This is a genomic window from Polymorphobacter sp. (assembly GCF_051860865.1).
Lineage (GTDB): Bacteria > Pseudomonadota > Alphaproteobacteria > Sphingomonadales > Sphingomonadaceae > Sandarakinorhabdus.
Genome location: NZ_JBIMKZ010000003.1, coordinates 18,381 through 73,740, shown reverse-complemented (window position 1 = coordinate 73,740; position 55,360 = coordinate 18,381). Strand labels below are relative to the sequence as shown.

The window sequence follows — 55,360 nt, the reverse complement described above, 5'->3', positions numbered from 1 at the left end:
CCGTAAAAGACGAACGTCGACGTGATGCCCGCTTCGGCGAGCAGCAGTTCGGGCTTCAGGAGCTCCAGCTGGAAGCGTACCGGGCGCAGTTCCTCGCGCAGCAGGAAGTCATCATCCTGGAAAGCGAGGCGATAGGCCGGGTGCTCGGTCTGCGGCACCGCAGTGGGCTGGTTGGCGCGCGGCGCCTCCTCCCGAGCACTCGGAAACAGGCTGTCGGCAAGGTCGGGCGCGGCCGGTGTGATCATGGGTTTCACTCTGAAACAGGGGTGGTTGGCCGGTGTTAAGCATCGCCATGGGACAAGTCACCCCTCGCCGCCGCTGGAACCAGCATGACATCCCCGGGTTGAATGATGGTGGTTCCCGCTCAAACGAAAGGAAATTTCCATGGCCGACAAGACGCCAAACCCCGAACAGGACCCGACGCAGGCTGATCTCGCCCGCAAGGCGCAGGTGCTCAAGGACGCTGCCGAGCCCGCTCAGCGCCCCGAGCCCGAACAGACGGCCAATGAGGGCATGCAGCCGCAGGGCCGCCCCGGGCAGCCCCCATCAGGTGCCTTCGATGCCGAAGGCCAGCGACCAGCGCTCGAGCGATCGCGCAAGGTTCGCTGATACCATCAAAAGGGAGATTTTCGTGCAGATACAGATCAACTCAGACAACAATATCAAGGCTGGCGAAGCGCTCGCTGCCGATCTCGAAGCGCTTCTCCGTGCCAAGCTCGATCGGTTTGCGCCCCGACTCACGCGCATCGAGGTTCATCTGAAGGATATTAACGGCCCCGCCAGCACGGTTCCGGACAAGCATTGCACGCTGGAAGCGCGACCCAACGGGCTCGATCCGCTTAGCGTCGACAGCACCGCATCGAGTGTCGACCAGGCGGTAAACAGCGCCGCCGGCAAGCTGATTACCGCACTCGACCGCACCTTTGGCAAACTGACCAACCGCAAGGGCCATTAGCGATCGGTCTTGACCCGCAGCCGCTTGTCTATATGAGCGGCGGCGGGCCACGCCGCCCCAACGCGGCGCGAGCTCTCTGAGAGGAGAGAATATGACTGATAAACCTACCGCGCTGCCGGCGCGTCCGCACTTTTCTTCCGGTCCCTGCGCCAAGAGGCCAGGCTGGGCTCCTGAAAATCTCGCCATCGAATCGCTTGGGCGCTCGCATCGCTCGAAGCTGGGCAAGGCGCGCCTTCAGCTGGCCATCGACCTGACCCGCGAGGTCCTCAACGTCCCCTCGACCCATCGGATCGGCATTGTGCCGGCGTCCGACACCGGCGCTTATGAGATGGCGATGTGGACGATGCTCGGCCAGCGGCCAGTGACGATGATCGCCTGGGAGAGTTTTGGCGAAGGCTGGGTGACCGACGCGGTCAAGCAACTCAAGCTCGATCCGACCGTGATCACCGCGCCCTATGGCGAGCTGCCGGACCTGACACGCGTCGATCAGTCGAACGATCTCTGCTTCACATGGAACGGCACCACCTCGGGCGTTCGCGTGCCGAACGGCAACTGGATCCGCGATGACCGCGAGGGCCTGACCTTCATCGACGCGACCAGCGCCGTGTTCGCCCAGGAAATTCCCTGGGAAAAGACCGACGTCCTCACCTACAGCTGGCAGAAGGTGCTGGGCGGCGAAGGTGGCCATGGCATTCTGATCCTCGGACCGCGCGCCGTCGAGCGACTTGAAAGCTATACCCCCGACCGACCGCTGCCGAAGATCTTCCGGCTGACCTCCAAGGGCAAGCTGATCGAGGGCATCTTCTCCGGGGAGACGATCAACACGCCGTCGATGCTGGCGGTCGAGGACTATATCGACGCGCTCGAATGGTCGAAGCACATCGGTGGCCTGCCCGAGCTGATGGCGCGCGCCGATGCCAACGCCACGGCGCTCAACCGCTGGGTCGATGAGCGGCCGTGGATCGAGAATCTGGCCAAGGAGCCGGCGACACGGTCCAACACCAGCGTCTGCCTGAGCCTGCCGGGCACCACACCCGACCAGGTAAAGGCGATGGTCTCGCTGCTCGAGAAGGAGCGTGCGGCCTATGACATCGGCGCTTACCGCGATGCGCCGCCGGGGCTGCGGATCTGGTGCGGCGCCACCGTCGACACCGCTGACATCGAAGCGCTGACCCACTGGCTTGACTGGGCCTACGCCACCGTCACCGCCTGACCCGCGCTTTCTTCCCAGTTTCGAAGGACAAGACCATGCCCAAGGTACTCATTTCCGATTCCATGTCGCCCAAGGCGGCCGAAATCTTCCGCGCCCGCGGCGTCGAAGTCGATGAAATCACCGGCCTCTCGAAGGAGGAGCTGGCCAAGATCATCGGTCAATATGATGGCCTCGCGATCCGCTCCTCGACCAAGGCGACGGCCGCGCTGATCGCGGAAGCCACCAACCTCAAGGTCATCGGGCGCGCCGGCATCGGCGTCGACAATGTCGATATCCCGGCGGCCTCGGCCAAGGGCATCGTGGTGATGAACACGCCGTTCGGCAACTCGATCACCACCGCCGAGCATGCCATTGCGCTGATGTTCGCGCTGGCCCGCCAGCTGCCCGAGGCCGACGCCAGCACCCAGGCCGGCAAGTGGGAGAAGAACCGCTTTATGGGGGTCGAGTTGACCTCCAAGGTGCTCGGCCTGATCGGCGCCGGCAATATCGGCTCGATCGTTGCCGACCGGGCGCTGGGGCTGAAGATGAAGGTCGTCGCCTTCGATCCCTTCCTGACTCCGGAGCGTGCCGAGCATCTCGGCGTCGAGAAAGTCGAGCTCGACGAGCTGCTGGCCCGCGCAGACTTCATCACGCTGCACACGCCGCTGACCGACAGCACGCGCAACATCCTGTCGGCGGCCAATCTGATGAAGACCAAGAAGGGCGTGCGGATCATCAACTGCGCGCGTGGCGGGCTGATCGACGAAGTGGCGCTGAAGGCCGGGCTCGATTCCGGCCATATCGGCGGCGCGGCGCTCGACGTTTTTGCCGAGGAGCCGGCCAAGGCTTCGCCGCTGTTCGGCACGCCGAACTTCATCTCGACGCCGCACCTTGGCGCCAGTACCGACGAGGCGCAGGTCAATGTCGCCATCCAGGTCGCCGAACAGATGTCCGACTTCCTGCTGACCGGCGGCGTCACCAATGCGCTCAACGTGCCGTCGCTGTCGGCCGAGGAAGCCCCGCGCATCCGGCCGTACATGGCGCTGGCCGAGCGGCTGGGCGCGCTGATCGGGCAGCTGGCATCGCAGACCATCACCGCCGTCAAGGTGGAAGTGGAAGGGGCTGCCGCCGAGTTGAACATCAAGCCGATCACGGCGGCCGTGCTGACCGGGCTGATGCGGCCGCACTCGGACACGGTCAACATGGTCAACGCGCCGTTCCTGGCGCGCGAGCGCAACGTCGACATCGCCGAGGTCCGCCATGAGCGGGAGACCGACTATCACACGCTGCTGCGGGTGACGGTCACCACCGAGGAAGGCGACCGTTCGGTGGCCGGCACGCTGTTCGGCAATTCAAAGCCGCGCCTGACCGAGCTGTTCGGCATCAAGGTCGAGGCCGATCTGCAGGGGCGGATGCTCTACATCGTCAACGAGGACAAGCCGGGCTTCATCGGCCGGCTCGGTAGCACGCTCGGCGAAGCGCAGGTCAACATCGGCACCTTCCATCTCGGCCGGCGTGATTCGGGCAGCGAGGCCGTGCTGCTGCTCTCGGTGGACGAGGTGATCCCCGATCCGCTGCTGGCGGCGATCTGCCGACTGCCCGGCGTCAAGGTCGCCAAGGCGCTGACCTTCGCCTGATCGATCGGGACGCGCCGCGGGTCAGCCGAGATAGTCCGGCTGGTTCTGCGGCGCGGCTGCCATAAAGGCCGGATGGATGGCGGCATGCTCCCGCGCCGCGCGCAGGCGTGGATAAGGCGCGAGGTCGCAGTTCATCCGGTCCGCATTGGCCATCTGCGGCACCAAGCAGACATCGGCAAGCGTCGGCGCGGCGCCGAAGCACCATCCCCCTTCCGCGCCATACCAATCCAGAAGCTGCTCGGCACCAGCCAGGCCCTCGGCGATCCAGTGGGCATACCATTCGTCCCGCGCCGCTTCCGGAACGCCGAGGCGGGAGAGATATTTGAGCACCCGCAGATTGTTGACCGGGTGGATATCGCAGGCGATCAGCGTCGCGAACTCCAGCACGCGGGCGCGCAGTGGCTGCGCGTCCGAAATGAGGCGGGGCGAGGGAAAGCGGCTGTCCAACCAGTCGATGATCGCCAGTGACTGGCCGAGCCGCATCACCGTGCCCTCCTCCGCCACTTCGAGCATCGGCAGCGCCGGCGTGGCGTTGAGCGCGAGAAACTCGGCTTCTCGGTGCTCGGCGGCGCGCAGATTCACCGCCACATACTCGTAAGTCACGTCCTTCAGCGCCAGCGCAATGCGGGCCCGATAGGAGGTCGAGCTCTGGAAAAAGCCGTGCAGGCGGATCGTCATGCTATTCCTTCCGTCATATCACCGTGCCCGCCAGCCGCCCGATCAGCGCCGTCGCTGCCATCGCCAGGGCGCCCCAGAACACGACGCGGACCACGGCGCGGCCAAGCGGTGCGCCGCCGGTTCGCGCGCCGGCCGCCCCCAGCAACGCCAGCCCGACGAGGGCCGAAGCCACCACGGCAATCAGCCGCTGCGCCGGCGACGCCACCAGCACGACAATGATCGGCAACACAGCGCCGGCCGCGAACATCAGCGCCGAGGCCAGCGCCGCCTCCAGCGGTCTTGCCGCCGTCTGCTCGGTCAGCCCGAGCTCATCGCGGGCATGCGCGGCAAGCGCGTCATGGGCCATCAGTTCCTGCGCCACCTGCGCGGCGGTCTCGGGTGTGAGTCCGCGCGCCCGATAGATGGCCGCCAGTTCGGCCTGCTCCGCATCGGGGAATTCCGCCAGCTCCTTCGCCTCCTTGCGCAACTCGGAGCCTTCGGCATCCGCCTGCGAACTGACCGAGACGAACTCGCCGGCGGCCATCGACATGGCGCCGGCGACCAGCCCGGCCAGCCCGGCCAGCAGGATCGCTTCGCGCGTCGCCCCCGCGGCGCCGATGCCGATCACCAGGCTGGCGGTAGACACCAGCCCGTCGTTCGCACCCAATACGGCAGCGCGCAGCCAGCCGATTCGTGAAACACCATGGCGTTCGGGATGGGCTGCCGGGCGGGGCATCGGGACGTCATTCTCCTGATCAGGTGCAGCCGAGACTGGGCCGACGCCAACGACGACACAAGCCCGGAGTTGCGCACGCCGTCGGCCCCTTTCCAACCGGGGCGAGCGCTGCTAGGGGCCGCTCCAGTGCCTGTCCAGACCGCCCTTCGCCATATCGGCATCAGCCTCGGCCTCGCTGCCGCGCTGCTGGCGCTGTGGATGCGGCTGCTGATGCCGACCGGCTGGATGCCGGTGGCCACCGCCGACGGCGTCACCTACATCATGTGCGGCACCAGCATGGGGGTCATCGACCCGTCGACGCCCGACATGCCGCATCCCGACCCCGATCCGTCCGATCATTGCGGCTTTGCCAGCGTGACGCCCGGCCTGTCGGCACCGCCGCTGCTGCTGCCGATGCCTGTGCTGCTGCCGGCGGTGGCGCTAACCGCCCTGCCCTCGCTCCGGCGCCCCGGCCAGATGCTGGCCTGGCTGCGCCCGCCCCTTCGCGGACCACCGGCGCGCTGATCAATCCAGAACCGGCAGTATGGCTGCGCCGTTGCGCGCCCCTGCCTGATTGATCCCGGCGCGCGTGCCTTGCAGGCCGCCCGCCTGTCCAAGGTATAGTCGATGTTCTCCCCTATGGTTTCGCGCGTGGCCGTCGCCACGCTGCTTCTGAGCACTGCACCCGCCGCGTTCGCCCAAGGTCTGGGCAACCGCACCACCCTCGACGAGATCATCGTCACCGCCAGCGTCGCCACCGAATTGCGCGAGGCGCGTCGCAGCCTCGAGCGCATTCCCGGCAGCATCGGGCTGGTCGAAGCCGAAAGCTTCCTCGATGATTTCGCCCAGAGCATCGGCGATACTCTGGTGTTCACCCCCGGTGTCTTCGCCGACACATCGGCGCAGCGCGAAAACCGCATCTCCATCCGCGGCTCGGGGCTGAACTCCGGCTTCGAGCGCCGCGGCCTGACCCTGCTGCGCGACGGCGTGCCGATCACCCGGGCCAGCGGCAGCACCGAATTCCAGGAGGTCGACCCGGTGTCGATCAGCTTCCTCGAGGTCTACAAGGGCGCCAACGGCCTGGCCTATGGCGCGGCCTCGCTCGGCGGGGCCATCAATATCGTCAGCCCCAGCGGCCGCAGCGCCAGGACGCCGGTGACGCTCCGCCTCGAAGGCGGCAGCTTCGACACGGTGCGCGGCAACGTCCAGATCGCCGGCGCCGATGACAAGCTCGACTATCATGTCAGCGCCACCGGCCTGACCTCGTCCGGCTATCGCGAGCACAGCAACATCCGGAGCCTCTACGGCTTCGCCAATGTCGGGCTGCAGCTGTCCGACACGGTCGAGACCCGGGTGTTCGTCACCGCGCTGACCGACAATTTCGAGCTTGCCGGCTCGCTGTCGCTGGCCGATGCGCTGGCCAATCGCCGCCAGGCCGGCCGGCCGGTCACCGCCGGGCCATTCTTCCCGGGCGGCCCGGTCACCATCCTCGATCCCGGCCCGGTCGCCGATGATTGGGACCGCAACCTTGATGTCGTCCGCCTCGTCAGCCGCACTACGGTCGACCTCGGCGCGCTGAGCCTGCAGGCCGGCGGCTGGTATAGCTGGCGCGGGCTCGACCATGCGATCACCCGCTTCGCCGGGATCATCGACCAGAAGGAAAACGAGTTCGGGCTGTTCGCGCGGCTCGGCAACAATGACGGCCCGGACCGCAAGCCGGTGGAATGGCTGATCGGCGCCCAGGCCAATATCGCCAGCAACGACGCGAAGACCTGGGCCAACAACAGCGGCGAGCGCGGCACGCTGACCGGCCAGTCGGACCAGGACTCGGCCAATCTCACTGCCTATGGCCAGCTCGATGCCGGGCTGGCGACGGACCTGCGGATGGTTGCCGGACTGCAATATGCGACCGTGCGACGCGAGGTGGCGGCGATCCTCAACGCCGTGTCCGGGCGGCGTGTCTACAGCCAGCTCAATCCGCGGCTCGGGCTGCTCTATACGCCGTCGGAGAGCATCCAGCTGTTCGCCAACGTCAACCGCGGCTTCGAGCCACCCAGCCTCGCCGATCTCACCGCCGGCGGTGCCCGGCCGTTCGGTCCCCTCGATGCCCAGCGCGCCTGGACGGTCGAGGCCGGTGGCCGCGGCCAGACCGGAATCATCGCCTTCGACGTCACCGTCTATCGCAGCTGGATCGAGCAGGAGTTCCTCGACTTCGGCGAGCCCGGCGCGCGTGGCTTTGTCTCCTACACGGCCAATGCGGACCGGACAATACACCAGGGGATCGAGGCCGGGCTGGATGTGTTCGTGGACCTGACCGGCGACCTCGGCGCCGTCTGGCGGCAGGTCTATACGCTCAACGACTTCCGCTTCCGGGACGATGCCAGCTATGGCGACAACCGCCTCGCCGGCGTGCCGCGCCACGTCTACACCAGCGAGGTGCGGCTCAACAGCAAGGGTGGCTGGTATCTTGCGGCCAATCTGCGCTGGAGCCCGGAAGGTCCATGGGTGGATTTCGCCAATACCACCAAGGCGCCCGGCTACGCGCTGTGGGGCCTCAACGCCGGGGTGGACCTGTCGCGGAACATTCGCCTGTTCGGCTCGGTCGAGAATCTGTTCAACACCGCGCACATCTCCAATGTCGCCACCAACGCCAACCAGCTGTTGGAACGCGCAGCAGCCTATACACCGGGCCAGGGACGGGCGATCTTCGCCGGTCTTTCGGCCGGCTTCTGAGGCGCGGCACGATGGCCAGTGTCGCCGATACCCGTCCCGCTGCTCCTCCCGCCCGCCCCGTCTGGCGATTGCGGGCGATGAACTGGCATCAGGCGCTGGCCATCGTCGGCGGCGCGGCGCTGCTGCTCTGGGGCATTTCGGGGCTGCTTCATATCACCATGAGCAGCTTCGGCCCGCAATCAGCTGTATTCCTGCCGCCGCAGCGCGGGCTTGACCTGAGCACGGCCCGGCCGCTGCACGACACCCTGGCGGCGGCCGGCATCCGCAACGCCGCCGCCATCAAGATAGTCGTCGGCGAGCAGGAGAACTTGCTCCAGGTTACCGAGACCGCCGATGCGCCGCGCCGCTATTTCCGGCTGGCGGACGGCACCGAGCTGCCGGGCGAGGATGCGCGCCATGCAGCCTTCCTCGCCCGCCACTATGCAGGGCTGCCGGACACGCCGATCCTCGGCGTCGAGCGGATCACCGAATTCTCGGATGCCTATCCGTCGGTGAACCGGCTGCTGCCCGCCTGGCTGGTGCGCTTCGACCGGCCGGACGGGCTGGCCTATTATATCCACACCGAGACCGGCGCCGTGGCCTCGGTCGTCGACAGCCGCAAGGCCTTGATCCAGCAGCTGTTCCAGACGCTGCACAGCTGGAACTGGCTGAAGGGGAAGACCGAATGGCTGCGCGTGCTGATTATCGGCGTGCTGGTCGGGTCACTGTTCTCGCTGGTGGTCAGCGGCATTTCGATGCTGGTTCTGATCCGCCGCCGCGCCTCGGGCCGCCGGCTCTGGCATCGCCGGGCCGGGCTGGTGCTGGCGGTGCCGCTGCTGTTCTTCTCGGCCAGCGGCCTTTATCACCTCGTCCAGAACGGCTGGGCCACGCCGACGCGGACGCTGCGCCTGTCACCGCCGCTGCGGGTGCCGGAAAGCGGTTATCCGCTGACCCGTGCCTGGCGGGCGCTCGCCGAAGGCCGGCAGATCACCGGTGTATCGCTCGTCCAGACACAGGAGGGCCGCACGCTCTATCGCCTGTCGTTGGCGATGAACGCCGCCAGCGCGCCGCGCGATGCTGGCGCCATCCGCAACGCCCGCTTCCAGGGCGCGCCGACCAGCCTGCCGCCGCTCTATCTGGATGCACTGACCGGCCGCGCCTGGGCGCCGGGGGACCGTGAGATGGCGATGCAGCTCGGCGGCCGCTTCACCGGGCTCGATCGCAGCCATGTCCGCGAGGCGCGGCTGATCACCGGTTTCGGTCCCGGCTATGATTTCCGCAACAAGCGGCTGCCGGTCTGGGCGCTCGACTATGGCCCGCCGCTCAACGCCACGCTGTTCGTCGATCCCGCCACCGGCGTTCTCGCCGATCGGACGGCGAATTCCCAGAAGATCGAGAACTGGAGCTTCAGCCTGCTCCACAAGTGGAACATGCTGCGGCCGTTCGGGATGATCGCCCAGAATGCCATTATCGCCACCATGGTGCTGGCCTGCCTGACTTTCATGGCCGGCATAGGGCTGAGTATCCGCTCGCAACGCAAACGGCCGGTGAAGCGCGCGCGGTAACGGCTCAGGGCTGGTCGATGCGCGGCAGCGCGTCCGCCGACCGCTCCTTCAAGCCGCCGCCGAGCGCCACATAGAGGGTGACGCCGTTCTGCAGTGCGACCGAGCGGAGATCGATCAGCTGCTGCTGCGCGGCGAACAGGTTACGCTCGGCATCGAGCACTTCGAGATAGATCGACAGGCCCTGATCGTATCGCTGCCGGGCCGTGCGGGCCAGCCGCTGCTGGGTTGTCACCGTCTCGGTGACGGCGGCAATCTGCTCGGCATAGCGCTGCCGCGCCACCAGCGCGTCGGCGACCTCGCGGAAGCCGGTCTGCACGGCCAGCTGATAGGCGGCGGTCAACTCATCGGCCTGGGCGCGGCTGAGCCGCAGCTGGGCGTTGCGGCGGCCCCAATCGAAGATCGGCAGGCTGATCGCCGGGCCGAACGACCAGGCAGTGGTGTCGGCCTTGAACAGGTCCCCGAGCACGGGCGTGGCATAGCCGAACTGCCCGGTCAGCGAGATCGACGGGAAGAAGGCCGCCCGCGCCGCACCGATATTGGCATTGGCGGCGCGCAAGTTGAACTCGGCCTGGAGGACATCGGGGCGGTTGGCCAGCACCGTCGATGGCAGCCCGGCATCGAGCGTGTCGAACTGACCGGCTTCGTCCAGCGGCCGCCCTGCCGGCAACGGCCCCGCCATCGGCCCGCCGATAAGCACGGTCAGCAGGTTGCGCGCCTGTTCGGTGGCACGCTCCAGATCGGCCAGTTCGGCGCGCGCCTGGGTGGTCAGCAGCACGGTCTGGTCGTAATCGACGGTAGAGGTCACGCCGGCATCGAGCCGCCGCTGGGCGAGGCGCTGCCCCTCTTCACGCCCGGACAGCGTTTCGCGGGCCAATGCGATACGCTCCTCGCCCGAGCGGATGGCGTAATAGGCCGCCGCAACCTGGCTGATCAGCGAAAGGCGGAAGGCGCGGTTTCCCTGCACCGATGCGAGATATTGCGCCCGCGCCTGATCCGACAGATTGCGTACCCGGCCCCATAGGTCGATCTCGAAGCTGGTGACGGCGACATTGGCGGTGAAATTCTGGAACTGGATGGCGGTAGCATCGGACCCCAGCGCATCGCCGAAACCCAGCGAGCCCAAAGGTTGCCGGCTCTTGCTGTAGCCGGTGTTGGCGGTCAGCGCCGGCAGCCGCTGCGCGTCCTGAATGTTGAACTGCGCGCGTGCCTGCGCCACCCGCGCCAGCGACTGGGCAAGATCCCGGTTGTTGGCCAGTGCGGCGGCGATCAACGCCTCCAACCGTTCGTCGCCGAAATAGTCCCGCCAGCCGAGATCGGCGGCAAGCGGCGTGGCTGCCGGTGCCTCAGGCGCCGGGAAACGGGCGGACACCGGCATTACCGGCTGGCGATAGTCAGGCGCCATGTTGCAGCCGGCGAGCAACAGGCCGGTACCGAGCAGCAGGAACTTACGCATGGGCCTGCGCCTTTTCAGCAATTTCGGCTGTCAGCCGCGCGTCCTCGGCCGCATCTTCCGCCTCGGGATCATGGCCCCGGCTCAGCCATTTGCGCGCCGAAACATAGAAGACCGGCGTAAAGAAGATGCCGAGGAGAGTTGCAGTAATCATGCCGCCCATCACGCCGGTACCGACGGCATGCCGGCTCGCCGCGCCGGCGCCGCTGGCGATCACCAATGGCACCATGCCGAGGATGAAGGCCAGACTGGTCATCAGGATCGGTCGCAGCCGCTGGCGCGAGGCCTCGATGGTGGCGTCGCGGGTGCTGACATCGCCCTTCTCGTCGTTGATGGCGAACTCGACGATCAGGATGGCGTTCTTGGCGGCGAGGCCGATGATGGTGATCAGGCCGACATTGAAATAGACATCCGCCGACAGGCCACGAAACATCGTGAACAGCACGGCGCCGAGCACCCCGAACGGCACCACCAGCAGCACTGAAAGCGGGATCGCCCAGCTGTTGTAGAGCGCCGCCAGCAGCAGGAACACGACCACCATCGACAGGCCCAACAACAGCCCGATCTGACCGCCGGCCTGCTTCTCTTCGAAAGCGGTGCCCGTCCATTCATAGGCCAGGCTGCCGCTCAACGTCTCGTCGGCGATCCGCTCCATCGCTTCCAGCGCGGCGCCCGAGGATTCTCCCGCAGCGGCCTGCCCCGAAATGGTCAGCGACGGATAGCCGTTATAGCGTTCCAGCTGGATCGGCGCCGTCCGCCACGAGACCTTGGTGAACGCCGAGAACGGCACCAGCTTGACCGCATCGACCCCTGCGGCCGAGGTCGTCGCAACCGGAACGCGCAGATCCAGCACATCCTGCTGGGTCATCCGCTGCGCCGCCTCGGCCTGCAGATAGACGCGGAGCACGCTGCCTTCCCGGCTGAAGTCGTTGGCATAGGCCGAGCCGAAATTGATCGCCAGCGTGGCGTTGACGTCGGCAATCTGAAGCCCGAGCGCCCGGGCCTGAACCCGGTCGATATCGACATAGAGTTCGGGCGCGTCGCCCTGGCCGTCGGGGCGCACGCCGGCCAGCATGGGGTCCTGCGCCGCTCTGGTGAGAATGGCATCGCGCGCTGCCAGCAGCCCGGCGCGGTTGGTGCCGCTGCGATCCTCGATCTTCATCGAGAAGCCGGTGGCATTGCCAAGCGACTGTATCGGCGGCGGATTGATCGGGAAGATCGTCGCGCCGGCGATATCGCCGACCGCGGCCATGGTGCCGCCGATCAACGCGTCGACGCTATCCCCGGCGCCGGTCCGCTCCTCCCAGGGGTTTAGGTCGATAAAGGACATCGCCGCCCCCTGCCCCTGGCCGAAGAAGTTGAAGCCGATGATGGTCATCACGTTACGGACCTGCGGCTGCACCTTCAGATAGGATTCTGCCCGCGCCACCGCCGTCTCGGTCCGTGCCATGGTTGCCCCCACCGGCGCGTCATAGTTGACAAGGAAATAGCCCTGGTCTTCGGTCGGCAGGAAGCCGCCGGGCAGGCGCAGGAACAGCAGGCCCGTCATCCCGAGCACCACCACGAACACGGCGAGCCAGCGCAGCGGGGCGCTGGTCATCCGCGCGACGCTGCGGCCATATTTGTCGGTGGCGCGGCCGAAGCGGGCATTGAACCCGTCGAAGAAGCGCCGGGGCCAGCCGCGTACGCCGGCTGGCGGCGCCGGCCGCTGGCCGTCGTGGGTGACATGCGGCTTGAGCAGCGTCGCGCACAGCGCCGGTGTCAGCGTCAGCGCCAGCACCGCCGAGAAGAAGATCGACACCGCCAGTGTCACCGAGAACTGGCGGTAGATGCCACCGGTCGATCCCGGGAAGAAGGCCATCGGGATGAACACGGCGATCAGCACCAGCGTGATGCCGATGATGGCGCCGCGGATCTGCCCCATCGCCTTGATCGTGGCGCGGCGCGGGGACAATCCCTCCTCGGCCATCAGCCGCTCGACATTCTCGACGACGACGATCGCGTCATCGACGAGGATTCCGATCGCCACCACCATGCCGAACAGCGACAGCGTGTTGATGGTGAAGCCGAACAGGTAAAGCCCGAGGCAGGCGCCGAGCAGCGCGATCGGCACCACGACCGCCGGGATCAGCGTCGCCCGCCAGTTCTGCAGAAACAGGAACATGACGAGGAACACCAGCACCATCGCCTCGACCAGCGTGCTGATGACGCTGTCGATCGAGGCATTGATGAACGGCGTCGTGTCGAACGGCACCGCCCAGGTCATGCCGGCCGGAAAATTGGGCTCCAGCTCGGCCATCCGCGCCCGCACGGCTTCGGCGGCCTCGACAGCATTCGCGCCATTGGCCAACTGAATGCCCATGCCGGCGATCTCGCGGCCGTTGAGCTGCGCCTTGAAGCCATAGCTGTCGGCGCCCAGCTCCACCCGCGCCACGTCGCGCAGCCGGACCGTGGAGCCGTTGGTATTGGCGCGGATGATGATGTTGCGGAACTGCTCGGGATCGGAAAAGCGGTTCTGGGTGACGATCTTGGCGGTGAACTCGGTTTCCATGGTGATAGGCTGCTCGCCGAGGCCGCCGCCCGCCGTCTGGCTGTTCTGCTCGACGACAGCCGCGAGAACCGCGCTCGGCGACAGGCCGAAGCCTGCCAGCTTGGCGGGATCGAGCCAGATGCGCATCGCATATTGCGAACCGAACAGCTGGATATCGCCCACACCGGTCACCCGCCGGAGTTCGAGGACGACATTATTGGCGGCATAGTTGCCGAGTTGAAGCGGCGTCAGGCTGCCATCCTTCGAGGAGAGCACCACCACCATCAGGAAGCCCGAACTATTGTCGGTGATCTGGATTCCCAGCCGTCGCACATCCTCGGGCAGGCGCGGCTCGGCGCGGTTGAGACGGTCCTGGACCTGGGTTCGGGTAACGTCGAGATCGGTGCCCGATTCGAAGGTCAGCACCACTTCCGCCGTGCCGTTCGAGCGGCTGGTCGACGACATGTAGAGAAAGCCGTCGATACCGTTCATCTCGCGCTCGATGACCGCGGTGACATTCTTGTCGAGCGTCTCGGCATCGGCGCCGGTGTAAGTGTAGGACAGCGTCAGCGAGGGCGGTGCCACCGAGGGATATTGCTCGATCGGCAGCGCCCGCAGCGCGATGATCCCGGCCAGCGCGATGAACGCCGCGATGACCCAGGCGAAGACCGGCTTGTAGACGAAAAAGCGGTCCATGCTCAGCGGCCGCCGGCCGGCACGGGCGCAGCCTTCACCTGCCCGGCAATACGCACCTTCTGGCCCGGGCGTACTTTCTGCCAGCCATCGGTGATGATCCGCTCGCCTGCCTTCAGGCCCGACTGGACGACCCAGCGGCCGCCGACCTGGGCGCCGAGCTGGACCGGCCGCAACGACACCTCATTGTCAGCGTCGACGACCGAGACACTGGCCTGGTTGGCCTGGAACTGGACGGCTCGCTCCGGGATGGCGAAGCCGCCGCGCAATGTGCCGGCCTCGATCCGCCCGCGCACGAACTGCCCCGGGACCAGCACACGGTTGGGATTGGCAAACACGGCGCGAACTGTCTGGCTGCCGGTTTGCGGATCGACCGACTGGTCGGCGAAATCGAGCTGGCCGACCAGGCCATAGTCGGCACCATTCTCGAGGATCAGCCTGACCTTGATGGTGCCGAGCTCGGCAATCTGCAACTGGCCGGCGCGCACCTCAGCCATCATGTCGAGAATGGCGCTGCTTGACTGGGTGAACACGGCGTAGGCCGGGCTGGACTGGTCGACGCGGGTCATCAGCGTCGCCTCGGTGCCGCTCACCAGCGCGCCTTCGGTAACCTCAGCGCGGCTGACACGGCCAGAAATTGGCGCCCGCACGGTGGTAAAGCTCAACTGCAGGTCGGACTGGGCCAGCGCCGCCCGCGCTTCGGTCACCTGCGCTTCGGCCTGACGCAGCGTGGACAGAGCCAGGTCATTCTCCTGGCCACTGACCGCCCGGTCGGCGACCAGCGGCTTGTAGCGCGCCACCACGGAGGCGGCATTTTCGCGGGCGGCAAGCGCGCGCTGTAGCGCGGCCTGCGCCTGCTCGCGCTGGGCGCGATATTCGCGGGGGTCGATGAGGAATAGCGGCGTGCCGGCCTTGACGTCGGTGCCCTCGCGATACAGCCGCTTCTCGACGATGCCATTGGTGCGGGCGCGCACTTCGGCCGTACGGATTGCCTCGATACGGCCCGGCAATTCAATGATGTTGGGCACAGTTTCCGGCTGCAGGACGATCGTCTCGACCATCGTCGGCGGCGGCGCCGCTTGCTGGGGCTGGTCGGACCCACAGGAGGCCAGCGCCAAACCGGCGAAGACGAGCGCCGGATACACGACACGGAAACGATACGACACGAAGACTCTCCTGGGCCGAAAGACTGGCCAGCGAATCCGCCCCTAATCGCGAACTGGATTAAACGCAACTTCAGAGTTGCATTTATTTCCCGAACGATACAAATTGACGTGATGACAACAATCAAGCCCGGTGCCGGAAGGCCCACGGCCGAGCGCGCCGCCGCCATTGACGCGGCGCTCGTCGAGGCGACCCTCGATGCCTTTGCCGCCGACGGCAGCGACTTCAATGTCGACCAGGTCGCCGCGCGTGCCGGAGTCAGCAAGCAGGCGATCTATCGCCGATGGAAAACCAAGGAGGAACTACTCGTCCATGCGATCAGCAGCCTGCTGACCCAACGGATCAACACCGCCACCGAAGACCTGCCCGACAATCCCTTCACCGCTCTGCGCGCCGTAGCCTGGCGGCTGTTCGACCGGGACAATGGCCGCGATCACCGGATCGGCATTTTCATCAAGGCGCAGGCGCTTCGCGACGAAGGACTTCAGCAGCACCTGCACGAATGGGGAGAGCAGTTCGGCGCGCCCTATCGACGCCTTGCGCAGCCGATTGCGGCCAGGGCCGGCGTTCCGGTCGAGATGGTCGAAGTGAATATCGACATCCTGATCGAGATGCTCGACGGCGCAACCTCGCGGCTGGCGATGCTGGGGCTGCAATCCGATGCGGACAAGCGCCGCGTGTTCGATCAGCGCTGGGACGCGTTCGTGCGCATGGCCGAGTCGACTCCCAAACAGGGCTGCGAGACGCGTTAGGCGCCGGGGAAAGGCCTGCGCCATAGAATGATGGGGATGGCGCGCCCGGCAGGACTCGAACCTGCGACCCCGAGCTTAGAAGGCACGTGCTCTATCCGGCTGAGCTACGGGCGCCGAAAATCCGTCTTATCTGAAATTGTCGGCATAGGCTTGGAGCTTGAGCCGGCGCGGCCCAAGCGGCACAATCTCGACTTCGAGCCCCAGCCGCGCCGCATGGGCGAGCGCCGCCTCGCGCGTCGGAAAACGCAGTTGCACCTGGGTATCGGTGGCACCGGAGCCGGCCCAGCCGGTCAGCGGATCGGGCCGCTGCGGCTCACTACGTTCCCATTCCAGAAGCCATTCGCCCATCCGGGCGCGGCCGGACTGCATGGCGCTTTTCGGGCGCTGGTAGAGGCGTGCCAACATGCGCCGTCCTTCGCGCATCCGTGGCGGCGGCGCAAGCCCGTCAATAAGCCCGGGCGATGGCGAATTCGACCGTCTCGCTCAGCGCCTGACGGGCCGGGCCCTTGGGGAAACCGGCCAGCGAGTCGATCGCCCGTGCCCCATAGTGGCGGGCCCGCGCCATGGTGTCGGTTACGGCCTGCCGGCGGTCCAGCAACCGCTCGGCCTCGGCCAGATCGTCATCGGACACTCTCTTGCCGCGCATTGCCTCGCGCCAGAAGGTCCGCTCATCCTCATCGCCGCGCGCATAGGCCAGGATCACCGGCAGGGTCACCTTGCCGTCGCGGAAATCGTCGCCACGGTCCTTGCCCATGGTATCGGCGTCCGACACATAGTCGATCGCGTCGTCCACCAGCTGGAAGGCAATGCCGAGGTTGCGGCCATAGGCTTCCAGCGCCGCTTCGACGGCGGCATCGCGCTCGGCCACCACGGCTGCGATCTGGCAGGCGGCTGAAAACAGCGCCGCGGTCTTGGCGGTGATGATCTCGAGATAGCGGTCCTCGCTGGTCTCGACGTCGCGCTGGGCGGTCAGCTGCGCCACCTCGCCCTCGGCGATGATCGCGGAGGCCGAGCTCAGGATCTTCAGCACCTTCAAAGAGCCATCCTCGACCATCAGCTCGAAGGCCCGGCTGAACAGGAAATCGCCGACCAGCACGCTGGCCGGGTTGCCCCACAGGCGGTTGGCCGTCGCCTTGCCCCGCCGCATGCCGCTGGCATCGACGACATCGTCATGAAGAAGCGTCGCCGTATGGATAAACTCCACGGCCGCTGCCAGCTTGTGGTGACGATTGCCCGAATAATCGAGCAGCGCCGCACAGCCGAGCGTCAACATCGGCCGGAGCCGCTTGCCACCGCCGGCAATCAGATGGCCCGCCAATTCGGGGATCAATGCCACCGGCGACTGCATCCGGTCGATGATGACATGGTTGACCGCCGTCAGCCCCGGCCCGGTCAGGGCCATCAGCCCGGCCATCGTCGGGGATCCACGCGGCCGCAAGGGAAGAACAGAACCGTTCACAACGGCTTCCTTAAGCGATGCTGGCTTGTGTGCAACCCCAAGCCTTGCAACCGCGCGCATCCGCCGCAAAGGTGAATCGACGACGCTGCGGAGACCAACATGTCAGATCAACTGCTGCAATCCTATCGTGACAGCATCGATAACATCGATGCGGCGCTGATCTTCATGCTGGCCGAACGCTTCAAGGTCACCCAGGCCGTCGGCCAGCACAAGGCCCGCAGCGGCATGCCTGCCGCCGATCCTGGCCGGGAAGCCGCTCAGATCGCCCGACTACGCGCGCTTGCAGAGTCAGCGCGGCTCGACCCGGAATTCTCGGAAAAATTCCTGCGCTTCATTATCGACGAGGTCATCCGGCACCACCAGTCGGCCGCCGGGAGCCAGCCTCAGGCCTGATCGGCCGCCGGCAGCACCAGCCGCACCATCAGCCCGCCCAGATCCTCCGATTCTTCCAGCGTCACCTGCCCGCCGTAAATCTCTGCGACATCGCGCACGATCGCCAGCCCCAGCCCGGTGCCCGGCTTGTCGGTATCGAGCCGCTCGCCGCGCGAGAACAGCCGTTCGCGGTCGCCCGGGGCAATGCCGCGCCCGTCATCCTCGATCAACAGCTCGAGCAGCCCGTCCTCGCCGCCCAGTGTCACGAACACCCGCCCGCCGCCATGCAGCGCGGCATTGTCGACGAGGTTGCCGAGCATCTCCTCGAGGTCCTGCTGTTCACCGCGGAACACCTTGCTGCGGTCACCGGTGATGTCGATGGTCACGCCGCGCGCCTTGTGGATCCGCTCGACCGTCCGCGCGATGGCTTGCAAAGACGGCCAAACCAGCGTCCGCGCGCTGCTCGATGAACGCCGGCCCATCGCCCGCGCCCGCGCCAGCTGGTGGTCGACATGGCGGCGCATGATGCTCACCTGCCCTTCCACCGTCCGCGACAACGGGTCATTGCGCCCACGCACCTCGCCGATCAGCACGCTCATCGGTGTCTTCAGTGCATGCGCAAGATTGCCGGCATGGCGCTGCGACGCGGCCGCCTGACGCTCGCCATGATCGAGCAATTCGTTGATCTCGCTGACCAGCGGCGCCACCTCGATCGGGAAATCCTCGTCCACCCGCGTCGATTCCCCCGAGCGGATGGCCACGATTGCCCGGCTCACCCGTCGCAACGGGTAAAGCCCATAGGTCGATTGCAAGGCCGCCAATGCCAGAAGCCCCAGCCCGAGCAGCGCCAGAAACCACACCAGAAACGCCCGCAACTGGCTGACCTGCGCATCCAGGTCGCGCGTCGATTGCGCGACCTGGAAATAGAAGACCGTCGATACCCCCGGCAGCCGCACCTGCCGGCCAACGACCCGCAGCGGCTCACCGGCGAAACGGCGCGAGCCATAGCGGCACGGTTCCCGGCAATCCGCTTCGGGGGCGCCATCGAGCTGGCGATCCCAGAGCGAGCGGGAGCGGAACGGGTCCTGCCCCGGGGCCGTCACCTGCCAGTACAAGCCGGAATAAGGCTCGTAAAAGCGCTGATCGCCGAGGGGTCGCACAAAACGGACCTCGTTCAATTCGTCGAGATCCGCCGCCGCTACCATGGCGTTCAGCGCGAAATCGAGCTGGCCGTCGAAGTTGCGGGTAATCGTCTCGACCAGCACCCGATCAAGCACCACGCCGCCCAGCGCCAGCAGCGGCAGGATCCACGCCGCCGCCAGTGCGATCATCCGCAGCCGCAGCGATCCCGAGAGTGAAAACCGATGCTGCCGTCGACGCGGCGTCACCGCTTCGGGTGCGTCCGGCTCAGCTGTCGTTGAGACTGTAGCCAAGGCCCCGTGTGGTGCTGATCAGCTCCGCCCCCAGTTTCTTGCGAATGCGCGTGATGAAGACCTCGATCGTGTTGGAATCCCGGTCGAAATCCTGGTCGTAAATATGTTCGATCAGCTCGGTGCGGCTCACCACCTTGCCCTTGTGGTGCATCAGATAGGACAGCAGCTTGAATTCCTGCGCCGTCAGCTTCACCGGCTCATCGCCCAGCGTCACTCGGCCCGAGCGGGCGTCAAGCCTGACATTGCCCGCCACCAGCTCCGAACTGGCCTGCCCGGCAGCGCGGCGGATCAGCGCCCGCAGCCGGGCCACCAGCTCTTCGGTCTGGAATGGTTTGGCGAGATAATCATCGGCGCCAGCATCGAGCCCGGCCACCTTGTCGCTCCAGCGGTCCCGCGCCGTCAGCACCAACACCGGCATGGTATGGCCCTCCTGCCGCCAGCGATCGAGGACGGTCAGACCGTCCATTTCCGGCAGGCCCAGATCGAGAACCACAGCATCATAGGCTTCCGTCGAGCCGAGGAAATGTCCGTCCTCGCCGTCGCTGGCCGTGTCCACGGCATAGCCAGCCTGTTCGAGCGCCGATTTCAACTGGCGCTGCAGGTTGGGCTCGTCCTCGATGACCAAAACACGCATGGCAGACTTTCAATAGCTTCGTATAGCACGGCGCCGCTGCCCCGTGCGGGCATCGACATCCACGTTGATAAGCTCACCATCGACCATGAAACGAAAACGATAGGTCAGAGTCGGTTCATCGAACTGGACGCCGATATAATCGCCGCGCACCTGCGAGGTGACACGGGACCTGATCGTCTCGAAATCGATAATCTCACCCGCTTCCACCATGTCACGCACCCTTTTCTCCACGCCTGCATGTGCCGTGCCCGCGAGAAGCAGGAGCGGCGCCAGTGCCAGGAGGAAGGAAGACGACAAGCGTCGCATCGATGAGCCTTTGTTTCAATCCAGTGGGAATGCCCAAGAACCTCTGAATAGTCCATGAATATCAAATATGCAGACGATCCGCTACATTTGACCGCTTGCGCTGCCGCGCGCGCGCGGCCACTTGTCGCCAATGCCCGAACCAATCCTTACCCTTGAGAATGCCGGCCTGCGCCAGGGCGGCAATTGGCTGTTCCGCCACCTCGACCTGACCATCGACGCACGCGACCGGTTGGCCCTGATCGGCCGCAACGGCGTCGGCAAGACCACGCTGCTGAAGCTGATCGAAGGCAGCCTCGAACTCGACGAAGGCCGTCGCGCCGTCTCGCCGGCGTTGCAACTGGTCCGGCTCGAACAGGAGCCGGCAATGACTGGCTACACCACGCTTGGCGATTTCGCCCGCGCCGGTTCAGCCGCCCCCGCCGATCACCAGCTCGATGCGATTGCGTCGCGCCTCGGCGTCAACCTCGAGGCGCTGGCCGCGACCGCCTCGGGCGGTGAGCGACGCCGCGCCGGGCTGGTCCGCGCGCTGGCGTCCGAGCCCGATCTGCTGCTGCTCGACGAGCCGACCAACCATCTCGACATCGGCGCCATCGAATGGCTCGAATCCTGGGTCGAGCGCTATCGCGGCGCGTTTGTCACCATCAGCCACGACCGGGCTTTTCTTACCCGGCTGACCAGGAACTGCCTGTGGCTCGACCGCGGCATGCTCCGACGCGCCGAAGTCGGCTTCGTCGGCTTCGAGGCCTGGTCCGATCGCGTCGCCGCCGAGGAGGCAAAGACCGCCTCGCGTCTCGATGCCCGGCTCAAGCAGGAGGAGCATTGGCTGCTGCGCGGCGTCACCGCGCGCCGCAGTCGCAACGAAGGCCGGCTGGCCAAGCTGATCGAGCTGCGCGCTACCCGCAAGGCCATGACCACCGGCGACGCCGTCGCCCGGCTCGCGACCTCCGCTGACGACACCAAGACCAAGGTGCTGATCGATGCTAGCCATGTCACCAAGCAGTTCGGCGACCGCACCATCCTTGCCGACCTGTCGCTGCGAGTCCGCCACAAGGACCGGATCGGCATCATCGGCCCCAATGGCGCCGGCAAGTCGACGCTGATCAAGCTGCTGCTTGGTCAGATCGAGCCCGATGGCGGCGAGATCAAGCGCGCCAAGGCCCTCAACCCAACGATCATCGACCAGCGCCGGCAGCGCCTCGATGCCGCCGACGGCACGCCCCGCACCGTGCGCGATGTGCTCGCCGATGGTGGCGAATGGCTGGAGGTCAATGGCGTCCGCAAACATGTCGTCGGCTATCTGAAGGACTTCCTGTTCGACCCCGGCGTTCTCGATGCGCCGGTCGACAGCTTCTCCGGCGGCGAGCGCTCGCGGCTGCTGCTGGCGCGCGAGTTCGCCACCCCGTCGAACCTGCTGGTGCTCGACGAGCCGACCAACGACCTCGACATGGAAACCCTCGACCTGCTCGAGGAGGTGCTCGACGATTACGCCGGCACCGTTCTGCTGGTCAGCCACGACCGCGCTTTTCTCGACCGCGTCGTCACCATGGTCGTGGCGCTCGACGGCGAGGGCAATTCGGAGACGATCGTCGGCGGCTGGTCGGACTGGGCGGAAGCGCGCAAGGCCCGCGCCAGCGAGGCTCGCAGCGACCGCAAACCGCAGAACCGGAACCCAAACACCGCTGTCACGCCGAAGCGCGCGCCGGCCAAGCTCAGCTACAATGAGGCGCGTGCGCTGGCCGAACTGCCGGCGACCATGGACACACTGACCGCCGCCATCGCCCGCCATGAGGCAACGCTTGCCGATCCGGCACTGTATACGCGCGATCCCAAGCGGTTTGCCAATGTCATGGCCGAGCTCGAAAAGGTCCGCACCGATCTGGCTAGTGCCGAGGAACGCTGGCTCGAGCTGGCCGAGAAACAGGCCGCACTCGAAAGCTGATCCTCAGGCGACCTCGGGACCGGCCGTTACGTCCGGATCGAGATGCGCCGGCACTTCGACGCGCTCAGGCAGTGCGGTCAGCGTGGCCGGATCATGGGCACGGATGAACGTCTCGAGCACCGGCGCGATCTGGTCGCGCCAGCGACGGCCGTTGAAGATGCCGTAATGACCGGCCCCTTCCGCCATGTGATACATTTTCTTGCTGTCTTTGAGCCGGGTCGCCAGGTCGAGTCCCGCCTTGGTCTGGCCGAGACCCGAAATGTCGTCGCGCTCGCCTTCGATAGCCAACAGTGCCGTCCGCTTGATGAAAGCGGGGTCGACGATCTCGCCGCGATGCCAGAAGCCGCCGGTGGCCAGCAGCTGGCGCTGGAAAACTGCGTCGATGGTTTGCAGATAGAATTCGGCGGTCATGTCACAGACCGAGCGATACTCCTCATAAAAGGCCTTGCTGGCGGCCGCGCCTTCGTCATCGCCCTCGACCAGATGCTTGAACATTTCCCAGTGCGATTTCATGTGGTTGGCAAGGTTCATCGACATGAAGCCGGCCAGCTGCAGGAAGCCCGGATAGACCTTGCGGCCCGCTCCCGGAAACTGCTGCGGCACGGTCATCACCACGTTCTGCTCGAACCAGGCGAACGGCCGCTGGGTCGCCAGATCATCGACGGAGGTCGGCGCCTGGCGCGTATCGATCGGTCCACCCATCATCGACAACGTCAGCGGCGTTGCCGGATGATCATGTTGGTTCATGAGGGCGACGGCGGCAAAGCAGGGCACGGTCGGCTGGCAGACCGCCAGTACATGCGCGCCCGGCCCGACAGCACCGAGAAACTCGATGATGTAATCGACATAATCGTTGAGGTCGAAACGCCCCTCGCTGAGCGGCACCTGACGGGCATCATGCCAATCGGTGATATAGACGTCGTGATCGGGCAGCATCCGCTCGACAGTGCCCCGCAGCAGCGTCGCATAATGGCCGCTCATCGGCGCCACGATCAGCAGCCGCGGGTCCTGGCGCCCCTGCATTGCCGGGTGCGATGGATCACGGACAAAATGCTTGAGCTGGCCGAACGCCTTGCCCAGGACGATCTCCTCGGCGATCGGCACCGGCTGACCGTCGATCAGCGTGACGTCGAGGCCAAACTCCGGCTTGCCACGCGGCGCCGTGGTATGGGCGAACACTTCGAGCGCTCGAGCGATAAGCGGGCTGGTCGCCACATAGGATATCGGGTTGGCCGGACTGAGCAGCCATTCCGAGCCGCTCTGTGCCATCGATCCAACGCCCGCCAACCAGGCACGCTGCCACTCATAGGCCGTATAAAGCATCGACAGTCCTATCAACACCGATCCTCCGATCGGCGACATTCCATCTGCCACAACGGCCGGCTTGTCAAAAGCCAATACAATCGGCGCTGCACCTCCCGCCACATTGAGGCCCGTCCCCCGCCCTGCTATCAGCACCTATGACCAAACCCGATCTCCCCCCGCCCGAACAGCGCAAGCTTTCCCGGCTTCGCCTCGTCTGGGATTTCGTTCGCGCCTATCCCGGCCACCTCACTGGCGCGCTGGTCGCCCTTGTCGTCGCCGCCAGCGCCACGCTAGCCATCCCGCAAGGGCTGAAGATGATCGTCGACAACGGCTTCTCAGCCGGGTCCGACCCTGCTGCCATCACGCCCTATTTCATCGGCATGCTCGGTATCGTCTCGCTGCTCGGCCTGGCCACGGCATTCCGCTTCTATTTTGTCAGCTGGATCGGCGAACGCGTCGTCGCCGACATGCGCCGGGCCGTGCACGGCCATCTGCTCAGCCTCGATCCGGCCTTTTTCGAGGAGAATCGCCCGGCCGAGATTGCCAGCCGTCTGACGTCCGACACTGCGGTGATCGAGCAGGTCGTCGGGACCTCAGCCAGCCTGGCGCTGCGCAACAGCGTCATGGGCCTTGGCGGGTTGGCCTATATGGCCTTCCAGTCGCCAAAGCTGACGCTGCTGATGCTGCTGGTCATTCCAGTGACCATACTGCCAATCGTCTTTGTCGGACGCCGCGTCCGCAGCATGTCGCGCGCCAGCCAGGATCGCATCGCCAGCCTCGGCACGATGATCTCGGAAGTCCTCGGCGCCATCCGCATCGTCCAGGCCTTCACCCAGGAGCGCCGCGAATCTGCCCGCTTCGGCGACGAGGTCGAGGCGACGTTCGATACCGCGCGCCGCCGCATCCGCCTGCGCTCGGGCATGACCGCGCTGGTCATTTTCCTGATCTTTGGCGCCATCACCCTGGTGCTCTGGCAGGGCGCGCTCGACGTCATCTCGGGCCGCCTGTCCGGTGGCACCATCACCGCCTTTGTCTTCGCCGCCATCATTGTTGCCTCGGCGTTCGGCACACTGACCGAAGTCTATGGGGACTTCATGCGCGCCGCCGGCGCCTCGGGCCGAATGGAGGAGCTGCTCGCCGCCCGGCCGCAGATCCGCGCCCCTGCCCGCCCTCGCGCCTTGCCGGAGCCGGCGCGCGGCGCGCTGGCCTTCGATCATGTTGGTTTCCATTATAGCAGTCGCCCGGACAGCCCGGCGCTGGTCGACTTCAGCCTTGATATCGCCGAGGGCGAGACCGTCGCCGTCGTCGGGCCGTCGGGCGCCGGTAAGTCGACGCTGTTCCAGCTTGTGCAGCGTTTCTACGATCCCCAGCAAGGCCAGATCCGGCTCGACGGGGTGCCATTGGTCGAGGCCGATCCGGAGGCGATCCGCCAGCGCATCGCCATTGTGCCTCAGGACACGGTGATCTTCGCCGCCTCGGCGATGGAGAATATCCGCTACGGCCGGCCGAGCGCTTCGGCCGCCGAGGTGTGGGCGGCAGCGGAAGCCGCTCATGCCGACATGTTCCTGAAAGAACTGCCCGAAGGCCTCGATACGTTCCTTGGGGAGGCGGGCGTTCGCCTGTCCGGCGGCCAGCGGCAGCGGATCGCCATCGCCCGCGCCATCCTGCGTGACGCGCCCATCCTGCTTCTCGACGAAGCCACCTCGGCGCTGGACAGCGAGTCCGAGCGGCTGGTCCAACACGCGCTCGAAGAACTGATGAAGGGGCGTACGACGCTGGTCATCGCGCATCGGCTGGCCACCGTACGGACGGCCGACCGGATCATCGTCATGGACCGGGGCGCGATCGTCGCCGAAGGCACGCATGACCGGCTGATGGCCAATGGCGGGCTTTATGCGCGACTGGCGCGGCTGCAGTTCGAAGACCAGAATCAGCCCGGCGAAGCCGCCTGAGGCCCGCTGAAAGAGGAAGAAAAGGACAGAAAAAGGCCGCGAACCGGCTGGTTCGCGGCCTGTTTTGGTCCGGAAACGGACCGGATCAGGTCAGTTAGCGTACGCCTCGTTACCGACGAAGCCCATTTTGGTGACGCCGGCCTGCTGGGCCATGGCCATCACCTGGTCGACGACCTCGTAGCGCGCCAGCGCCTCGGGACGCAGCCGCAGCTCGGGTTCGGTCGGCAGAGCAGACGACTGCTCCATGTAGCTCTTCAGCGTCGCCATATCGACTTCCTGCTTGTTCCAGTAAATGTTGTTGAGGAAGTCGATATCGACCTGGTTGAACACCGGATCGACATTGGTGGGCGCATTGTTCGGCGGCGGCAGATCCAGCTTCACAGCGTGGGTCTGGATCGGGATGGTGATGATGAACATGATAAGCAGAACGAGCATCACGTCGATGAGAGGCGTGGTGTTCATTTCGCCCATCACGTCGTCGCTGTTATCTCCAACCGACATTGACATGATGGTCTCTCCTGATCTGGACCGGCGGGGTCTGGCCCCGCCGGCTGTGCTTTAGCGCGTGACGTTGCCGGGTGTCGGCTCGGAAATGAAGCCGATCTTCAAGAAGCCGGCCCGCTGCATGGTGAAGATAACCCCACCCACGCAGCGATATTCCATGTCCTTGTCGCCACGGATATGGACCTCGGGCAACTCGATCTTTCCGCCAAGCGCTTCCTGGCGGGCAATCTCGTCCTTGAGCGCCCGGACACCACGATCGAGCAGGTCCTGCTTGCTCTCCACCAAAGTCTGATTCCAGTAGGTGTCGCAATTCGCATCAACCGATAGAGCGACGTTTTCCGGTTTCGTGGTAGTCGGCACGTTGGTCACCGTAGGCAGCGACAGGGGAACGACCTGGATCGCCACCGGCACGGTGATCAGGAAGATGATGAGGAGAACCAGCATGACATCGACGAGCGGCGTCGTGTTGATCTCGTTCATCGGGGCGTCTTCGGCATCCTTGTCCGGATCACCAACGCTCATCGACATGGGCTAAACCCCTTTTTTGTTGCGATGCGCTTACTTGACGACCGGCTTCGGCGCGACGGGCGCAACCGTAGCAACGGCCGGGGCAACGCGCGCACCCGAGACCAGGGCACCATGGACGTCCGACATGAAGTTGTTGAGCTTCTCGGTGACATCCTTGTTGCGACGGACCAGCCAGTTGTAGCCAAGCACGGCCGGAACGGCGACGGCGAGACCAAGCGCAGTCATGATCAAGGCTTCACCGACCGGGCCGGCAACCTTGTCGATCGATGCCTGGCCGGCGAGACCGATGCTGATCAGGGCGCGATAAATGCCGACCACGGTACCGAACAGACCGATGAACGGCGAGGTCGAACCGACCGAGGCGAGGAACGACAGGCCGCTCTGCAGCTTGCCGGCGATACCCGCGTTCGAACGGTTGAGGGCCATCGTCACCCACTCATGCTCGTCGATCTTGTCAGTCAGGCGACCTTCATGGTGATCAGCGGCGCGCAGACCGTCTTCGACGATCTGGCGGAACGGGGAGTTCTTCTCGAGCTTGGCGGCGCCGGTCTTCAGGTCGGGCGCGGTCCAGAACTTTTTCTCGAGTTCCTTGGCTTCGGTCAGGACCTTCCGCTGGTCGATGTACTTGGTGATGATGATGAACCATGTCGCCAGCGACATGAACACCAGGATGCCGAAAACGGACTGGGCAATGATGCCACCCTGCTCGAGCGCGGCTGCCAAGCCATAGGGATTTTCTACTGCGACGGTTTCCATTTTGTTATTCCCTCGATGAATTGTTTGAATGTTCAGGCATATAGAAAACGGCGGCCTTTCGACCGCCGTTCAATAACTCAACGATCCCTAAGCTGCCAGCGGACCGGCTGGGTCTTGGTCTCCGCCACTGGCTGACCATTGCTGGTGGCCGGGTTGAAGCGGAAGCGTCGGATGATGATCTTGCAAGTAGCGTCATCCAGACGCGCAGAACCGCTCGACTGGACGACGTTACAGGTGGTCACCCGGCCATCAGGGTCGACGACATAGCTGACACGGACCACGCCCTGCTCTTCAGCGCGGCGGGAGGCATCAGGATAATCGTCTTCGCTGATGACGTTGCCACGACCGCGCGGCGTTGCCGGGGTCGGCTTCACGGCCGGAGGCGCGGGAGGCGCGGGAGGCGCCGGCGGCGTGAACCGCGGCGGCTCGGGTGCCGACACCGTGCTCTGCGTCGTGATCGTTGGCGCAGGCGCATCCTGGACAACAGACACTTCCGGCGGCGGTACGAAGGGCGGAATTTCCACTTCCTTCGGCGGCGGCGGCGGCGGCTCGTCCGGCGGCGGCGCTTCTTCCTTCACATTCACTGTTTCCAGCGGATTGACGATAGCCTTTACGGCCTTCAACGCCAGCCCGGTCACGAAAGCATAACCGAGTCCGACGTGCAGAAGCGCAACAAGCCCAAAGGCTATCATGCGTTTCTGGCTAATTCCCTCATCAGCATAAGCCATAAGCGCTGCCGATCTCCCTGACCCAAAATTGCACAAGATAACGAGGCAACAGCATCCCCATGCCCCCCGCTATCCCTGAGATGTCTTAACCGCATCGCAGCGGGCGCCGCAACCGCTTTGTCGCGCCCTTCGCTCGAATAATCGTACGAGGGGTAGATTTCGCGACAAGCCGTGACCCGGCACAGCAGCCTTGTCGGGGTTGCCGACGGGCGCCGGCACCCCTAGATCGATGGTCATGAAGACCAATATGCTGCTCGCGACGATCCTCGCACTGGAGACGGCCATGATGCCGGCGGCTTCGGCCGCCGCCCAGCAGTCAGCCGCTGCCGCGACGGCCACCGAACCGTCCTATGCAGCCCTCGTCGATCTTGTTCTCGCAAGTCCGGTCATCGTGCGCGCCACGGTCACGCGCTCGCAATCGATCTCCGCGCGCAATGCGCCGGGACTGGCTGCCGGCCAGGCCCGGCTGCTGGTCACCGCCGATGTCGTTGCCGCGCTGGTGGCGCCGGCGGCAATCCCGCCGCAGTTGTCCTGGCTTGTCGATGTTCCGCTTGACGCCCGTGGGCGGGCGCCGTCGCTACGCGGCCGGACGGTGATGGCGTGGCTCGAAGTGCCGGCCGCCGACGGCAAGGCTCAGTTGGCAACCCCGGCCGCCCAACGCGACTGGAACGAGCGGCTTGAGGCGCGGGTTCGTGCCATCGCCACCGAGGTCAAGGCAAATGCGGCGCCGGTGATTACCGGCGTCACCAATGGTTTCCGCGTCGAGGGCACGCTGCCCGGCGAGAGCGAAAGCCAGTTTTTTCTGTCAACGCGAAATGGCAAGCCGTTGACCATGGTGGTTCTGGAACGTCCGGGCCAGAGCATGCAATTGTCGGTCGCAAGCGGCGATATCATCGATGAATCAGCGACTTCGGTGAAGCCCGAGACACTGCTCTGGTATCGCCTGGCCTGTGGACTGCCGGCGCAGCTGCCGGCTGCATCGGGCGGCAACGACGTGGCGCTGGCCAACGCCTGGATCGGGGCGCTGGCCGGACTCGGGCCCTGCACTCGCTGATCGGGCAAACCCTAGAAGCTGCTGATCTCGACGCCCACCGCCGCACAGTCCGGATAGACATCGGGCTTGCGCGTCGACACCCGCAGGCCGATCACCCCGTCCCGCGCCGCGACCATCGCATAAATCTCATGGGCGACGGTCTCCTGCAGGTTGAACCGCCGCTTTCCGACCATGGCGATGACAGCATTGTGGAGCTGGTCATAATCCCAGGCATCGGCAACGGCATCCGTGGTGGGAAAGGCGTCGGCGCGCAGCCAGACCTCGACATTGACACGCAGCCGCTGCGGCGTGCCGATCTCGAAATCATGAAAGCCGATGTCCACCGGAAGATCGAAATCCTCAAGCAGGATCTTGTGGCTGCGGGGCCGGAGTTCTTCCGGAACGGCACCGGCAAGCCATGCCATCTGCGGCCGTTCAAGCCGCTCATCGCTCATCGCTTCGGTCATAAATCCACCATATAGGCCACGTCCCGTGGCAGGCCGAGCAACCGCTGCCCGCCATCGAGAACCAGCGTCTGGGCGTTGTAGCTTGGCGTGGCAATGATGAATCTGAGCGCCGCAATGATCTCGTCGACCGTGACTCCGCGCCGCAGCGGGTTGAGACCATGCACCGCCTCGAAATTGGCGCGCGACTGGGGACCAGACACAAGAGTCACCGCCGGTGCGATTCCCGCAACGCGTAAAGCCGGGGCAAACTGGCGGGCTGCCAGCTCGGTCAGGCCCTCCAATCCGATCTTCGACAAGGTGTAGGTGAAATAGTCCGCATTGAGCGCAGCCAGCTTGGCGTCGAGCAGATTGACCACCAGCGCCGGCGCCTCCCGCATGCCCACCGCCTTGGCAAATCCCTGGATCAACAATGCCGGCGCCCGGAGATTGACCGCCATATGCCGGTCGAACCCCTCGGCAGAGAAATCATCAATACGGTCGTAATCGAAGCGCGAGGCCGAATTGACCAGCAGCCCCAGCGGAGCCAGTTCGGCTGCCGCTGCCAGTACCCGGTCCGCGGCATCGACGTCGGCAAGATCGGCGGCGACCACTGCCGCCTGGCCGCCCGTCGCACGAAGGGCGGCCGCCAGCGCTTCGGCCTCATCCTTCGAGCCATGGCAGTGAATCACCAGATCCCAGCCGTCCGCGGCCAGCGCCTGTACCAGCGCCTTGCCGATGCGCCTTGCCCCGCCAGTAACGATCGCAGTCTCACCCCGCCGCTCGCCTCGCCGTTCGCCGCTGTTGATCTGGTCGTTCATCCTGTTCGCGTTAGCCCCGGCGCCGGCAGGGGGCAAGCGACGCTGCCTGCGGCAAAGGCCCGCCCGGGGGACGGCGCAGGCGATGCTTTGCGTCGACGCCCCGGCGCCTTATGAAGCGCCAGCACCATGGCCATACCGCCCACCGATCGTTTCTCCGAGGAAACCGCGACCTTCACGGTCAAGGGCATCGATGCGCCCGACATCGAGGCCGGGGTCGCTGCGATCCGCAATGTTGTGAGGACGCTGCCGACGCGGCCCGGCGTCTACCGGATGATCGATGCCGCCGGCGCCGTGCTCTATGTCGGCAAGGCGCGGGCACTGCGCAACCGTGTAGTCAACTACACGCAGATCAGCCGCTTGCCGCGCCGGCTCCAGCGGATGGTCAGCCAGACGCGCGACATGGTAATCGTCACCACCAACACCGAGTCCGAGGCGCTGCTGCTCGAAGCGCAACTGATCAAGCGCTGGCGGCCGCCGTATAATGTGCTGCTGCGCGACGACAAGAGCTTCCCCTTCATCTTCCTGCGCGAGGATCATGGCTTCCCGCGCATCTCCAAGCATCGCGGCGCGCGGCAGGGCAAGGGCGTATTCTACGGGCCATTTGCCAGCGCCGGGGCAGTGAATGCCACCCTCAATGCGCTGCAGAAGGTGTTCCTGCTGCGCTCCTGCACCGACAGCTTCTTCAACAACCGGTCGCGCCCCTGCCTGCTGCACCAGATCAGGCGCTGCTCCGCGCCGTGCGTCGGGCGGATATCGGAATCCGCCTATGCCGAGCTGGTCGGCGACGCCAAGGCGTTCCTCAGCGGCAAGACCGTGGAGGCGCAGGCCAAGCTGGCCAGCGCAATGCAGGCGGCGGCAGCGGCGCGGGACTTCGAGATCGCCGCCGTGCTGCGCGACCGGCTGAAGGCGCTGACCTTCATCCAGGGCAGCCAGGCGATCAACGCCGAGGGCAGCCTGACCGATGCCGACATCGTTGCGATCGCGGCGGCGGACGGGGCGATGTGCATCCAGATCTTCTTCATCCGCGGCGGCCAGAACTGGGGGCATCGGGCGTGGTTTCCCGCCCATGTCCAGGATCTGGACGAGGCCGAGGTGCTCCAGTCGTTCCTGCCGCAGTTGTACGAGGACATTCCGCCGGCGCGCGAGATATTGCTCGACCGGGCGCTGCCCGAGGCCGACCTCCTCGCCGAAGCGCTGTCCGGCCGGGCGGGGCACCGGATCACGTTGAAGGTGCCGCAGCGCGGGGCGAACCGGAAGCTCGTCGATCAGGCCAGCCGCAATGCCCGGGAGGCACTGCAGCGGCGCGCCGCCGAGGCGACGACACAGGGACGACTGCTCGCCGAGCTGGCCGAGTTGTTCGAGCTGGACGCGCCGCCGGGGCGGATCGAGATCTATGACAACAGCCATATCCAGGGAACGAACGCCCTTGGCGCAATGGTCGTCGCCGGGCCGGAGGGGTTCCTGAAAAGCCAGTATCGCAAGTTCAACATGAAGGGGCCGGAGATCACGCCCGGCGACGACTTCGCGATGATGCGGGCGATGCTGCGGCGCCGATTCGCGCGACTGCAGGCCGAGACCAGCGAGCGCGAAGGCTGGCCGGACCTGCTGCTGATCGACGGCGGCAAGGGGCAGCTGACGGTGGTGATGGAGGCGCTGGCCGAGCTGGGCGTCGAGGATGTCGCCGTGGTCGGTGTGGCCAAGGGGCCGGACCGCAACGCCGGGCGCGAGACCTTCTACCTGCCGTCCGGGCGCGAGTTGACGCTGCCGCCGGGCAGCCCGGTGCTGTTCTTTCTGCAGCGGCTGCGCGACGAGGCCCACCGATTCGCCATCGGCGCGCACCGTGCCAAGCGATCGAAGGCGCTGGTCGCGAGCCCGCTCGATGACGTGCCCGGTGTCGGGCCGGCGCGAAAGAAGGCGCTGCTGATGCACTTCGGCACGGCGCGAGCGGTGCGCGGCGCGAGCCTGGAGGATCTGGAACGCACGCCGGGAATCAACAAGGCGATGGCCCGGGCGCTGCACGAGCATTTCCACCCGCCGACCGAAGGCTCGGGCTAGACCTTGTCCGAATAGAGCAGGCGGCCGGCGCCGAGGCGCGTGAGGACTTTGGGCAGGTCCTGCGCGGTGACGGTGAAGCAGCCCAGGCTGCGGCCGAGCTTGCCGGCGGCGGCGCGGTCCGCCGTCACATAATCGGCGCTATGCACGACGATGGCGCGAGCCAGCGCGGCGTCATTGCAAGGTTCGAGGCCCTTGAGGCGCATCGAGCGGCCATGCCGGCCGATATAGGCGTTGGCGGTAAGGAACGCGCCGTCCGACGAGGCATTCGAGCCGGAAGTATTCGAAAATCGTTCGAGCCAGCCGCTGTGGGCGGGGTCGGAACCCTTGCCATGGGCGACGAGCAGGGTTTCAGTCTGGCCCGAAACAAGATCGAGCAAATGGAAGCGAGGCTGGCGCGAGGGGCGGGCATAGTCGACGATGCCGATGACATCGGCGTGGACAATCTGTGTCCGGTGCCTGGCCAGCGCGGCAAGGGCGCGGTCGCGCAGGGCCGGATTGATCGCTTCAGGGGTCGCGGCGAGGAGCCGCGCGGGAGGCGCCGCCAGAGCGGCGAGGCCTCCAAGGAACAGTCGACGGTTCATGACCCTGTGTACCGTGGCGCGCGCCAATGCCACAGCCACCCGCCCTGCCCTGCATCGCGCGTTTCGAACGGACTATCCTGACGCGGGCCGATGCGCCTGCTTTCCTCGCCCGAACCAATCTTCTAAAGCTTGTCGGTGTTGTCCAGCTTGCCCAACCTCCTCACCCTCAGCCGCATCTTTGCGGTGCCGCTGCTTGTCATCCTGATGTGGGGCCGAGAACCCTGGGAGTGGCTGGTGGCGTTCGGGCTTTATTGCATCGCCGGGTTGACCGATTATCTCGATGGCTATCTGGCGCGAGCGCAGGGCACGGTGTCGAAGCTCGGGGTGTTCCTCGATCCGATCGCCGACAAGATCATGGTTGCCGCCGTGATCGTCATGCTGATCCACTCGGGGACAATTCATGGCTTGGCGACGGTGGCGGCGCTGATCATCCTGCTGCGCGAGATCTTCGTGTCCGGGCTGCGCGAGTATCTGGCGGCGCTGCAGGTGTCGATGCCGGTCAGCCAGCTGGCGAAGTGGAAAACGGCGGCGCAGATGGTGGCGCTCGGCGCATTAGTGCTGGATGGCGCCACGGCGCGGATGTGGCCGGCGCTGCCGGCGCTGGAGATCGGGCTGGTCTGCCTCTGGGCCTCGGCGGTGCTGACACTGATTACCGGCTATGATTATCTGCGAACCGGCCTGAAGCACATGGATACATGACGATCCTGTATTTTGCCTGGGTGCGCGAGATGGTCGGCGCCAACGACGAATCGGTCGAGTTACCGCCGCAGGTTGCAACAGTCGGCGAATTGCTCGACTGGCTGGCGACGCGCTCGGGCGGCCATGGGTCGGCCTTGGCCGATCGTAGTCGCATCCGCACCGCCCTCGACGACGAGTTCGCCACACTGGACACAGTGATCGGTGACGCGCGCGAACTGGCGATTTTTCCACCCGTGACCGGCGGCTGAATGGCGATCGCCGTTAGCGTCCAGCCCGGGCCGTTCGACGCAGGCCATGAGCTTGCTCGGCTTGGCGCGGGCCGCGCCGATATCGGGGCGGTCGCCAGCTTCATTGGCCTGGTTCGCGCCGATGACGGTCTGACGGCGTTGACGCTCGAACATCATCCGACAATGACCATCCGGCAGCTCGAGGCCATTGCCCGAACGGCTGGCGATCGCTTTCCACTCCTTGGTGGCACCATCATCCATCGGCATGGGCGCCTGCTGCCTGGGGAAGCGATCGTTCTTGTCGCGGTATCGAGCATCCACCGTGGCGCCGCTTTTTCGGCCTGCGAATTCCTGATGGACTGGCTGAAGACCCGGGCGCCGTTCTGGAAGCTGGAAGAGGGCAACTGGGGCAAACGCTGGGTCGACGCCAAGCCGGACGATGACGCCGCCGCCGAACGCTGGGCCCGCTAAGCGATCAGGGTCAGGGCCTCGGCCAGCGACTGGGGCTTGCCCAGCAGATAACCTTGGATGGTCCGAAAACCGAGGGCGCGCAATGTCGCCAGCTCGGATTCCGCCTCGACGCCTTCGGCAATCATCACGCTGCCCACCTGCTCAGCGAAAACGCCAAGGGCGGCGGCCAGCGCGCGGCGGCTGGGATCACGCTCGATGCCGGTTACGAAGAATCGATCCAGCTTGATGATATCGGGGCGGAGCTGAAGTATCTGCTGCAAGCCACTGTATCCCGAACCGGCATCGTCGATGGCGATCCTGAGTCCAGCGGCACGCATTTCCGCAAGGGCGGCATGAAGAACCAGGAAATCCTCCACCCCCTTTTGCTCGGTGATTTCCAGGATGATGCGCTTCAGATCAAATCCGGCAAGAACGCCGGCGAGCGCCGGGTCGCTCGCCGTCTGCGGCGAAGCATTAACGGTAACATAAATATCGTTCGGCAAGCGAGTTAGCGCGCCGAGAGCATGCTCGATGGCCCGTAGTTCCAATTCGAGGCTCAATCCCGCGCGTCTTGCATCGGCAAACCATGCGTCGGGCGACCGATAGGGCTCCAGATGGAAGCGGGCCAGGGCCTCAAAGCCAATCGGATGGTGGGGGCCCGCTTGGGTCGCGCCAATCTGCCAGATCGGCTGGTAGACCATATCGAGTCCGTCTCCGGCGAGGATCTGCTCGATCGTGGTGCGAATGGTCGCCACCTCGGCACCGGCCAGCTTCTGCTTGTCAATCTCGAATGCGGCGAGATCGGCAAAAGCCCGCATCATCGCCAGATCGCGCGGATTAAGCGTCGCGTCAGCTTGCGGACCAAGGCAGCAGAACATTCCGAACAACGTGCCATCGGCAAGGCGCAGCGGCACGCTAACATGGGCACCGATCGGTATCGCAGCGGTAATCGGCATGGAGACAGCCAATGGTTCGGCGCTTGTATCAGGGATGAGCTCGGGCAAGCGACCTTCGACGATGTGCCTACAATAGACATCATCGAGCGACCGCATGTCACCGGGCTTGATCAACGCTTCGAGCCCGGGCGCATCGACGTGACGAAAGACCGAATCATTACCTATAATTTCTGAGACATACGCAACCTGAAGGCCAAGATGTGTACGAACGGCACGGAGGTAATTCTCGATGATGCCGTCCCCTGCGCCTATTACTAATCGAGAAAGGCCGCCGTCATCGATGGAAGGAGCGGAGAAGTGTGACACACATGACTCCCTGAGCGGATCAGCAACAGCGGGAGGCCGTGTCTGTCAGGATGCAGGCATGCGCTTCGTCGGATGAATTACAACAGGCAATGTGTCGCGGGCCGTTTCACCCTGATACTGTTTAAAGTGCTGCGGACAATTCCTTTATTTCCTTGTTAAGGATGCGATCATTATCGGAATAGTCGACTGGGCAGTCGATCAGGTGGACACCTGGTGTATTGAGGCAATGCTCCAAAAGACCAGGCAGCATGTCCGCAGAAGTAACGCGGTGCCCAACGGCGCCATAGCTTTCCGCATAGGCGACAAAGTCGGGGTTTCCATAGGTCAGGCCCCAGTCCTTGAAACCCATATTGGCCTGCTTCCAGCGGATCATGCCATAGCTGTTGTCGTTGAGGATCAGCACGGTGATGTCGAGGCCAAGCCGGACGGCGGTCTCCATCTCCTGGCTGTTCATCATGAAACCGCCGTCACCGCAGATCGCCATTACCTTGCGGTCCGGATAGACCATGTTCGACGCCATCGCCGACGGCAGGCCGGCGCCCATCGAGGCCAGCGCGTTGTCGAGCAGCACGGTGTTCGGCTGATAGGCCGTGTAATTCCGAGCGAACCATATCTTGTAGACGCCATTGTCCAGCGCGATGATGCCGCTCTCGGGCATCGCCTTGCGGACCTGGTCGACCAGATATTGCGGATAGATCGGGCAGCGGCGATCGTCGAGCGCGGCGTCGCGGTGCTTCACCTCGGCAGCGCGGGCGGCGAGCATGGCCCCGAAATCCCAGTGCGGCTGGACCTGGAGCGCGTCCTTGAGCTGCCAGACGGCATTGGCGATATCCCCGACCACTTCGATCTGCGGAAAATAGACCGGATCGACCTCGGCCGAGCGGAAGCTCATATGGATGACGGTGGTGCCGTTGGCAGTCATGAAGAACGGCGGCTTTTCGATGACGTCATGGCCGACGTTGATGATGACATCGGCCTTGCGGACGGCAGCGTGGACAAAATCGCCGGCGGACAGCGCCGCGCAGCCAAGAAAGCGGGGATGCCGCTCGTCGATGACTCCCTTGCCAAGCTGGGTCGTCAGAAACGGAATGCCTGTTTTCTCAACGAGTTCGAGCAGCATCTTGGACGTCATCGTGCGGTTGGCGCCGGCGCCGATGACGAGGATCGGCGATTTGGCGGCCTCGATGGCACGGACGGCGGCGAGGATCGCCTTGCCATCGGCGAGCGGGCGCCGGGCATAGCTGGGCGGGATCGGCGTGGCGTCGGTGGGATCGTGGGCGATGTCCTCAGGCAGTTCGAGGTGAGTGGCGCCGGGCTTCTCCTCTTGCGCCAGCCGGAACGCCTCGCGGACGCGTGCCGGGATATTGTCGGCGCTTGCAAGCTGATGCGTATATTTGGTGATCGGCCGCATCATGTCGACGACGTCGAGGATCTGGAAGCGGCCCTGCTTGGACTTCTTGATCGGCTTCTGGCCGGTGATCATCATCATCGGCATCCCGCCGAGATAGGCATAGGCGGCGGCGGTGACCAGATTCGTCGCTCCCGGCCCCAGCGTCGCCACGCAGACCCCGGCCTTGCCGGTGTGGCGGCCATAGGTCGAGGCCATGAAGCCGGCGCCCTGCTCATGGCGGGTGAGGATCAGCTGGATTTTTGTCGAGCGGGACAGCGAATCGAGAAAGTCCAGATTTTCCTCGCCGGGAACGCCGAAGACATATTCGACCCCTTCCCCTTCGAGGCATTGCACGAGCAGATCGGAAGCCTTGGTCATGTCGTTCCCCTCATCCGGTCCGGTCAGACCACGCCATAGGCGAGCATGGCATCGGCGACCTTCTTGAAGCCGGCGATGTTGGCGCCCTTCACATAATCGACATGGCCGTCCTTGCCGCGGCCATATTCAAGGCAGCGTTCGTGAATTCCGGACATGATATCGAGCAAATGTTGCTGCAACTCTGCCTCTTTCCAGCTGATACGGGCCGAATTCTGGCTCATTTCCAGCCCGGAAACGGCCACACCACCGGCATTCGAGGCCTTGCCGGGCGCGAACAGAATCTTCGCCGCCTTGAACACATGCACCCCGTCGAGGTCGGTCGGCATGTTGGCACCTTCGGCCACGGCCATGCAGCCATTGGCGATGAGCGTCTTGGCTTCCTCGCCATTGAGCTCGTTCTGGGTGGCGCAGGGCAGTGCCAGATCGCAGGGTACGCTCCAGGGCCGCGCGCCGCCGCCGTGGAAAGTGGCGCTGGTGAATTCCTTGGCATAGTCCGAGATGCGGCCACGGCGATGCGTCTTGTGCTCCTTCACCCAGTTGATCTTGTCCTGGGTAATGCCGTCCGGATCATGGATGAAGCCTTCCGAATCCGACAGCGTGACCACCTTGCCGCCGAGCTGGACGATCTTCTCTGCTGCATGGGTGGCGACATTGCCGGAGCCGGAGATGACTGCGGTCTTGCCGACGATCTCCTCGCCCTTGGTCTTCAGCATGTTCTGCAGGAAATACACGGCGCCATAACCGGTGGCCTCGGTGCGGATGAGGCTGCCGCCCCATTCCAGGCCCTTGCCGGTCAGCACCCCGGTGAAATTATTGGTGATCCGCTTGTACTGGCCGAACATGAAACCGATCTCGCGGCCGCCGACACCGATGTCCCCGGCCGGGACGTCGACATCGGCCCCAATATGGCGGTAAAGTTCGGTCATGAAGCTCTGGCAGAAGCGCATGATTTCATTGACGCTCTTGCCTTTGGGATTGAAATTGGAGCCGCCCTTGCCGCCGCCCATCGGCAGGCCGGTCAGAGCGTTCTTGAAGGTCTGCTCGAAGGCGAGGAACTTCAATACGCTCTCGGTCACGGACGGATGGAAGCGCAAGCCGCCCTTGTAAGGGCCGATGGCGTTGTTGTTCTGCACGCGCCAGCCGCGCTGGACCCGGATATTGCCCTTGTCATCCTCCCAGCAGACCCGGAAGCTGATCACCCGGTCCGGTTCGGCGATGCGACGCAAAATCTGCGCCTCATGGTATTTCACCTTGTCTTCCATGAAGCCAAAGATGTCCTCGGCGACCTCGGTCACCGCCTGAACGAACTCATCCTGCCCTGGATTGCGCTTCTTCACGCCGGCGACGAACGTCGGCAGATCGACATGATCACTTGCAGCCATGATTATTCCCCCAAGGACCCCGTTGCAGGGCCACGCAGTCTACGCACCAGCGACCGACTCACGCGAACTGCGACACACTGTCCGCGTGTTCATCTACGCTGGCAAGCGGCGCGGGTTGCGCCGCGACGGGGGAACGTGATCAGCCGGCGGTCCAGCCGCCATCCATGCTGATATTGGTGCCGGTGATCTGGGCACTGGCATCCGAGCAGAGGTGCAGCGCCATGGCGGCGACCTGCTCGACCGTGACGAAAGCCTTGGTCGGCTGGGCGGCGAGCAGCACGTCGTTGAGCACCTGCTCGCGCGTCAGGCCGCGCGCCGCCATGGTATCAGGGATCTGCTTCTCGACCAGCGGGGTCCAGACATAGCCGGGCGAGATGGCGTTGACGGTGATGCCATGGAGGGCGGTTTCCAGCGCTACGGTCTTGGTCAGGCCGATGAGCCCGTGCTTGGCGGAGACATAGGCGCTCTTGAACGGGCTGGCGGCGATCGAATGGGCGCTGGCCGTGGAAATGATGCGACCCCAGCCGCGTGCCTTCATCCCCGGCACCACGGCCGCCATGCCGTGAAAAGCGGCGGTGAGGTTGAGCGCGAGGATCAGGTCCCAACGGTCGGCCGGAAAATCCTCGACCGGGGCGACATGCTGCATGCCGGCGTTATTGACGAGAATGTCGAGGCGGCCGAAATCCCGCTCTGCCTTGGCGACCATGGCGCGAACGGCATCGCCGCTGGTCAGGTCCGAGCCATCATGGGCGGCGCGGACGCCGCGCGCTTCGAGATCGGTGAGCGTGGCCGCGATGGCGTCGGCCTCGCCAAAGCCGCCGATAATGACGTCAGCACCAGCCCCGGCCAGCGCCTCGGCGACAGCCAGGCCGATGCCGCTGGTGGCGCCCGTGATGAGGGCCACACGGTCCTTCAGGGAGAGGGTCATTCGGCGGCCTCCTGGAGATCGAGCGCCGGCGGCGCGGTAAGGTCGTGGCTGCTGATGCCCTCGGGCATGTCATGCGCCAGCTTGAGCGCACAGGCCATGCCGCCGGTCATGTCGCGGCGACCGGCGGTCCAGTGGGCGTGCATGGTGGCGCGGCTGAACTCGCGGCCCCTGGCGGCACCACGTACTGGCTGGTCGCGGTAGATGAGCTGGCCGATGGCGACACGGCCGCCGCTACGGACTTCGCGGGCGAGGGCCCGGGCCTCGCGGGTTTCAAGCAGTTCGCCCGGAAGCGATTCCAGTAGCTTGCGCCCAGCTTTGCGCACCGCATCGAGCTTGAGCCCAGCGTTGGTCACAAGACGCGTGCGGCTGGAAAAGCGAATGTCACTGACCCGCTCCTCGGCCTCCGCGATGCTCGCGGGCAGCGGGCCACGCGCGGGAAAGAGATCGACCTGGATCACCACGATGTCGGTGCGGTCGTGCATGTCGAGGACATGCTCGAGCGGCGTATTGGACACCAGCCCGCCGTCCCACCAATATTGGCCGTTGATCAATACCGGTTCGAAGCCCGGCGGCAACGCGGCACTGGCCATCACATGCTCGGGCCCGAGCCGTTCATGCTCGGTATCGAAATAGCGGAAGTTGCCGCTCTCGACATTGACGGCGCCAACCGAAAGCCGGACTTCCTCAGAATTGAGCAGGTCCCAATCGATCAGCCGTTCGAGCGTTTCGCGCAGCGGGCTCGTGTCATAATGGCCGAGCGGGCCCGCAAGCCATGGGGCGACCGGCGGCCAGTGCGGCTTGAAGAACCCCGGGGCGCCACCGACCGCCGTCATCGCAGCCGCCCATTGGTGCCAGGCGCCGGTGAGCGCCTTGCCGGAAAGATCCGCTTCAAGCATCAGGCCGGAGGTCACCAGGTCCCAGAACTCTTTCAACCGTGACAATCGGTCGCCCGGATGATTGCCGGCAATGAGGGCGCCGTTGATCGCGCCGATCGACGTGCCGGCGACCCATTCCGGACAGAAAGCGGCCGCATCAAGTGCTTCGAAGACGCCGGCCTGGTAACTGCCGAGTGCGCCGCCACCCTGCAAAACCAGTACTTTGGCCGGCGTTCTTGAATCCCTCTTGATACCCTTCCAGTTCATCTGACACCTTGCTAATTGGTTTCTTCGCACTTGCAGCATAGCAAATCTGCTGGCCGGCGGCTACTCCGCTTGAAGCAGTTCGACGTCGAAGATCAGCGTCGCGCCCGGCGGTATCACGCCGCCGGCGCCGCGTGCGCCATAGCCCATTTCGGGCGGTACGATCAGCGTCCGCTGCTCGCCGGGCTTCATGCCGGCAACGCCCTCGTCCCAACCGCCGATAACCTCGCCGGCGCCGAGCAGGAAGACGAACGGGTCGCCACGATCTCGCGAGCTGTCGAAACGGGCGCCGCGGCCGCCCTTGCCGGGAGCGAGATCGAACAGCCAGCCGGTATAATGGACCGCGACGTAATTGCCGCTTACGGCCGGCGTGCCGGCGCCTTCCCGAACGAGGACATAGCTGGTGCCGCCGGACAGGTGCACCGCAGGTGGGGTGCCGGCGGCAGCGGCAGCAAGCACGGCCGCGGCCGCCATCATCATGTCCATCGTGTCTCTCCTTTGGCTCTTGAGGCCCGGCATACCGGCCAGACCGGGCAATTCAAGTCCCCGGCAATTCCCAAGCGAGGCGGGCTGGGCTAATCCTCTCGGCATGGAGCGGGCGAACAGACGATAATGCGGCGGCGGGCGATCACGTCGCGCGATGTCGCCGAGCGGGCCGGCGTATCGCAGGCCTCGGTATCTCGCGCCTTCACGCCAGGGGCAACACTGTCTCCGGCACTTCGGGAGCGAATTAAGAAAGCTGCAGAAGAACTTGATTATATTCCGAACTCGATTGCCAGCAGTCTGACGAGGGCGCGGACCAACACAATCGCGCTGATCATCGGCGATACCGACAATCCCTTCTATATCCATGTGCTACGGGCGTTCCTGGCGGCGCTCCAGGCGCGCGGACAGCAAGCACTGACCTTCACAGTTGCGCCCGGCGCAACCAGCGACGATGCGATCCGCCAAGTGCTGCGCTTTCGCGTTGACGGGATCATCCTGACAGCCGCCCAGGTGTCGACGCGGGTGGTCAGCCTCTGCGAGGATCGGGGCATTCCGATCATCCTTTTCAACCGCTATATCCCCGGCGCCGACCTGCCCGTGGTGCGGTGCGACAATTTCGGCGGTGGGCGGCTGATGGCACAGGCGCTCATCGCGGCCGGGGCACGCAGCTTCGCGCTGATCAAGGGCGACCCGATGGGGACGACCAGCCAGGACCGTGCCAAGGGCTTTTTTGCCGGGCTCGCTGAGGCCGGGCTCGCAGCGGCGGCGGTCACGGCGCTGGAGGGCGGCTCAACCTATAATGGCGCATTAGAGGCGTTCAGCCGGGCGTATGGCGCGGACGATGCGCTGCCTGATGCCGTATTTGCCGTCAATGATATCATGGCAATGGCGGCAATTGATCGTTTCCGTCATCAACTCGGGCGGAGGGTACCCGAGGATGTCATGGTGGCGGGATTCGACAATTTGCCCGAGGGTGCCCGCCTGCCCTATCGGCTGACGACGCTCGACCAGCCCGTCGGCAAGATGGTTGCCGAGACGCTCGCACTTCTCGACCAGCGGCGGTCGGGCGAGGCGACCGAGCGGCTGGTGCCGAGCCGGCTGATCTGGCGCGATACGGTGCCAGGATTGGCGCCGGCCGCAGCTATTCCGCCGCCTGCGCCGGCTCGAAGCCAAAGCTGAACGGCGCCGGGGCGCCGCGGGACTGGCGCATCCGGGCGCGCAGCGCCTCGGTAGCGGCGATGTCGGCGCTGCCGTCCTCGCCGAGCGTCACGCCATAATCACGCAGCGCCTTTTCGCGCGAGGTGATGTCATCAGCGACATCGCGGGCGACGAGCGCTGGCGCACGGTCGAGCGGATCGCCCCAGCCGCCAGAGCCGGCGGTGCGGAACAGGATACGGTCCCCCGGCTGGACCTTGAGATTGTCGATCTTCGACGGGATGCGCTCGGGTGCGGCGGCACCGGCGCGGTGCAGCCATTTGGACGAGGTGCCGCCATAAAGCCCGCCGTTGATGCCCCAGGGCGGCACGGTCTCGCGGTCGTCGTGAATCGAAACCTCGCCGGCTTCGAGCAGATGGTAGATCTTCTCAATACCGGCGCCGCCCTTGTGCAGCCCGGCGCCGCCTGAATCTCTGATCGGACGATAGCTTTCGACCACAACCGGATAATAATTCTCGATATATTCGATCGGTGTGGCGCTGAACAATGGCCACCAGGCATGGCCATCGAGCCCGTCGCCGCGCGGCCGGCCGGGGACGCCGCCGAACAGCAGCTCCATCAGCTGGAAGTAGCGATTCTCGCCATCATGGCCGGAAAAGATGAAGTGCGGGCTGGTGCCATAGCCTGCGGCCATCGACAGGTGCGGCGCCTGCTGGCCGAGCGCGCCAGCCTGGCAATCGAAGAACCGCGTGTGGGTGTTGAGCCGGTTGCCGAGCGGGGCCGGGAAGCGCGGGTTGAGCAGGCTGCCCTCGGGCAGGACGATTTCGAAAAGGTCGTAAAAGCCCTCGTTGAACAGCATCTCGGGATCGAAGGCCATGATCATGTAGATGCCGAAGAACAGCTTGCAGAGGCCCTCATGGATCATGAAATTGATCGGGCCTTCGGCCTGGTCGGCGGTGCCGGTCCAGTCGAACACCGCCTTGTCGCCGCGCCGATAGATCGACAGGGTCATCCGGAACGGACCGTTGCCGCGGCCATCGTCATCGACATAGTCGGTGAAGCTGACCGGCGTGTGCGGGATGTATTTCTCGATCAGCGCCTTCATCGCCGCATGGGTGCGCGCCAGCAGCAGGTCGCACGCGCCGAGATAGGTGTCGCGGCCGAAGCGGTCGCAAAGTTCGCTGACCCGCTTGGCGGCGACCTTGCAACCGGCGATCAGCGCCATCAGGTCTGAACGGTTGGAATGCGGGGTGCGCGAATTGTTGAGCATGATCGCCAGCACGGCGTCATTGAGCTTGCCCTTGTCATAGATCTTGATCGGCGGAATGCGCAGCCCCTCCTCCCAGATCGACCGGGCATCGAACGGCATCGAACCGGGAACCTTGCCGCCGACGTCGATCATATGGCCGAACATCGATGAATAGCCGACCAGCACGCCCTGGTGGAAAATCGGCATCATCACACACCAGTCGTTGTTGTGCGAGATCGAGCCCTTGCAGGCATAGGGATCGTTCCAGACGAAGATATCGCCCTCGTGGATATCGTCCATATATTGCTCGACGACGCCGGGGATGTAGCTGCCGAACTGGCCGACGACCATCTGGCCGCGCTGGTTGCAGATCATCGGAAAGGCATCATTTTGCTCACGGATCACCGGGGACAGCGAGATGCGCTTGAGCACGCTGTCCATCTCGTTGCGGGCGTTGACCAGCGCATTCTGGATGATGTCGAGCGAGATCGGATCGATCGGCGCTGTGGTGGAAGCCTGGGTCATTTGACGTCTCCCGTATTGGGCCAGATCAGGAGATGGCCGTGTTCATCGAGGCTGGCATGGTGGTCGGGCAGCAGCACGGTGGTCGAGTCATATTGGCGGATGATCGCCGGGCCTTCAACACGCATCCCCGACGCCAACCGGTCGCGGTCGTAGTGCGGGGTGTCGTGCCAGGCGCCGTCGAACCACCCGGGGCGGGTCTCGATGACGGCGTCGGCCAGCGTGCCGGTGGCGGCACCTTCGAACGCATTCTCCATCGGCGGTGTGGCGCCGGTGGCGACGACGCGGAGCGCCACCAGCTCGACGGGGACGGCGAAACGCACGCCGTAAAGCCGCTCATGCACGGCGTGGAAATCGGCAATCACCGCATCGAGGCTGGTGCCGGGTGTAACGGCATCCGCCGGGACGGGCACCGAAACCTCGAAGCCCTGCTGTTCGTAGCGCAGGTCCATCGTGTAGCCGATGGTGCGAGCAGCGGGCGGAACGGCCTGGGTCTCCAGCCAGCCGGTGGCGCGCCCGGCGAGCTGGGCGAACCGCTGCCAGATCTGGTCAGGATCGACGCTGGCGGCCGGGCGGATGAAGGTCTGGACGAACTCGTTCTTGAAATCGGCCTCGAGGAAGCCGAGCGCCGACAGCACGCCGGAATTGGGCGGCACGATGACCGGGTAGCAGCCGAGCAGCCGCGCCATGGCATTGCCATGCAACGGCCCGGCGCCGCCGAAGGCAACCAGGCCGAACTCGCGCGGATCGAAACCGCGCTGGACGGTAACGGTGCGCAGCGCGCCGAGCATGACCTCATTGGCGATGTCTACGATGCCCTGCGCGGCCTGCTGGGGGGCGAGGCCGAGCGCGTCGCCGATGGTGGCAATGGCGGCTTCGGCGGCTGGCACGTCCAGTGCCATGTCACCGCCGAGAAGTACGGGGGGGAGATAGCCGAGGACCACATTGGCATCGCTCACCGTCGGCTCGGTGCCGCCGCGGCCATAGGCGACCGGGCCGGGCATGGCGCCGGCGCTGCGCGGGCCGACCCGCAGCGAGCCGGTCAGCGGTGCCACCTCGGCGATCGAGCCGCCACCGGCGCCGACGCTCTTGACGTCGAGCGTCGGCACCTTGGCGGGGAAAGCGCCGACTTCGGTGGAGCGGGTGATTTCCGGCTTGCCGTCGATGATCACCGAGACGTCGGTCGAGGTGCCGCCCATGTCGAAAGCGAGGAGCCGCGGCAGGCCGGTGCGGCGGGCAATCATTGCGCAGGCGGTGACGCCGCCGGCGGGGCCGGACAGGACGGTGTGGACCGGGCGGTCAGCGGCAGCGGCGGCGCTCATCAGGCCGCCATCGGAGCGGACGATGTGCAACGGCGCGGCGACGCCCTCGTCGCCGAGCCGGTCCTCGATGCGTGACAGATAGCGGGTCATGATCGGGCGGACATAGTCGTTCATCACCGTGGTGATGGTGCGATCATATTCGCGAAATTCGGGCAGGATTTCGGACGAAAGCGAAACCGGAATAGACGGAAAACGGGCCCGAACGATCTCGGCAAGGCGCATTTCGTGTGCCGGATTGGCGTAGCTGTGCATCAGCGAGATGGTCAGCGCCTCGATGCCGGAGCCGCAGAGGTCGTCGATCAGCGCCGTGGCGGCAGCTTCGTCGAGCGGGGTAAGAACGTCGCCGCGGGCGTTCATCCGCTCGGGAATGCCGCGCGTGTCGGCAAGGCGGGCGAGCGGCTCGGGCTTGTCCATGACGATCCAGCCGAACAGCGGCCCCGGCGTCCAGGACTTGGCGAGATGAAGGACATATTCGAAACCGGCCGTGGTCAGCAGGCCGACGCGGGCGCCCCGCCCTTCCAGCACGGCATTGGTTGCGACGGTGGTCCCGTGAAGGACGAGGGCGAGGTCGGCAGGCGCGATACCGGCGCGCTCGCAGATCAGCCGGATCCCGGCGGCGACACCCTTCGATTGATCCTCCGGCGTCGAGGGCGTCTTGGCGTGATAGGTGCGGCGATTGGCATCGTCATACAGCAGCAGATCCGTAAACGTGCCGCCGACATCCACCCCAAGCCGCATCATACTCTCCCGCTTGCCACAGCGCGTATGAATACGTATTCAGACCGCCTCCGTCAATGAATTTGCCGAAGGTATGCCATGCCGCTGACCCTTTACGAAAAGCTCTGGGAGGCGCACCGCATCGCCGACCTGCCCGATGGCCAGACGCTGATCGCCATAGACCGCCACCTCGTCCAGGAGGTGTCGAGCCCGCAGGCGTTTGAGGGTCTGGTGCTGCAGAAGCGGACCGTGCGCCGGCCCGACCGGCACCTCTCGGTCGCCGATCACGCGGTAACGACGCGGCCGGGCCACAAGCCGCCTGCCGGCTCGCTGGCGGCATTGCAGCTGCAGCGGCTGGAGGACAATGTCTCGCGCTTCGGCCTGCCCTATATCCCGATGGATGATCCGCGGCATGGCATCGTCCATATCATCGGGCCGGAGCTGGGCTTCACCCTGCCCGGCTGCACCTTGGTCTGCGGGGACAGCCATACCTCAACCCATGGCGCCTTCGGCGCGCTGGCCTTCGGCATCGGATCGAGCCAGTGCGAGACGGTGCTGGCGACCCAGTGCCTGCAGCAGGACAGGCTGAAGCCGATGCGCATCCGGCTGAACGGCCAGATGGGTGCGGGCGTGACGGTGAAGGACATCATCCTCCATGTCATCGGGCTGATCGGGGTCGATGGCGGGCGCGGCCATGCCATCGAATATGCCGGGTCGGCAATTGCCGGTCTGTCGATGGAAGCGCGGATGACGCTGTGCAACATGACGATCGAGGCCGGGGCACGGATCGGGATGGTTGCGCCCGATGAGGTGACTTTCGCCTATCTGAAGGGCCGGCCCTTGGCGCCGGCCGGGCCGATGTGGGACCAGGCCGTCGCCTATTGGCGGACGCTGCAGTCCGACGACGGTGCGGTCTTCGCCCGGGACATCGAGATCCATGTGTCGGAAATCGCGCCGCACGTCACCTGGGGAACGACTCCGGCCGATTGCGCGCCGATCACCGGCAAGGTGCCTGACCCGGCCGATGATCCGGCGCGGGCCCAGCAGGTCGAGCGGGCGCTGGCCTATATGAACCTCGTGCCAGGCACGTCCTTCACCGACATTGCGATCGACCGGGTGTTCATCGGCTCGTGCACCAATGCGCGGATCGAGGATCTTCGCCGCGCTGCCGGGGTGGCGCGTGGCCGGCGCGTGGCGGCGGGCGTGTCGGCGATGGTGGTGCCGGGATCGGCGCAGGTGCAGGCCGAAGCCGAGGCCGAGGGGCTGGATCGGGTCTTCCTCGACGCCGGGTTCGAGTGGCGCAATGCCGGCTGCTCGATGTGCGTGGCGATGAATGAGGACCGGCTGGAACCGGGGCAGCGCTGCGCCTCCACCTCCAACCGCAATTTCGAGGGCCGGCAGGGACCGGACGGTCGGACGCATCTGATGAGCCCGGAAATGGCGGCGGCGGCGGCGGTGACCGGCCGGCTGACCGATGTCCGTACGCTGATGGAGACGAGTCATGGATAAGTTCACCACGGTGACCAGCGTGGCAGCACCACTGCCTCAGGCCGATATCGATACCGACATGATCCTGCCGGCGCAGTTCCTGCTGCGGCTCGACCGGGCACTCGGGCCATTCGCCTTCCATGCGTCCCGGCACGGGCCGGTGCCGTTCGTGCTGGATCAACCGGCCTATAAGGGCGCGCAGATCCTCGTCGCGGGCCCGCGCTTCGGCATCGGATCGAGCCGCGAGCATGCGGTATGGGCGCTCCATGACCTCGGCGTCCGCTGCATCGTCGCGCCGAGCTTCGGCGAAATCTTCCAGGCCAATGCCGTGCGCAACGGCATCCTGCCGATCAGCCTCGATGCCGACGGCCATGCCCGGGTGCTGGCAGCGGCGGAAGCCGGCACGACGATCCGCGTCGACCTGGACGCCTGCATGCTGACCATCGACGGTGAACAGCCCCTGCCGTTCCCGGTCGCCGAGCATGACCGCGAGACGCTACGCGAAGGGCTGGACGAGACCGCCCAGATCCTCGCCCATCATGGCGCGGCGATCGAGGCGTTCGAGGCGCGGCAGGCGCGCGAAACGCCGTGGATCGACCTGACGCCGGCCCAGCTTGCCAGTTTCCAGTCGCTCAACAACAGGACCGCTTGATGACCCGTTCCGCTCTCAAGGCCGCGCTCGACGCCGGTGATTTCATTGCCGCGCCCGGCCTGTACGACATGATCTCGGCGGTCGTCGCCAACAAGATCGGCTTCGATTTCGTCTATGCCTCGGGCTATTGGTTGACCGCCTCGGGCTATGGCCTGCCCGATGCCGGGATCGTCAGCTACACCCAGATGCTCGACCGGGTGGCGACCCTGTGCCGGACGGTCAACGCCGGCGTCATCGCCGATGCCGATACCGGTTTCGGCGGGCTGCTCAACGTCCATCACACGGTGCGCGGCTATGAGGCCGCCGGCGTCGCGGCGATCCAGATCGAGGACCAGGAATTTCCCAAGAAGTGCGGGCACACGCCCAACAAGCGGGTGATTGCGCCGCAGGACATGGCCGAGAAGGTCCGCGTCGCCTGCGCGGCGCGCAGCAGCCCGGAGGCAATGCTGGTGATCGCACGAACCGATGCCCGCCAGCCCGAGGGCTTCGACGCCGCCATCGCCCGCGCCAACCTCTATGCCGAGGCCGGCGCCGACATTGTCTTCGTGGAAGCGCTGCACAGCGAGGACGAGATGCGCGCCGCCTGTGCGGCGGTACGCGCGCCGATGATGGCCAATATGGCACATGGCGGCCAGACGCCCATCCTGACGCCCGAGGCACTGAAGGCCATCGGCTACAGTCTGGCCATCTACCCGGCGATGACCGCGCTGAGCGCGGCGGCGGCGGTGGAGAAAAGCCTGGCGACGCTGAAGCGCGGGCAGATCCCGTCCGAGGCGCCGGGCGACATGTTCAACTTTTCCGAGTTCAACACGCTGATCGGCTTCGAGGACGTCTGGGCGTTCGAGAAGAAATGGGCGAAAGTCCCGCCGCTCGAGACGGCGGGCTGAGGCTTTACATCGGCGGCAGCGGGTCGGCCGTATGGTCCGGCATGCTGTCGCCGGGCACGCGGGCGAGCACGGTGCGGAACAGGTCGCGCAGCATGTCCTCGCGCATCCGTGCCAGTTCGGCCGCCTGCTCGGTGGTGGGCTGCCAGGCCTCGACGGCTTCGCGGCGGCCGTCCAGCGCCTCATGGGCATAGAGGCGTTCGCGCAGCACCCAGGTCTGCGAGGCCAGCTCGATGATCATGGTGAACATGTGATCGAGCGACGCTTCTTCGAGGAAGTGCGGGCGCTTGCCGGGGGCGCGCTCGAGCAGCGCCATGATGTCGGGGTTGCGATCGATCATTTGCGCAGCCCGAAGCCGAAGTATCGGAACGACTTGCTCAGCCGGCCGACCTTGTCATCGAAGCCATGGTCCTGTGCCAGGTCGGCGGCAAACTCGGCTTCGCTCATGGTGAAATACTGCGGCACGGTGAAGTGGAAATAGTCGTCAGCCTCGAAACCGGTGCCCTTGATCAGTTCAAGCACATCGGCATCGCGGAACTGCCGGTAATAGGGCTCGCGGTTATAATAGCAGTCCCAGTCCAGATAGAATTGGTCATAGGCATCGAGGAAGCGGTTGGGCGGCAGCTCCATGGTGACGAGCAGGCCGCCCGGCTTCAGCACCCGATGCGCCTCGGCGAAATAGGCCCGGATGTCCTTCAGCGACAGCTCGTGGAGGAACTGCGAGGAAAACAGGATGTCGAACATCCCGTCTTCGAAGCGCATGGCGGTGGCGTCCATCTGGTGGAAATGAATCGGCACGCCGAGGCTCTCGGCGCGGGCATGGCCGTAGCCGAGGGCCGAAGCGGAGACGTCGATGCCGTGCACCTCGGCGTCCGGGAAGACCTGCTTCCACGGCACGGTGTGATGGCCGATCGTGCACCCGCAATCGAGGATATGGGTAGGCGCGAGTTCCGGAAAGCGGTGCCGGATGTGGCGCGCCATCGACTGGCCGATATCATCGATATGCGGACCGATCATGCCGGCGGTGAACACGGTCAGGCCGTTATCATAGACGGCGCCGGCGAGCAGCGGATCGTCCGAAACATAGCCGCCCGGCATCAGATGGACATCGAGGCCGACCACATTCTCGGGAATGTCGAGCGCGGGATCGAGTTCCAGCGAGCCCACCGGCTCACTCGACAGCCGGGCAGCGGTGTCGACGATATGCGGCATGTTGGCGGCGATGCCGGGGATGACCGAGCGCCACGACATTTCCTGGGCGTTGTAGCGGGCGGCGCTGTAAACCTGAAACACGTCGTTGCGGCGCATCGCCTTGTGGATCATGTCTTGGTCCAGCGGCTGGTCCCCCGCCTTGCGGGTCAGCGCCGGAGCGACGCGGGCGCCATAGTCCGCTTTCATCGTCGCGGCGAGGTCGTTGAGGATGAAGCCGCGCAGGCTGGAGACAAAATCCTGCCGGGCGGCGCTGTCCCGATCAGGCGTGAACTTCAGATCATGCTTGAGCTCGAGGGGCATCCTGCTCTCCATGGTTCAAAAGACGGTTCCGGCGCGGATCGAAGCCGCGCGGCAGCCCGGCAATGGCCAGTGCCGACAGCAGCAGCGAAGGCACGACGATCAAGCTGAACGTCATCGTCCAGCCGAGCATCGGCACCAGATGCGCCACCAGAAGGGGGAAGCTGGCCATGCTGGCGCTGACGCAGGCGGTGCCGCAGACGGCGGCGGCGGTGGCGCGCAGATGCTCCGGGAAGGATTCGAGGACGAAGGTGATCAGGATCGCCGCCGTGCCATAATAGAAGATGCTGAGCAGCCCGAAGGCGATGATGTCTTCCGAAAAGCGCGTCGGCAGCCAGATGGTGACCAGGAACAGCGCCGCAGCGACGAGATTCCACAGCACGATGGTGTCCCGCCGGGTCAGCCACCAGGTGCTGACCAGCGCCGAGCCGATATAGCCGATCACCCCGACGCCGTAGCCGATGCCGACGATCAGCGCGGAATCGCCGAGGCCATAGCCGCGCACCTCGTTGAGGAAGGTCGGCAGGTAGAAGGCGGTGGCGGCAACGGCGCCGGAATTGAAGAAGAAGGCGGCGGCGCATAGCAATGTCGTACGGCGATGGGCCGGATCGAACAGCACCGCCACGGGCAGCGAGGGCCGTGCCTCACCGGCCGGGCGCGGCGGCTGCGGGCCGAACAGGCCGCGCGGCAACAGCGCCGCCAGCAACAGACCCATCGGCGCGATGATGAACCCGACATAGAAGAGCGGGCGCCAGCCGAGTTGCTCGATCAGCGGCGCGACGATCAGCGACGAGATCAGCCAGCCCAGCGGATAAGCGCATTGCAGGATCGCCACCATCATCGCCCGCCACCGCACCGGCGCGGCGCTGAGCACGATCGCCGAGGTGATTGGCGACAGCGCCGCGCTGAGCCCGAAGCTGGCGACGCGGGCGCCGGTGAAGGCGGTGACATCGACGAGCAGGCCCTGCACGCCGACCAGCAGCGCCGACAGGCAGAGGCAGAGCGGCAGCGTCCGCCGCGCGCCGTAGCGATCGGTGAGCATGCCGACGCCGATCGGGATGAACATGCCGGCGATGAAAGACAGCGAGATGATGGTGCCGATGCCGGCAAGATCGACATTGAAGGCCTGGCGGATCTGCGGCACTGCATAGGCGAACAGCGACTGATCGATATTGGTCAGCAGCCAGGCGGCGAAGGCCACGAACAGCACGCGGATGGCGACCGCGCGGCCGTCCGGTGCCGTATCGGGTGCCGTCGCCATCTAGGCGTCAGTAGCGGAAGCGCGCGGTGGCGGTGAACCGCCGCGGTTGGTTGGTGAACAGCTGGCCGAGGAGTTCCTGCACAACATAGACGTTATTCGTGCAGTTCTTGCAGGCAACACTCAACTCCCAATTATCGCCGGGGAGCTCCCAGCTCAGCTGGGCATTGACGGTGGCCTGGCCATCGACGCGGCCAACGAAGGTGTTGGACGGGCCGGTCTCGAACGCACTGGTGTACTGGATGTCGGCGGCGAGGCTCAGCGCGTGGTCGCTGCCCATCGGCACCCGGCCGACAAAACCGGCCTGGCCCGTGAACTCCGGGGTGCGCTGCAGCTTGGGCCCGAGCGCGGCGGCGATCGCGGCCGGCGTCAGTTCCTGATACTTGCTGTCGGTCAGGCCTAGGTTGCCGAAGAAGGTGAGCCCGTCGACCGGCTGGACGCTCGCCTCGACCTCGAGCCCCTGGACCAGGGCGCTGGCGGCGTTGACGGTGATGAAGTCGGTCGATACCGGCAGGATGCCCGGCACCTGGAGGTTGGAATATTCGGCGCGATAAAGCGTGGCGTTGATCCGCGCGCGGCCATCCCAGAAGTCAGACTTGGCGCCGAGTTCCCATGAGGTGACATATTCGGGATCGAAGGAGACGAAGCCCGAGGCAGCGAAGGCGCGGGCGTTCCAGCCGCCGGACTTGAAGCCGCGGGTGAACGAGGCAAACAGCAGCGTGTCCTCGGTGACCTTGAACTGCAGGGCAACGCGCGGGGTGAAGCGCTTGACCTTCAGTTCCAGCGGGATGCCCGCGGCGGCGAGATCGGCGGTGACCAGCGGCGCGCCGAAGGCGAGGCCGTTGACGGCAAAGTCCTTGGTCTCGGTGGTATAGCGACCGCCGAGCTGGAGCGAGAGGTTGGGCACGAACTCATAGTCGATCTGGCCATAGACGGCGAAGGACTTTGTGCCGTTCTCGATGATGCGGTCCCCGAACACGGTCGGGCCGACGCCGAGCAGGTCGACGGTGTCGATCACGGCGGTTCGGTTGCTCTCGTTCAGGTAGAACAGGCCCGTGACATATTGGAGCTTGCCGTCGAGGGTATTGCCGGCCAGCTTCACTTCCTGGCTGAACTGCTCGTGCAGGCCATCGTTAGACAGGTAGAAGTTGGAGCCGAAGCCACCGCCAAGTACCGGCTGATTGGTGTTCGCGAAATTGTCGAGGTTGAACTTTTGCTCGATCCGCGAATAGCCGGTGATGAAGCTGAGGTTGCCGACGCCGGTATCGACGGCGAGATTGGAGATCAGCAGCGTCGATTCAACGCCGTTGTAGAGGCATCCCTGTGACGCCCAGCTCTGGATCGGGCCCTGCGGCTTGCAGGTCCGGTCAGTGTAGCGACCAACGAGCAAGTCACCGGTCGCCGATTCCGGATAGACGGTGAAAGGCCCGGCGGGGCCGGGCTTGACGACGCCCGGCACGCCCTGGCCGGTATTTTCGGCGCTGATCCACTGGGCCGAGATGTCCCAGGTGATGTAGTCGGCCGGCAGCAGCCGGGCAGCGAGACGCCCACCCCAGGAGGATTCGCTGTTGAGGTTCTCGGTGCCCGGGTTCTTCAGCCAGCCATCGTCCTCGACCGTGAAGGCGCTGGCGCGGATCATGAAAGTGTCGGTGATCGGCGCGTTGACGGCGCCCTGGATGGCGCGACGATTGAACGAGCCGTAGCTGGCTTCGCCCTCGAACGACAGACGGTCGTTGGGCTTCTTGCTGATGATCGAGACGGCGCCGGCGGTGGTGTTGCGGCCGAACAGCGTGCCCTGGGGACCGCGCAGTACTTCGATCCGCTCGATGCCGGACAGGGCGATCTGGTTGGCGTTCTGGCGCGAGATATAGACTTCGTCGACATAGGTGCCGACCGGCAGGTCAAAGGTGGCGATCGATTCCGTGCTGCCCGAGCCGCGCAGGAAGTAGGTGACCGAAGTGCCGAGCAACACGTTGTTGGCGGTAACCATGTTCGGCACGCTGCGGGCGAGATCGATGGTCTGAACGATCTGACGCTGGGCGAGCGTGTCGGCAGACAGCGCGCTGACCGTAACCGGGATGTCCTGAATGTTCTGCGATCGGCGCTGGGCGGTGACGATGATCTCGTCGAGACGGCCGGATACGGCCTCGTCCGCGGCCTGCTGCGCCAGCGCCGCACTACCCTGGCTCAGGCCGATGGCCAACGCCACGCCACACAACAGCTTCACCCGCAACGGATCGGTCATCATCGCGTCCCCCTTTTGTGACAATCGTCTATGACAGACGCCAACTCTATATGTCTTTTGATCTATATCAACAAAAAAAATTTGCCTTTGATCGATTGCCATGACACATCGACGGCATGATCGTGACGGGCAGTCTCATCAGCAAACCGGCACCGACCGGACCGGCCAAAGCCTGCAAATCGCGTTGCAGGGTACTGGAGATGCTGCCATTTTCCGGATCGGCAAATTGCCGACCGGGGGGCCTGGGCCGATGGATCTGATCAACGTTTCACGCTTCCTCGCCGTGATCGAGGAGAAGAGCTTCGCCCGGGCGGCGAAGAAGATGCAGATCACGCCGCAAGCTATTGCCTTCTCGATCACCAAGCTCGAGACCGAGCTCGACGCCAAGCTTTTCGATCGTGAGCCCGGCGGCGTCACCAGCCCCACCGAATATGCGATGATCCTCGAAGAATATGCGCGCACGCTGATGATCAACGAGCGCCGCGCCGTGATGGCCGTGCGCCTCGCGAAGCGAGCCGAAACCGGCTGGCTGCGCATCGGCATCGGCGAGACCATGGCCGACGAGATGCTGGCGCCAACGCTGATGGAGCTATTGGCCGAGCGGCCCGATGTGCGGATCGCCGTGGTCGAGAACTATACCGACCAGCTGATCGAGCGGATGCAGCGCGGCGAACTCGATCTCGTCGCCGGTTCTCCGGTGACGGCGATCGACCGGATGCAGAATTTGGCGCAGCATGTGCTGTTCAAGGCGACCGATTTCGTTGTCGCGCGTGCCGACCATCCCCTGGCCGGCAAGGCCGGGGTGACGCTCGAGGATATGCAGGACCAAAGCTGGCTGGTGCCCTATGCGCGCAGGGACACCCATGATGCGGTGATCGCCGCCTATCTGGAAGCCGGGCGGAAGCCGCCGAGCTCGTTCCTGTTTTCCGATGCGCCGATGCTGGGGCAGGTGCTTATCAAGCGGCATGATTTTCTGCTGCTGTCACCGCCCGAGATGGCGCAGCTCGGCGAAAAATCGGCGATGGTCCGGATCGACGCGGCCAAGCCGACGATCGAGCGCACCGCGTGCCTGATCTATCCCAGCGACCGCCCGCTCTCCGAACTGGCCAAGATTGCGCGCGACAAGATCCTTGTCCGCTACACCAGA

52 protein-coding genes and 1 tRNA gene (1 of these 53 running past the window's edge) are annotated in these 55,360 nt (G+C 65.4%); 21 read left to right on the top strand and 32 right to left on the bottom strand.

The annotated features are described in order from the left end of the window. Positions 1-245, bottom strand: partial view of an LOG family protein gene (locus tag ACTIFJ_RS01395; protein WP_439532289.1) — the start only. It extends 634 nt beyond the left edge of the window; only the first 245 of its 879 coding nucleotides appear in the window; it begins with the start codon at positions 243-245; the stop codon falls past the left edge of the window. A gap of 139 nt (positions 246-384) precedes the next feature. On the opposite strand from ACTIFJ_RS01395, the gene ACTIFJ_RS01390 reads away from it, so the two are divergent. From ACTIFJ_RS01390 to serA, 4 genes are all read left to right on the top strand, one after another. After that, on the top strand, positions 385-609 hold the full coding sequence (locus ACTIFJ_RS01390) for a hypothetical protein (RefSeq protein ID WP_439532288.1): 225 nt from the start codon (positions 385-387) through the stop codon (positions 607-609). After that, entirely contained in the window at positions 560-955 is a 396-nt protein-coding gene (locus ACTIFJ_RS01385; RefSeq protein WP_439532287.1) for an HPF/RaiA family ribosome-associated protein, read from the top strand. Before ACTIFJ_RS01390 ends, ACTIFJ_RS01385 begins: the two co-directional genes overlap by 50 nt. A 91-nt stretch (positions 956-1,046) precedes the next feature. Then, positions 1,047-2,168 carry a phosphoserine transaminase gene (locus tag ACTIFJ_RS01380; RefSeq protein WP_439532286.1) on the top strand — a complete coding sequence of 374 codons (1,122 nt, stop codon included), beginning with the start codon at positions 1,047-1,049 and terminating at the stop codon, positions 2,166-2,168. Positions 2,169-2,203: 35 nt separating this feature from the next. Continuing rightward, positions 2,204-3,784 carry a phosphoglycerate dehydrogenase gene (serA, locus tag ACTIFJ_RS01375; protein ID WP_439532285.1) on the top strand — a complete coding sequence of 527 codons (1,581 nt, stop codon included), beginning with the start codon at positions 2,204-2,206 and terminating at the stop codon, positions 3,782-3,784. 21 nt (positions 3,785-3,805) lie between these two features. Here the strand turns inward: serA and maiA are convergent, their stop codons facing one another. Further along, positions 3,806-4,462, bottom strand: coding sequence for a maleylacetoacetate isomerase (maiA, locus tag ACTIFJ_RS01370; RefSeq protein WP_439532284.1), 657 nt, complete (start codon positions 4,460-4,462; stop codon positions 3,806-3,808). Between the two features lie 13 nt (positions 4,463-4,475). After that, positions 4,476-5,177 carry a VIT1/CCC1 transporter family protein gene (locus ACTIFJ_RS01365; protein WP_439532283.1) on the bottom strand — a complete coding sequence of 234 codons (702 nt, stop codon included), beginning with the start codon at positions 5,175-5,177 and terminating at the stop codon, positions 4,476-4,478. A gap of 126 nt (positions 5,178-5,303) precedes the next feature. On the opposite strand from ACTIFJ_RS01365, the gene ACTIFJ_RS01360 reads away from it, so the two are divergent. From ACTIFJ_RS01360 to ACTIFJ_RS01350, 3 genes are all read left to right on the top strand, one after another. Then, complete coding sequence (locus ACTIFJ_RS01360) at positions 5,304-5,681, top strand: DUF2946 family protein (RefSeq protein ID WP_439532282.1); 378 nt, start codon at positions 5,304-5,306, stop codon at positions 5,679-5,681. 114 nt (positions 5,682-5,795) lie between these two features. Continuing rightward, entirely contained in the window at positions 5,796-7,889 is a 2,094-nt protein-coding gene (locus tag ACTIFJ_RS01355; protein ID WP_439532281.1) for a TonB-dependent receptor family protein, read from the top strand. A gap of 11 nt (positions 7,890-7,900) precedes the next feature. Further along, the gene (locus ACTIFJ_RS01350; protein WP_439532280.1) at positions 7,901-9,433 is read left to right on the top strand and encodes a PepSY domain-containing protein; all 1,533 of its coding nucleotides are present in this window, start codon (positions 7,901-7,903) and stop codon (positions 9,431-9,433) included. Between the two features lie 4 nt (positions 9,434-9,437). Here ACTIFJ_RS01350 and ACTIFJ_RS01345 read toward each other — a convergent pair whose 3' ends face one another. From ACTIFJ_RS01345 to ACTIFJ_RS01335, 3 genes are read right to left on the bottom strand one after another with little or no spacing between them, the layout of a single operon-like run. Further along, positions 9,438-10,886 (bottom strand): efflux transporter outer membrane subunit, encoded by a 1,449-nt coding sequence (locus ACTIFJ_RS01345; RefSeq protein WP_439532279.1) that lies wholly within the window; start codon positions 10,884-10,886, stop codon positions 9,438-9,440. Next, entirely contained in the window at positions 10,879-14,109 is a 3,231-nt protein-coding gene (locus tag ACTIFJ_RS01340) for a multidrug efflux RND transporter permease subunit (RefSeq protein WP_439532278.1), read from the bottom strand. The genes ACTIFJ_RS01345 and ACTIFJ_RS01340 overlap by 8 nt, the downstream gene beginning before the upstream one ends. A gap of 2 nt (positions 14,110-14,111) precedes the next feature. Next, positions 14,112-15,272: an efflux RND transporter periplasmic adaptor subunit gene (locus ACTIFJ_RS01335; protein WP_439532277.1), complete on the bottom strand. Its 1,161-nt coding sequence runs from the start codon at positions 15,270-15,272 to the stop codon at positions 14,112-14,114. A gap of 111 nt (positions 15,273-15,383) precedes the next feature. Between ACTIFJ_RS01335 and ACTIFJ_RS01330 the strand changes: the two genes are divergently transcribed. Continuing rightward, entirely contained in the window at positions 15,384-16,022 is a 639-nt protein-coding gene (locus tag ACTIFJ_RS01330; protein WP_439532276.1) for a TetR/AcrR family transcriptional regulator, read from the top strand. 37 nt (positions 16,023-16,059) lie between these two features. Here ACTIFJ_RS01330 and ACTIFJ_RS01325 read toward each other — a convergent pair. The 3 genes from ACTIFJ_RS01325 to ACTIFJ_RS01315 form a co-directional block, all read right to left on the bottom strand. After that, positions 16,060-16,136, bottom strand: a tRNA-Arg gene (locus ACTIFJ_RS01325). A gap of 12 nt (positions 16,137-16,148) precedes the next feature. Continuing rightward, positions 16,149-16,427 carry an NADH dehydrogenase ubiquinone Fe-S protein 4 gene (locus ACTIFJ_RS01320; protein WP_439532275.1) on the bottom strand — a complete coding sequence of 93 codons (279 nt, stop codon included), beginning with the start codon at positions 16,425-16,427 and terminating at the stop codon, positions 16,149-16,151. Positions 16,428-16,467: 40 nt separating this feature from the next. After that, complete coding sequence (locus tag ACTIFJ_RS01315) at positions 16,468-17,436, bottom strand: polyprenyl synthetase family protein (protein WP_439532274.1); 969 nt, start codon at positions 17,434-17,436, stop codon at positions 16,468-16,470. A 144-nt stretch (positions 17,437-17,580) separates the two neighbouring features. On the opposite strand from ACTIFJ_RS01315, the gene ACTIFJ_RS01310 reads away from it, so the two are divergent. Beyond that, positions 17,581-17,874 carry a chorismate mutase gene (locus ACTIFJ_RS01310; RefSeq protein WP_439532273.1) on the top strand — a complete coding sequence of 98 codons (294 nt, stop codon included), beginning with the start codon at positions 17,581-17,583 and terminating at the stop codon, positions 17,872-17,874. On the opposite strand, the gene ACTIFJ_RS01305 is transcribed toward ACTIFJ_RS01310, so the two are convergent. The 3 genes from ACTIFJ_RS01305 to ACTIFJ_RS01295 form a co-directional block, all read right to left on the bottom strand. Next, the gene (locus tag ACTIFJ_RS01305) at positions 17,865-19,184 is read right to left on the bottom strand and encodes an ATP-binding protein (RefSeq protein WP_439532272.1); all 1,320 of its coding nucleotides are present in this window, start codon (positions 19,182-19,184) and stop codon (positions 17,865-17,867) included. The two genes, ACTIFJ_RS01310 and ACTIFJ_RS01305, sit on opposite strands and share 10 nt — an antisense overlap. Positions 19,185-19,260: 76 nt before the next feature. Next, on the bottom strand, positions 19,261-19,920 hold the full coding sequence (locus tag ACTIFJ_RS01300; protein WP_439532271.1) for a response regulator transcription factor: 660 nt from the start codon (positions 19,918-19,920) through the stop codon (positions 19,261-19,263). Between the two features lie 9 nt (positions 19,921-19,929). Beyond that, a complete protein-coding gene (locus ACTIFJ_RS01295; RefSeq protein WP_439532270.1) occupies positions 19,930-20,226 on the bottom strand; it encodes a PepSY domain-containing protein in 297 nt (98 codons plus the stop codon). A gap of 130 nt (positions 20,227-20,356) precedes the next feature. Between ACTIFJ_RS01295 and ACTIFJ_RS01290 the strand changes: the two genes are divergently transcribed. Then, entirely contained in the window at positions 20,357-22,165 is a 1,809-nt protein-coding gene (locus ACTIFJ_RS01290) for an ATP-binding cassette domain-containing protein (RefSeq protein WP_439532269.1), read from the top strand. Positions 22,166-22,168: 3 nt separating this feature from the next. Here the strand turns inward: ACTIFJ_RS01290 and ACTIFJ_RS01285 are convergent, their stop codons facing one another. Continuing rightward, entirely contained in the window at positions 22,169-23,488 is a 1,320-nt protein-coding gene (locus ACTIFJ_RS01285; protein ID WP_439532268.1) for a polyhydroxyalkanoate depolymerase, read from the bottom strand. A 137-nt stretch (positions 23,489-23,625) separates the two neighbouring features. Here ACTIFJ_RS01285 and ACTIFJ_RS01280 point away from each other — a divergent pair, with 137 nt between their 5' ends. Further along, positions 23,626-25,422 (top strand): ABC transporter transmembrane domain-containing protein, encoded by a 1,797-nt coding sequence (locus ACTIFJ_RS01280; protein ID WP_439532267.1) that lies wholly within the window; start codon positions 23,626-23,628, stop codon positions 25,420-25,422. 90 nt (positions 25,423-25,512) lie between these two features. Here ACTIFJ_RS01280 and ACTIFJ_RS01275 read toward each other — a convergent pair whose 3' ends face one another. The 4 genes from ACTIFJ_RS01275 to ACTIFJ_RS01260 form a co-directional block, all read right to left on the bottom strand. Further along, complete coding sequence (locus ACTIFJ_RS01275; RefSeq protein WP_439532266.1) at positions 25,513-25,929, bottom strand: ExbD/TolR family protein; 417 nt, start codon at positions 25,927-25,929, stop codon at positions 25,513-25,515. 51 nt (positions 25,930-25,980) lie between these two features. Beyond that, positions 25,981-26,454, bottom strand: coding sequence for an ExbD/TolR family protein (locus ACTIFJ_RS01270; RefSeq protein WP_439532265.1), 474 nt, complete (start codon positions 26,452-26,454; stop codon positions 25,981-25,983). Between the two features lie 30 nt (positions 26,455-26,484). Further along, entirely contained in the window at positions 26,485-27,210 is a 726-nt protein-coding gene (locus ACTIFJ_RS01265) for a MotA/TolQ/ExbB proton channel family protein (RefSeq protein WP_439532264.1), read from the bottom strand. Positions 27,211-27,287: 77 nt separating this feature from the next. Then, positions 27,288-27,938, bottom strand: a complete 651-nt coding sequence (locus ACTIFJ_RS01260) for an energy transducer TonB (RefSeq protein WP_439532263.1) — start codon at positions 27,936-27,938, stop codon at positions 27,288-27,290. Positions 27,939-28,173: 235 nt separating this feature from the next. On the opposite strand from ACTIFJ_RS01260, the gene ACTIFJ_RS01255 reads away from it, so the two are divergent. Further along, complete coding sequence (locus tag ACTIFJ_RS01255; RefSeq protein WP_439532262.1) at positions 28,174-28,992, top strand: hypothetical protein; 819 nt, start codon at positions 28,174-28,176, stop codon at positions 28,990-28,992. Between the two features lie 11 nt (positions 28,993-29,003). Here the strand turns inward: ACTIFJ_RS01255 and ACTIFJ_RS01250 are convergent, their stop codons facing one another. Together ACTIFJ_RS01250 and ACTIFJ_RS01245 are read right to left on the bottom strand one after the other, a co-directional pair. Further along, entirely contained in the window at positions 29,004-29,438 is a 435-nt protein-coding gene (locus tag ACTIFJ_RS01250) for a dihydroneopterin aldolase (protein ID WP_439532261.1), read from the bottom strand. Beyond that, complete coding sequence (locus tag ACTIFJ_RS01245; protein ID WP_439532260.1) at positions 29,435-30,235, bottom strand: SDR family NAD(P)-dependent oxidoreductase; 801 nt, start codon at positions 30,233-30,235, stop codon at positions 29,435-29,437. The genes ACTIFJ_RS01250 and ACTIFJ_RS01245 overlap by 4 nt, the downstream gene beginning before the upstream one ends. Positions 30,236-30,361: 126 nt before the next feature. On the opposite strand from ACTIFJ_RS01245, the gene uvrC reads away from it, so the two are divergent. After that, complete coding sequence (uvrC, locus tag ACTIFJ_RS01240) at positions 30,362-32,290, top strand: excinuclease ABC subunit UvrC (protein WP_439532259.1); 1,929 nt, start codon at positions 30,362-30,364, stop codon at positions 32,288-32,290. Here the strand turns inward: uvrC and ACTIFJ_RS01235 are convergent. Continuing rightward, positions 32,287-32,871 (bottom strand): murein L,D-transpeptidase catalytic domain family protein, encoded by a 585-nt coding sequence (locus tag ACTIFJ_RS01235; RefSeq protein WP_439532258.1) that lies wholly within the window; start codon positions 32,869-32,871, stop codon positions 32,287-32,289. The genes uvrC and ACTIFJ_RS01235 overlap by 4 nt on opposite strands. Before the next feature lie 138 nt (positions 32,872-33,009). Between ACTIFJ_RS01235 and pgsA the strand changes: the two genes are divergently transcribed. Genes pgsA through ACTIFJ_RS01220 form a run of 3 tightly spaced genes read left to right on the top strand, consistent with a single transcriptional unit; the run spans position 33,010 to position 34,268 of the window. Beyond that, the gene (pgsA, locus tag ACTIFJ_RS01230) at positions 33,010-33,570 is read left to right on the top strand and encodes a CDP-diacylglycerol--glycerol-3-phosphate 3-phosphatidyltransferase (protein ID WP_439532294.1); all 561 of its coding nucleotides are present in this window, start codon (positions 33,010-33,012) and stop codon (positions 33,568-33,570) included. After that, the gene (gene moaD / locus ACTIFJ_RS01225; protein WP_439532257.1) at positions 33,567-33,818 is read left to right on the top strand and encodes a molybdopterin converting factor subunit 1; all 252 of its coding nucleotides are present in this window, start codon (positions 33,567-33,569) and stop codon (positions 33,816-33,818) included. Before pgsA ends, moaD begins: the two co-directional genes overlap by 4 nt. Next, on the top strand, positions 33,819-34,268 hold the full coding sequence (locus ACTIFJ_RS01220; RefSeq protein WP_439532256.1) for a molybdenum cofactor biosynthesis protein MoaE: 450 nt from the start codon (positions 33,819-33,821) through the stop codon (positions 34,266-34,268). It abuts the gene before it with no gap. Here ACTIFJ_RS01220 and ACTIFJ_RS01215 read toward each other — a convergent pair. From ACTIFJ_RS01215 to ACTIFJ_RS01190, 6 genes are all read right to left on the bottom strand, one after another. Continuing rightward, positions 34,265-35,509 (bottom strand): sensor domain-containing phosphodiesterase, encoded by a 1,245-nt coding sequence (locus ACTIFJ_RS01215; protein WP_439532255.1) that lies wholly within the window; start codon positions 35,507-35,509, stop codon positions 34,265-34,267. The genes ACTIFJ_RS01220 and ACTIFJ_RS01215 overlap by 4 nt on opposite strands. Before the next feature lie 121 nt (positions 35,510-35,630). Continuing rightward, the gene (locus ACTIFJ_RS01210; RefSeq protein WP_439532254.1) at positions 35,631-37,277 is read right to left on the bottom strand and encodes an acetolactate synthase large subunit; all 1,647 of its coding nucleotides are present in this window, start codon (positions 37,275-37,277) and stop codon (positions 35,631-35,633) included. Between the two features lie 23 nt (positions 37,278-37,300). After that, positions 37,301-38,659 carry an NADP-specific glutamate dehydrogenase gene (gene gdhA, locus ACTIFJ_RS01205; RefSeq protein WP_439532253.1) on the bottom strand — a complete coding sequence of 453 codons (1,359 nt, stop codon included), beginning with the start codon at positions 38,657-38,659 and terminating at the stop codon, positions 37,301-37,303. A gap of 139 nt (positions 38,660-38,798) precedes the next feature. Beyond that, positions 38,799-39,587, bottom strand: coding sequence for a 3-hydroxybutyrate dehydrogenase (locus ACTIFJ_RS01200; RefSeq protein WP_439532252.1), 789 nt, complete (start codon positions 39,585-39,587; stop codon positions 38,799-38,801). Next, complete coding sequence (locus tag ACTIFJ_RS01195) at positions 39,584-40,729, bottom strand: patatin-like phospholipase family protein (protein ID WP_439532251.1); 1,146 nt, start codon at positions 40,727-40,729, stop codon at positions 39,584-39,586. The genes ACTIFJ_RS01200 and ACTIFJ_RS01195 overlap by 4 nt, the downstream gene beginning before the upstream one ends. Positions 40,730-40,789: 60 nt before the next feature. Continuing rightward, positions 40,790-41,212: an FKBP-type peptidyl-prolyl cis-trans isomerase gene (locus ACTIFJ_RS01190; RefSeq protein ID WP_439532250.1), complete on the bottom strand. Its 423-nt coding sequence runs from the start codon at positions 41,210-41,212 to the stop codon at positions 40,790-40,792. Between the two features lie 126 nt (positions 41,213-41,338). Here ACTIFJ_RS01190 and ACTIFJ_RS01185 point away from each other — a divergent pair, with 126 nt between their 5' ends. After that, positions 41,339-42,391 carry a LacI family DNA-binding transcriptional regulator gene (locus ACTIFJ_RS01185; RefSeq protein ID WP_439532249.1) on the top strand — a complete coding sequence of 351 codons (1,053 nt, stop codon included), beginning with the start codon at positions 41,339-41,341 and terminating at the stop codon, positions 42,389-42,391. Here the strand turns inward: ACTIFJ_RS01185 and ACTIFJ_RS01180 are convergent. Together ACTIFJ_RS01180 and ACTIFJ_RS01175 are read right to left on the bottom strand one after the other, a co-directional pair. Continuing rightward, on the bottom strand, positions 42,354-44,141 hold the full coding sequence (locus ACTIFJ_RS01180; protein WP_439532248.1) for a hydantoinase B/oxoprolinase family protein: 1,788 nt from the start codon (positions 44,139-44,141) through the stop codon (positions 42,354-42,356). The two genes, ACTIFJ_RS01185 and ACTIFJ_RS01180, sit on opposite strands and share 38 nt — an antisense overlap. Next, positions 44,138-46,198, bottom strand: coding sequence for a hydantoinase/oxoprolinase family protein (locus ACTIFJ_RS01175; RefSeq protein WP_439532247.1), 2,061 nt, complete (start codon positions 46,196-46,198; stop codon positions 44,138-44,140). The genes ACTIFJ_RS01180 and ACTIFJ_RS01175 overlap by 4 nt, the downstream gene beginning before the upstream one ends. A gap of 78 nt (positions 46,199-46,276) precedes the next feature. Here ACTIFJ_RS01175 and leuC point away from each other — a divergent pair, with 78 nt between their 5' ends. From leuC to ACTIFJ_RS01160, 3 genes are read left to right on the top strand one after another with little or no spacing between them, the layout of a single operon-like run. Further along, positions 46,277-47,686: a 3-isopropylmalate dehydratase large subunit gene (gene leuC / locus ACTIFJ_RS01170; protein WP_439532246.1), complete on the top strand. Its 1,410-nt coding sequence runs from the start codon at positions 46,277-46,279 to the stop codon at positions 47,684-47,686. Continuing rightward, positions 47,679-48,317, top strand: coding sequence for a 3-isopropylmalate dehydratase small subunit (gene leuD, locus ACTIFJ_RS01165; protein ID WP_439532245.1), 639 nt, complete (start codon positions 47,679-47,681; stop codon positions 48,315-48,317). Before leuC ends, leuD begins: the two co-directional genes overlap by 8 nt. Continuing rightward, complete coding sequence (locus tag ACTIFJ_RS01160) at positions 48,317-49,204, top strand: isocitrate lyase/PEP mutase family protein (RefSeq protein ID WP_439532244.1); 888 nt, start codon at positions 48,317-48,319, stop codon at positions 49,202-49,204. Before leuD ends, ACTIFJ_RS01160 begins: the two co-directional genes overlap by 1 nt. Before the next feature lie 4 nt (positions 49,205-49,208). On the opposite strand, the gene ACTIFJ_RS01155 is transcribed toward ACTIFJ_RS01160, so the two are convergent. The 4 genes from ACTIFJ_RS01155 to ACTIFJ_RS01140 are packed head-to-tail and all read right to left on the bottom strand — an operon-like array spanning position 49,209 to position 54,213. Then, positions 49,209-49,541 carry a hypothetical protein gene (locus ACTIFJ_RS01155; protein ID WP_439532243.1) on the bottom strand — a complete coding sequence of 111 codons (333 nt, stop codon included), beginning with the start codon at positions 49,539-49,541 and terminating at the stop codon, positions 49,209-49,211. Then, positions 49,538-50,713: a methyltransferase domain-containing protein gene (locus ACTIFJ_RS01150; RefSeq protein ID WP_439532242.1), complete on the bottom strand. Its 1,176-nt coding sequence runs from the start codon at positions 50,711-50,713 to the stop codon at positions 49,538-49,540. The genes ACTIFJ_RS01155 and ACTIFJ_RS01150 overlap by 4 nt, the downstream gene beginning before the upstream one ends. Beyond that, entirely contained in the window at positions 50,691-51,971 is a 1,281-nt protein-coding gene (locus ACTIFJ_RS01145) for an MFS transporter (protein ID WP_439532241.1), read from the bottom strand. The genes ACTIFJ_RS01150 and ACTIFJ_RS01145 overlap by 23 nt, the downstream gene beginning before the upstream one ends. A 7-nt stretch (positions 51,972-51,978) precedes the next feature. Beyond that, positions 51,979-54,213: a TonB-dependent receptor gene (locus ACTIFJ_RS01140; protein WP_439532240.1), complete on the bottom strand. Its 2,235-nt coding sequence runs from the start codon at positions 54,211-54,213 to the stop codon at positions 51,979-51,981. Between the two features lie 250 nt (positions 54,214-54,463). Between ACTIFJ_RS01140 and ACTIFJ_RS01135 the strand changes: the two genes are divergently transcribed. After that, a partial coding sequence (locus ACTIFJ_RS01135) for a LysR family transcriptional regulator (protein WP_439532239.1) occupies positions 54,464-55,360 on the top strand: 897 nt, incomplete at its 3' end.

Excerpts from the sequence above, each read along its gene's own strand:
- ACTIFJ_RS01210 (WP_439532254.1), bottom strand. The coding sequence starts at position 37,277 with ATGACCAAGGCTTCCGATCTGCTCGTGCAATGCCTCGAAGGGGAAGGG.
- ACTIFJ_RS01385 (WP_439532287.1), top strand. The coding sequence starts at position 560 with ATGCCGAAGGCCAGCGACCAGCGCTCGAGCGATCGCGCAAGGTTCGCT.
- ACTIFJ_RS01300 (WP_439532271.1), bottom strand. The coding sequence starts at position 19,920 with ATGCGTGTTTTGGTCATCGAGGACGAGCCCAACCTGCAGCGCCAGTTG.
- ACTIFJ_RS01200 (WP_439532252.1), bottom strand. The coding sequence starts at position 39,587 with ATGACCCTCTCCCTGAAGGACCGTGTGGCCCTCATCACGGGCGCCACC.
- ACTIFJ_RS01330 (WP_439532276.1), top strand. The coding sequence starts at position 15,384 with ATGACAACAATCAAGCCCGGTGCCGGAAGGCCCACGGCCGAGCGCGCC.
- maiA (WP_439532284.1), bottom strand. The coding sequence starts at position 4,462 with ATGACGATCCGCCTGCACGGCTTTTTCCAGAGCTCGACCTCCTATCGG.
- ACTIFJ_RS01140 (WP_439532240.1), bottom strand. The coding sequence starts at position 54,213 with ATGACCGATCCGTTGCGGGTGAAGCTGTTGTGTGGCGTGGCGTTGGCC.
- ACTIFJ_RS01235 (WP_439532258.1), bottom strand. The coding sequence starts at position 32,871 with ATGAACCGTCGACTGTTCCTTGGAGGCCTCGCCGCTCTGGCGGCGCCT.
- serA (WP_439532285.1), top strand. The coding sequence starts at position 2,204 with ATGCCCAAGGTACTCATTTCCGATTCCATGTCGCCCAAGGCGGCCGAA.
- ACTIFJ_RS01295 (WP_439532270.1), bottom strand. The coding sequence starts at position 20,226 with ATGCGACGCTTGTCGTCTTCCTTCCTCCTGGCACTGGCGCCGCTCCTG.
- ACTIFJ_RS01145 (WP_439532241.1), bottom strand. The coding sequence starts at position 51,971 with ATGGCGACGGCACCCGATACGGCACCGGACGGCCGCGCGGTCGCCATC.
- ACTIFJ_RS01285 (WP_439532268.1), bottom strand. The coding sequence starts at position 23,488 with ATGCTTTATACGGCCTATGAGTGGCAGCGTGCCTGGTTGGCGGGCGTT.
- ACTIFJ_RS01195 (WP_439532251.1), bottom strand. The coding sequence starts at position 40,729 with ATGAACTGGAAGGGTATCAAGAGGGATTCAAGAACGCCGGCCAAAGTA.
- ACTIFJ_RS01390 (WP_439532288.1), top strand. The coding sequence starts at position 385 with ATGGCCGACAAGACGCCAAACCCCGAACAGGACCCGACGCAGGCTGAT.
- ACTIFJ_RS01320 (WP_439532275.1), bottom strand. The coding sequence starts at position 16,427 with ATGTTGGCACGCCTCTACCAGCGCCCGAAAAGCGCCATGCAGTCCGGC.
- ACTIFJ_RS01340 (WP_439532278.1), bottom strand. The coding sequence starts at position 14,109 with ATGGACCGCTTTTTCGTCTACAAGCCGGTCTTCGCCTGGGTCATCGCG.
- ACTIFJ_RS01380 (WP_439532286.1), top strand. The coding sequence starts at position 1,047 with ATGACTGATAAACCTACCGCGCTGCCGGCGCGTCCGCACTTTTCTTCC.
- ACTIFJ_RS01305 (WP_439532272.1), bottom strand. The coding sequence starts at position 19,184 with ATGATCGCACTGGCGGCGGCGTGGATCCTGCCGCTGCTGGCGCTGGGC.
- ACTIFJ_RS01315 (WP_439532274.1), bottom strand. The coding sequence starts at position 17,436 with ATGGCCGGGCTGATGGCCCTGACCGGGCCGGGGCTGACGGCGGTCAAC.
- ACTIFJ_RS01180 (WP_439532248.1), bottom strand. The coding sequence starts at position 44,141 with ATGACCCAGGCTTCCACCACAGCGCCGATCGATCCGATCTCGCTCGAC.
- ACTIFJ_RS01275 (WP_439532266.1), bottom strand. The coding sequence starts at position 25,929 with ATGTCAATGTCGGTTGGAGATAACAGCGACGACGTGATGGGCGAAATG.
- gdhA (WP_439532253.1), bottom strand. The coding sequence starts at position 38,659 with ATGGCTGCAAGTGATCATGTCGATCTGCCGACGTTCGTCGCCGGCGTG.
- ACTIFJ_RS01290 (WP_439532269.1), top strand. The coding sequence starts at position 20,357 with ATGCCCGAACCAATCCTTACCCTTGAGAATGCCGGCCTGCGCCAGGGC.
- ACTIFJ_RS01185 (WP_439532249.1), top strand. The coding sequence starts at position 41,339 with ATGCGGCGGCGGGCGATCACGTCGCGCGATGTCGCCGAGCGGGCCGGC.
- leuD (WP_439532245.1), top strand. The coding sequence starts at position 47,679 with ATGGATAAGTTCACCACGGTGACCAGCGTGGCAGCACCACTGCCTCAG.
- ACTIFJ_RS01250 (WP_439532261.1), bottom strand. The coding sequence starts at position 29,438 with ATGACCGAAGCGATGAGCGATGAGCGGCTTGAACGGCCGCAGATGGCA.
- ACTIFJ_RS01310 (WP_439532273.1), top strand. The coding sequence starts at position 17,581 with ATGTCAGATCAACTGCTGCAATCCTATCGTGACAGCATCGATAACATC.
- ACTIFJ_RS01190 (WP_439532250.1), bottom strand. The coding sequence starts at position 41,212 with ATGGACATGATGATGGCGGCCGCGGCCGTGCTTGCTGCCGCTGCCGCC.
- ACTIFJ_RS01265 (WP_439532264.1), bottom strand. The coding sequence starts at position 27,210 with ATGGAAACCGTCGCAGTAGAAAATCCCTATGGCTTGGCAGCCGCGCTC.
- ACTIFJ_RS01150 (WP_439532242.1), bottom strand. The coding sequence starts at position 50,713 with ATGCCCCTCGAGCTCAAGCATGATCTGAAGTTCACGCCTGATCGGGAC.
- ACTIFJ_RS01350 (WP_439532280.1), top strand. The coding sequence starts at position 7,901 with ATGGCCAGTGTCGCCGATACCCGTCCCGCTGCTCCTCCCGCCCGCCCC.
- ACTIFJ_RS01355 (WP_439532281.1), top strand. The coding sequence starts at position 5,796 with ATGGTTTCGCGCGTGGCCGTCGCCACGCTGCTTCTGAGCACTGCACCC.
- leuC (WP_439532246.1), top strand. The coding sequence starts at position 46,277 with ATGCCGCTGACCCTTTACGAAAAGCTCTGGGAGGCGCACCGCATCGCC.
- ACTIFJ_RS01245 (WP_439532260.1), bottom strand. The coding sequence starts at position 30,235 with ATGAACGACCAGATCAACAGCGGCGAACGGCGAGGCGAGCGGCGGGGT.
- ACTIFJ_RS01155 (WP_439532243.1), bottom strand. The coding sequence starts at position 49,541 with ATGATCGATCGCAACCCCGACATCATGGCGCTGCTCGAGCGCGCCCCC.
- uvrC (WP_439532259.1), top strand. The coding sequence starts at position 30,362 with ATGGCCATACCGCCCACCGATCGTTTCTCCGAGGAAACCGCGACCTTC.
- ACTIFJ_RS01260 (WP_439532263.1), bottom strand. The coding sequence starts at position 27,938 with ATGGCTTATGCTGATGAGGGAATTAGCCAGAAACGCATGATAGCCTTT.
- ACTIFJ_RS01220 (WP_439532256.1), top strand. The coding sequence starts at position 33,819 with ATGGCGATCGCCGTTAGCGTCCAGCCCGGGCCGTTCGACGCAGGCCAT.
- ACTIFJ_RS01160 (WP_439532244.1), top strand. The coding sequence starts at position 48,317 with ATGACCCGTTCCGCTCTCAAGGCCGCGCTCGACGCCGGTGATTTCATT.
- ACTIFJ_RS01365 (WP_439532283.1), bottom strand. The coding sequence starts at position 5,177 with ATGCCCCGCCCGGCAGCCCATCCCGAACGCCATGGTGTTTCACGAATC.
- ACTIFJ_RS01345 (WP_439532279.1), bottom strand. The coding sequence starts at position 10,886 with ATGCGTAAGTTCCTGCTGCTCGGTACCGGCCTGTTGCTCGCCGGCTGC.
- ACTIFJ_RS01270 (WP_439532265.1), bottom strand. The coding sequence starts at position 26,454 with ATGTCGATGAGCGTTGGTGATCCGGACAAGGATGCCGAAGACGCCCCG.
- ACTIFJ_RS01255 (WP_439532262.1), top strand. The coding sequence starts at position 28,174 with ATGAAGACCAATATGCTGCTCGCGACGATCCTCGCACTGGAGACGGCC.
- ACTIFJ_RS01280 (WP_439532267.1), top strand. The coding sequence starts at position 23,626 with ATGACCAAACCCGATCTCCCCCCGCCCGAACAGCGCAAGCTTTCCCGG.
- ACTIFJ_RS01175 (WP_439532247.1), bottom strand. The coding sequence starts at position 46,198 with ATGCGGCTTGGGGTGGATGTCGGCGGCACGTTTACGGATCTGCTGCTG.
- moaD (WP_439532257.1), top strand. The coding sequence starts at position 33,567 with ATGACGATCCTGTATTTTGCCTGGGTGCGCGAGATGGTCGGCGCCAAC.